This is a genomic window from Streptomyces sp. NPDC007164 (assembly GCF_040634135.1).
GTDB classification, from domain to species: Bacteria; Actinomycetota; Actinomycetes; order Streptomycetales; family Streptomycetaceae; genus Streptomyces; species Streptomyces sanglieri.
In genome coordinates this window covers 1-45503 of the sequence record NZ_JBEYFB010000047.1, presented here as the reverse complement: position 1 = coordinate 45503, position 45503 = coordinate 1, and the positions used below count along the sequence as shown (strand labels likewise).

36 protein-coding genes and 7 pseudogenes are annotated in these 45503 nt (G+C 66.9%); 28 read left to right on the top strand and 15 right to left on the bottom strand.

Annotation, left to right across the window (positions count from 1 at the left end; translation table 11 throughout):
• The first annotated feature begins 250 nt into the window (after positions 1 to 250).
• Positions 251 to 1400, top strand: a pseudogene (locus tag ABZ622_RS34910) (IS3 family transposase).
• Between the two features lie 162 nt (positions 1401 to 1562).
• Here ABZ622_RS34910 and ABZ622_RS34905 read toward each other — a convergent pair.
• The 3 genes from ABZ622_RS34905 to ABZ622_RS34895 are packed head-to-tail and all read right to left on the bottom strand — an operon-like array spanning position 1563 to position 7128.
• On the bottom strand, positions 1563 to 3059 hold the full coding sequence (locus tag ABZ622_RS34905) for an ADP-ribosylglycohydrolase family protein (protein WP_360550226.1): 1497 nt from the start codon (positions 3057 to 3059) through the stop codon (positions 1563 to 1565).
• 8 nt (positions 3060 to 3067) lie between these two features.
• A complete protein-coding gene (locus ABZ622_RS34900) occupies positions 3068 to 5536 on the bottom strand; it encodes a glycoside hydrolase family 2 protein (protein WP_360550224.1) in 2469 nt (822 codons plus the stop codon).
• Positions 5533 to 7128: an FAD-dependent oxidoreductase gene (locus ABZ622_RS34895; protein WP_360550222.1), complete on the bottom strand. Its 1596-nt coding sequence runs from the start codon at positions 7126 to 7128 to the stop codon at positions 5533 to 5535. Before ABZ622_RS34895 ends, ABZ622_RS34900 begins: the two co-directional genes overlap by 4 nt.
• A gap of 658 nt (positions 7129 to 7786) precedes the next feature.
• Between ABZ622_RS34895 and ABZ622_RS34890 the strand changes: the two genes are divergently transcribed.
• On the top strand, positions 7787 to 8191 hold the full coding sequence (locus ABZ622_RS34890; RefSeq protein WP_360550230.1) for an ATP-binding protein: 405 nt from the start codon (positions 7787 to 7789) through the stop codon (positions 8189 to 8191).
• 214 nt (positions 8192 to 8405) lie between these two features.
• On the opposite strand, the gene ABZ622_RS34885 is transcribed toward ABZ622_RS34890, so the two are convergent.
• Positions 8406 to 9422, bottom strand: coding sequence for a LacI family DNA-binding transcriptional regulator (locus tag ABZ622_RS34885; RefSeq protein WP_360550220.1), 1017 nt, complete (start codon positions 9420 to 9422; stop codon positions 8406 to 8408).
• A 371-nt stretch (positions 9423 to 9793) separates the two neighbouring features.
• On the opposite strand from ABZ622_RS34885, the gene ABZ622_RS34880 reads away from it, so the two are divergent.
• From ABZ622_RS34880 to ABZ622_RS34865, 4 genes are read left to right on the top strand one after another with little or no spacing between them, the layout of a single operon-like run.
• Positions 9794 to 10678, top strand: coding sequence for a sugar ABC transporter permease (locus tag ABZ622_RS34880; RefSeq protein ID WP_360550218.1), 885 nt, complete (start codon positions 9794 to 9796; stop codon positions 10676 to 10678).
• Positions 10675 to 11526, top strand: a complete 852-nt coding sequence (locus tag ABZ622_RS34875) for a carbohydrate ABC transporter permease (RefSeq protein WP_360550216.1) — start codon at positions 10675 to 10677, stop codon at positions 11524 to 11526. The genes ABZ622_RS34880 and ABZ622_RS34875 overlap by 4 nt, the downstream gene beginning before the upstream one ends.
• An 8-nt stretch (positions 11527 to 11534) precedes the next feature.
• Positions 11535 to 12170: a hypothetical protein gene (locus ABZ622_RS34870; protein ID WP_360550214.1), complete on the top strand. Its 636-nt coding sequence runs from the start codon at positions 11535 to 11537 to the stop codon at positions 12168 to 12170.
• Entirely contained in the window at positions 12167 to 13504 is a 1338-nt protein-coding gene (locus ABZ622_RS34865; RefSeq protein ID WP_360550212.1) for an extracellular solute-binding protein, read from the top strand. The genes ABZ622_RS34870 and ABZ622_RS34865 overlap by 4 nt, the downstream gene beginning before the upstream one ends.
• 112 nt (positions 13505 to 13616) lie before the next feature.
• Here ABZ622_RS34865 and ABZ622_RS34860 read toward each other — a convergent pair whose 3' ends face one another.
• Positions 13617 to 13877: a hypothetical protein gene (locus ABZ622_RS34860; RefSeq protein WP_360550210.1), complete on the bottom strand. Its 261-nt coding sequence runs from the start codon at positions 13875 to 13877 to the stop codon at positions 13617 to 13619.
• A gap of 680 nt (positions 13878 to 14557) precedes the next feature.
• Between ABZ622_RS34860 and ABZ622_RS34855 the strand changes: the two genes are divergently transcribed.
• From ABZ622_RS34855 to ABZ622_RS34840, 4 genes are all read left to right on the top strand, one after another.
• Positions 14558 to 17908, top strand: a complete 3351-nt coding sequence (locus tag ABZ622_RS34855; protein WP_360550208.1) for a discoidin domain-containing protein — start codon at positions 14558 to 14560, stop codon at positions 17906 to 17908.
• Complete coding sequence (locus tag ABZ622_RS34850) at positions 17905 to 18876, top strand: acetylxylan esterase (protein WP_360550206.1); 972 nt, start codon at positions 17905 to 17907, stop codon at positions 18874 to 18876. Before ABZ622_RS34855 ends, ABZ622_RS34850 begins: the two co-directional genes overlap by 4 nt.
• Before the next feature lie 186 nt (positions 18877 to 19062).
• Entirely contained in the window at positions 19063 to 19563 is a 501-nt protein-coding gene (locus tag ABZ622_RS34845) for a transposase (RefSeq protein ID WP_360550204.1), read from the top strand.
• 13 nt (positions 19564 to 19576) lie between these two features.
• Complete coding sequence (locus ABZ622_RS34840) at positions 19577 to 19966, top strand: hypothetical protein (RefSeq protein ID WP_360550202.1); 390 nt, start codon at positions 19577 to 19579, stop codon at positions 19964 to 19966.
• Between the two features lie 370 nt (positions 19967 to 20336).
• Here ABZ622_RS34840 and ABZ622_RS34835 read toward each other — a convergent pair whose 3' ends face one another.
• Entirely contained in the window at positions 20337 to 21008 is a 672-nt protein-coding gene (locus tag ABZ622_RS34835; RefSeq protein ID WP_360550228.1) for a GntR family transcriptional regulator, read from the bottom strand.
• Positions 21009 to 21136: 128 nt separating this feature from the next.
• On the opposite strand from ABZ622_RS34835, the gene ABZ622_RS34830 reads away from it, so the two are divergent.
• From ABZ622_RS34830 to ABZ622_RS34800, 7 genes and pseudogenes are all read left to right on the top strand, one after another.
• Entirely contained in the window at positions 21137 to 21901 is a 765-nt protein-coding gene (locus ABZ622_RS34830) for a sulfite exporter TauE/SafE family protein (RefSeq protein WP_360550200.1), read from the top strand.
• Positions 21891 to 23246, top strand: coding sequence for an amidohydrolase family protein (locus ABZ622_RS34825; protein ID WP_360550198.1), 1356 nt, complete (start codon positions 21891 to 21893; stop codon positions 23244 to 23246). Before ABZ622_RS34830 ends, ABZ622_RS34825 begins: the two co-directional genes overlap by 11 nt.
• Before the next feature lie 70 nt (positions 23247 to 23316).
• Positions 23317 to 24561: an MFS transporter gene (locus tag ABZ622_RS34820; protein WP_360550196.1), complete on the top strand. Its 1245-nt coding sequence runs from the start codon at positions 23317 to 23319 to the stop codon at positions 24559 to 24561.
• The gene (locus ABZ622_RS34815; RefSeq protein ID WP_360550194.1) at positions 24558 to 25268 is read left to right on the top strand and encodes a fumarylacetoacetate hydrolase family protein; all 711 of its coding nucleotides are present in this window, start codon (positions 24558 to 24560) and stop codon (positions 25266 to 25268) included. The genes ABZ622_RS34820 and ABZ622_RS34815 overlap by 4 nt, the downstream gene beginning before the upstream one ends.
• Complete coding sequence (locus ABZ622_RS34810) at positions 25258 to 26157, top strand: polysaccharide deacetylase family protein (RefSeq protein WP_360550192.1); 900 nt, start codon at positions 25258 to 25260, stop codon at positions 26155 to 26157. The genes ABZ622_RS34815 and ABZ622_RS34810 overlap by 11 nt, the downstream gene beginning before the upstream one ends.
• 310 nt (positions 26158 to 26467) lie before the next feature.
• Positions 26468 to 26656: pseudogene (locus ABZ622_RS34805) on the top strand (IS110 family transposase); the annotation flags it as partial.
• Between the two features lie 144 nt (positions 26657 to 26800).
• A pseudogene (locus tag ABZ622_RS34800) lies at positions 26801 to 27175 on the top strand (LysR substrate-binding domain-containing protein); the annotation flags it as partial.
• A gap of 45 nt (positions 27176 to 27220) precedes the next feature.
• Here the strand turns inward: ABZ622_RS34800 and ABZ622_RS34795 are convergent.
• Together ABZ622_RS34795 and ABZ622_RS34790 are read right to left on the bottom strand one after the other, a co-directional pair.
• Positions 27221 to 27423: pseudogene (locus tag ABZ622_RS34795) on the bottom strand (hypothetical protein).
• Between the two features lie 395 nt (positions 27424 to 27818).
• Entirely contained in the window at positions 27819 to 28496 is a 678-nt protein-coding gene (locus tag ABZ622_RS34790; protein WP_360550190.1) for a FadR/GntR family transcriptional regulator, read from the bottom strand.
• A gap of 92 nt (positions 28497 to 28588) precedes the next feature.
• Between ABZ622_RS34790 and ABZ622_RS34785 the strand changes: the two genes are divergently transcribed.
• From ABZ622_RS34785 to ABZ622_RS34765, 5 genes are all read left to right on the top strand, one after another.
• Positions 28589 to 29026: a RidA family protein gene (locus ABZ622_RS34785; protein WP_266687101.1), complete on the top strand. Its 438-nt coding sequence runs from the start codon at positions 28589 to 28591 to the stop codon at positions 29024 to 29026.
• Positions 29027 to 29039: 13 nt separating this feature from the next.
• Positions 29040 to 29231 (top strand): hypothetical protein, encoded by a 192-nt coding sequence (locus tag ABZ622_RS34780; RefSeq protein WP_360550188.1) that lies wholly within the window; start codon positions 29040 to 29042, stop codon positions 29229 to 29231.
• Between the two features lie 22 nt (positions 29232 to 29253).
• Complete coding sequence (locus tag ABZ622_RS34775; protein ID WP_360550186.1) at positions 29254 to 30579, top strand: histidine kinase; 1326 nt, start codon at positions 29254 to 29256, stop codon at positions 30577 to 30579.
• Between the two features lie 68 nt (positions 30580 to 30647).
• Positions 30648 to 31259, top strand: coding sequence for a response regulator transcription factor (locus ABZ622_RS34770; protein WP_360550184.1), 612 nt, complete (start codon positions 30648 to 30650; stop codon positions 31257 to 31259).
• A 342-nt stretch (positions 31260 to 31601) separates the two neighbouring features.
• Positions 31602 to 31844, top strand: a complete 243-nt coding sequence (locus ABZ622_RS34765) for a DDE-type integrase/transposase/recombinase (RefSeq protein ID WP_360550182.1) — start codon at positions 31602 to 31604, stop codon at positions 31842 to 31844.
• A 462-nt stretch (positions 31845 to 32306) separates the two neighbouring features.
• Here ABZ622_RS34765 and ABZ622_RS34760 read toward each other — a convergent pair whose 3' ends face one another.
• From ABZ622_RS34760 to ABZ622_RS34745, 4 genes and pseudogenes are all read right to left on the bottom strand, one after another.
• Positions 32307 to 33404 (bottom strand): serine hydrolase domain-containing protein, encoded by a 1098-nt coding sequence (locus ABZ622_RS34760; protein WP_360550180.1) that lies wholly within the window; start codon positions 33402 to 33404, stop codon positions 32307 to 32309.
• Between the two features lie 3 nt (positions 33405 to 33407).
• Positions 33408 to 33935 carry a helix-turn-helix domain-containing protein gene (locus tag ABZ622_RS34755; RefSeq protein WP_360550178.1) on the bottom strand — a complete coding sequence of 176 codons (528 nt, stop codon included), beginning with the start codon at positions 33933 to 33935 and terminating at the stop codon, positions 33408 to 33410.
• A 205-nt stretch (positions 33936 to 34140) separates the two neighbouring features.
• Positions 34141 to 34368: pseudogene (locus ABZ622_RS34750) on the bottom strand (IS6 family transposase); the annotation flags it as partial.
• Positions 34369 to 34739: 371 nt separating this feature from the next.
• The gene (locus tag ABZ622_RS34745; RefSeq protein WP_360550176.1) at positions 34740 to 35759 is read right to left on the bottom strand and encodes a LacI family DNA-binding transcriptional regulator; all 1020 of its coding nucleotides are present in this window, start codon (positions 35757 to 35759) and stop codon (positions 34740 to 34742) included.
• 146 nt (positions 35760 to 35905) lie between these two features.
• On the opposite strand from ABZ622_RS34745, the gene ABZ622_RS34740 reads away from it, so the two are divergent.
• Positions 35906 to 37210 carry an MFS transporter gene (locus ABZ622_RS34740; protein ID WP_360550174.1) on the top strand — a complete coding sequence of 435 codons (1305 nt, stop codon included), beginning with the start codon at positions 35906 to 35908 and terminating at the stop codon, positions 37208 to 37210.
• Between the two features lie 274 nt (positions 37211 to 37484).
• Here the strand turns inward: ABZ622_RS34740 and ABZ622_RS34735 are convergent, their stop codons facing one another.
• A complete protein-coding gene (locus ABZ622_RS34735) occupies positions 37485 to 37700 on the bottom strand; it encodes a hypothetical protein (RefSeq protein ID WP_360550172.1) in 216 nt (71 codons plus the stop codon).
• A gap of 377 nt (positions 37701 to 38077) precedes the next feature.
• On the opposite strand from ABZ622_RS34735, the gene ABZ622_RS34730 reads away from it, so the two are divergent.
• Together ABZ622_RS34730 and ABZ622_RS34725 are read left to right on the top strand one after the other, a co-directional pair.
• Positions 38078 to 40768, top strand: a complete 2691-nt coding sequence (locus ABZ622_RS34730; protein ID WP_360550170.1) for a family 78 glycoside hydrolase catalytic domain — start codon at positions 38078 to 38080, stop codon at positions 40766 to 40768.
• Positions 40769 to 41001: 233 nt separating this feature from the next.
• Positions 41002 to 42483 (top strand): amidase family protein, encoded by a 1482-nt coding sequence (locus tag ABZ622_RS34725; RefSeq protein WP_360550168.1) that lies wholly within the window; start codon positions 41002 to 41004, stop codon positions 42481 to 42483.
• Positions 42484 to 42552: 69 nt separating this feature from the next.
• Here ABZ622_RS34725 and ABZ622_RS34720 read toward each other — a convergent pair whose 3' ends face one another.
• On the bottom strand, positions 42553 to 43632 hold the full coding sequence (locus ABZ622_RS34720; protein WP_360550166.1) for a cation diffusion facilitator family transporter: 1080 nt from the start codon (positions 43630 to 43632) through the stop codon (positions 42553 to 42555).
• A gap of 79 nt (positions 43633 to 43711) precedes the next feature.
• Here ABZ622_RS34720 and ABZ622_RS34715 point away from each other — a divergent pair, with 79 nt between their 5' ends.
• From ABZ622_RS34715 to ABZ622_RS34705, 3 genes and pseudogenes are all read left to right on the top strand, one after another.
• On the top strand, positions 43712 to 44071 hold the full coding sequence (locus tag ABZ622_RS34715) for a metalloregulator ArsR/SmtB family transcription factor (protein ID WP_317860415.1): 360 nt from the start codon (positions 43712 to 43714) through the stop codon (positions 44069 to 44071).
• Between the two features lie 28 nt (positions 44072 to 44099).
• Positions 44100 to 44213 (top strand): annotated as a pseudogene (locus ABZ622_RS34710) (DinB family protein); the annotation flags it as partial.
• Positions 44214 to 44392: 179 nt separating this feature from the next.
• Entirely contained in the window at positions 44393 to 44935 is a 543-nt protein-coding gene (locus tag ABZ622_RS34705; RefSeq protein ID WP_360550163.1) for a hypothetical protein, read from the top strand.
• 463 nt (positions 44936 to 45398) lie between these two features.
• Here ABZ622_RS34705 and ABZ622_RS34700 read toward each other — a convergent pair.
• Positions 45399 to 45503, bottom strand: a pseudogene (locus ABZ622_RS34700) (carbonic anhydrase); the annotation flags it as partial.

Here is a 45503-nt window from a genome sequence, read left to right as displayed (position 1 = left end):
CTCACGAGAGATCGCCGAGCTCCTCGGCGACGTCACCCTCGTCGCCACCTATCGCCAACTCGCCCGCTGGACCGAGAGAGGAATGATCAAGAGAGTCCGCACGGGCCGCTACGCGGCAATCACACAGTTGCCGAACCCCTAGCGTGACCAGCAAAAACGCCAACTACCCGGCCTTGGACCTTGACCCCGGATCTTGGACACCGGAGACACTTGGATCTCGATGGTCCAGGAGAACGGAGTCCCCGTGGGGATGAAGCACTACCCGACCGAGTTCAAGGAGCGGGCCGTGCGTCTGGTCCTGGAGACTCGTGATCAGTACAAGACCGAGTCCGCGGCGATCCGCTCAATCGGAGCGAAGCTCGACATCGGGCCGGAGCCCCTGCGGAACTGGGTGCGTCAGGCCGAGGTCGACGCCGGTGCCCGGACCGGGACCACGACCGAGGAATCCGCCCAGCTCAAGGCACTCAAGAAAGAAGTCGCCGAGCTGAAGCGGGCGAACGAGATCTTGAAGGCTGCGGCAAGTTTCTTCGCGGCCGAGCTCGACCGGCCACACACACGCTCGTAGCGTTCATCGACGAGCACCGGGACCGCTTCGGCGGAGTCGAGCCGATCTGCAGGACGCTCACCGAGCATGACTGCAGCATCCACCCGTCCACCTATTACGCGCACAAGAAGCGCCCGCCGTCGGCCCGTGCTCTGCGGGACGCGGAACTGGCACCGCTGATCGTGGAGATCTTCCGGGACAACTACAGCGTCTACGGAGCCCGCAAGATCTGGGCCGAACTGAAACGACAAGGTCATCAGGTGGCCCGATGCACCGTCGAGCGCCTGATGAAGGCCGAGGGCCTCACGGGAGCGGTACGCGGGAAGAAGATCGTCACCGCGGACTTCACCTATGTGGCCACCTGGTCCGGCACCGTCTATCTCGCGTTCGTCGTGGACACCTTCTCCCGCCGGATCGTCGGCTGGTCTGCCGCGACGAACAAGCAGACCCCGCTGGTGCTGTCCGCACTCGAGATGGGTCCGTGGCAACGCGGCCGCGCCAACACCCCGGTTACGGCAGGCAAGTTGATTCATCACTCTGACGCCGGATCGCAGTACACCAGCTTCCGCCTCGCCGCCCACCTGCCGCCGAACAGATCGCGGCCTCCATCGGCACCGTCGGCGACGCCCTCGACAACGCGCTGATGGAATCGACCATCGGCCTCTACAAGACCGAACTCATCAAGCCCCAGCGACCCTGGAAAGCCCTGAGCGACGTCGAGTTGGGCACCGCCGAATGGGTCGACTGGTACAACCACCGCCGACTCCACGGTGAGATAGGCCACGTCCCGCCAGTCGAATACGAAGCCGTCTACTACCAGCAACACCCAAATCTGCAGGTCACAGACACAATCTAGAGTCTCTACCGAATCCGGAACGGTTCAACGAGCCTCACGACTCTGCGTCACCACCGAAAGCGATACAGGGCCGTTAAATTGACACACCCCCGTGGGCTCTGCAGGATTGAGCTCTCACAAAGATGGCCACGGCGCATTGCGCCGTGGCCATCTTGCGTGCATTCAGGCTGCACTATCTTGCGAAGGAACGCGCAATGCGTCCGGGATCCACTCCTTCGTCCGGGAATCTGCGATCGCCACGACCCACTCACCCACGTGGCCGGGTTCCGGGCGGTGAAGCACCACTGTCAGCTCATGAGGCCCTTCACTGAGTTCGACATCGGCGAAGGTGTTCAATCGCGGCATGTGCGGGGCCGGGAACATCTCACCGCCATCACGACCGAACAGCCAGTTGCCGTCCAGCCAGACGCGTACCAGAAGATTGCTCGCGACCATCACGCGCACGTTCTGAACCTCTCGGGCGTCGAGCGGATAGCGAAGGAGCATCAGGTCATTCTCGAAGCCCTCAGCAGCCAACCGCGACCACGTGCCTTCGAGCTCGACGCCGGTGCTCTCGCCGGCCAACTCGGGCGCCGGCGCGTGAGAAGGAGGCATGAACCAGTCGTTCAATGCACCGAGTTCGCCGGCGCGCGTCGACCAGCTCCGAGTGACCCGCACAGATTTCGAGCGCGGATCCCAGTCGTGTACGGCCTCGCGGGGCACGAAGGTGACGCGCTCGCGCAGCCGGAGAACGAGATCGGTGAACTCCTCGATCGTCGCCGGAGCGTCGAGGTTCACGATTCCCGGGCTGAGCACGAGATCTGAGCCGATGGGCGCGAGCCACTCTCTCGGGATCGACGCCGGCGAAAGAATTCCGAGCGTTGCACCAACTGACGCGGCCGAGCTGTCAGTGTCCTTTCCGCAGTTAGATGTGATGAGGATCGACTCCGCGAAATCACCGCGCCCCGCCAAGAGGCCCAGCACGACGAAGCCCGTGTTCATGAGCACATCGGTGAAGTCCTGCGACTCGAACCGGCTCAGGATCCGCGATCGAACGTCTCGCCAGTCCGGGAACTCCTCGAACCATGTGCGCGTGGCGATGACGACCTGGGCTATTCCGGAATCACGGGGAATGACGCTGAGACCCGCGTCGAGCAGATCATCGACAGTGCCGCTGGAAAAGGCCCTGCTCTGCAGTGCCGCCAAGAACATGGGAGCGAAGATGCCGTCGCCCGCATGATCGACGCAGGCGTCGCGGTAGGCGTACTCGGCGGCTGTTGCCGGGTCAGACGGCGCCAGACAGGCCCAGATCTCACTGCGGATGGCCGCACCCTCGCCCTTTGTGAACCAATTGTCGAACGATCCACTGAACGGGGGAAGGATTCCCTCGCGAAGGTTGCGCTTGGCGACCCCGTACTCGTTGAAGGGGAACTCCACATGTGTCGTCCACGCCGCAGCGAGTGCACTCGAGGTGACCGACGGCTCTGCCTGCTCGGCAAGAACGCACGCCCAGACAACCTGAAGATCGAGATCATCGTTCGGCACCATCTCGGTCGGTACGGGCTCGTAGAACGTTGCGGCCAGCGGACCATCGAGGCCCTCGAACGGCTGACCGAGTGTTCCTCCGATCGCTTTGCCGAGCCAACATCCGAGAACGGCTTCGCGGCTGATTGAAGTCATGCTTGCCCCTACTTGCTTCTGAGGTCGTTCGCGCAACGCAATTGCGGTGAGCGGGTAAACCGATCAGGGTTTCCTGAGAACTCCGTGCTGACTGAAATCGATGCCCGCTCGCCCGGAAGCAGAGTGAGGAGCATATCGCCGGCGACAGCTGCGGGGTCGATTCGATCTACGAAGAGCGAAACGTCCCGCAGTAGGCTCTTCGCTTCGATGTCGACGCGGTAGCCGTTCGGTTCGGCGATGACGGCCGCCGAGTAGACGGGATCCGGGTACTCGAGGTTCTTGTCGGCGTCGAAGTACCAGGTGGCCCGGCATCCGTCGGCGTCGGCGACAATGAGTTCGCGAGCGGGGTTTACTGCCTCGCTGACGGTCGGCTCGAGCGCGAGACGGACGACCGATCTGGCCTCGACCGTGCAATCGACATGCTGCGTAGCCGATTCGAATCCGTCGAAGCCCATCCGACGCACGCTCGTCTTCACGTGCCATGGCTCGTCGCGCTCGTTGATCGCCACCAGCTGAAGCGCCTCGTCGAGCGGCTGCACGGTGAGAAGCCGGTCAGCGTAGGCATTCCGAAGCGCGTACCACGACGGCTTGAGTCGGGACGCGCTGTCGACGACAGACCACGACAGCGCCGGCCAGCAGTCATTGAGCTGCCACAACACCGTCCCCGCACACAACGGTGCCAGCGACCGGAAGTGCTCAACGCCTGTGGTGATGGCCCTCGCCTGGTTGAGCTGTGTCGCGAACAACCAGTCGTCGAACGCATCCAGATCGCCGAAGTGGGCGTCGAGTCCCCTCTGCAGCTTGAACTCGCCGTCCGCGGCCTTCTGGTGGTGCTGCAGTATTGCCGAGTGTCGGCTCAGTTCAGCCTCTCCGACCGAATCGAGGAGCGTGCGATATGCGGCGGGTGCCTGATAGCCGAACTCCGCCACGAACCGTGGTCGGAGATCGCGATAGGCGAGGTAGTCCTCGGAGTTCCATACTTCCCAGGCGTGTGACGTGCCGTATGCCGGGTCGTTCGGATGCACATCCGGGCTGCCGGAGTACGGGCTGTTCGGCCAGTATGGCCGAGTCGGGTCGAGCTCACCCAGCCACTGCGGGAGAAGCTCCATCCAGTACTGCTCCCCCCAGTCACGATCGCCGAGCAGCGGCTTCCACTCCCAGTCCTGGTAGCCCCAGAGCGTCTCGTTGCCGCCGAACCAGAGCGCCAGACTTGGATGAGAGGCGAGGCGCACGACGTTCTCGCGCACCTCCGAATCGATTTCCCCGATGAGCTCGGGGGTCTCCGGGTAGGCAGCGCATGCGAACAAGAAGTCTTGAGCGATCAGGAGGCCCAGCTGATCGGCGACATCGTAGAACTCCTCCGCCTCGTAATTGCCCCCGCCCCACACGCGCACGAAATTGACGTTCGCCGCCACCGCCTGCTCGAGGCGCTCGCGGTACTCCCGCCGGCCCACCCTGGTGGGAAAGCAATCGTCGGGAATCCAGTTGACTCCGCGCGCGAAGACACGCACACCGTTCACCACGATCGTGAATGGAGAGCCCTCGGCGTCCGGTTCTGATTCGATCTCCACGGTGCGGAAGCCGATCTTCCTCTCCCAGCGGTCCAGCGGCCGGCCCGACCGATCGACGAGGGTGATGGCGAGGTCATAACGCGCGGCCTCGCCGTATCCACGTGGCCACCACAGCTCAGGCGACGCAACCTCCGCCCGAACGGTGACGGCGTTCTCGACGTCGTTCACCGGGAACGACAGAACACTCTCGCCGATCTCGAGCAAGAGGCTGAGCCCGGCAGAGTCGGAGCCCGGAGCGCGAAGCAGTTCCACCTGAGCGGCAACCGCGCCGACGCCGTCCTCGACTGTGATGGTGGGAACGACCGTTCCGATCCGCGCTGCGCTCCAGATCTCCATTGCAACGGGCTTCCAGATTCCTGCGGTGACGAGTGCCGGGCCCCAATCCCAGCCGAAGTTGCTCGCGGTCTTCCTGATGAACGGGTATGGCTCGTCGTAGGGATTCGGCAGTGGCCCGATCTCCTCGCAGCGCGTGAGCGCCCGCGCGTACGGTGACTCGAAGCGCACCTCGAGCAGGTCTGCGTTGCCCGTGAGGTTGTTCGTCACATCGATGCACAAGCTCGTGAACATCGATGTCGTCTCTCCGACCACGGTGCCGTTCACCCGCACTTCAGCAAAGGTGTCGAGACCCTGGAAGTGCAGCTCGACGCGCTCGTTCTCCGCGGTCACCGCGGGCAGTTCGCACTGGTAGATCCAATTGCTGCGTCCGATCCAGTCGGTCAGGCGCTCGTTGTCGCCGATGTATGGGTCGGCGATGAGCCCGGCCGCGAGCAAATCGGTGTGTACAGAACCGGGAACGGTGGCGGGGACGCCGTTGACATCGATACCGGCTCCCGAGTGGGTCGCAGGCTCCCTGCTCACCGTCCAGGAGTCCGAGAGGGGAATCGTCGTGCGCACGCCCTTCGTCATCGTGTGTTCCTCGTTCTGATGTCATCCGGCCACGCGAGCGGAATGCCGAGCCGGGTGGTGAGCAGGGACTGGAAGTCGGCAAGATGACTCTCACTTGATCTCACCGCGCTCGGCGTCCGGCCGCCGGCGATGCAATAGGCGAGCAGGGCGCCAGCGGCCTCGCCGATGCTCCACTCGACAGGATGGAGGCGATATGCCCCGTTCGTTACGTGTGTCGTGCCGATGTTCTTGTTCGCCGCGAGCACGTTTCGCACCCGCACCGGGATCAATGCGCCCATCGGTATCTGGAACGGGTGGCAGGCAACATCCACATAGCTGCGGCCGGCGGCCGTCGGATGCAGGTCGATTCTGTATCCCCCGATTCCCACAGTGTCGCGGAAGATCGCGGAGCCCCGCCCTTCGGTGGCGTCGAGCCCGATGTGCTGTTCCACGACCGTGAATTCGGCGGCGATCCGCCGTGATTCGCGAACGTAGATGGCCTTGGCCAGCCCGTCGGCCGTGCCCATCATGTCGGGGCGGAGGCGCAGCTCGGGATAGCCTGTCTCACCGTCGTGCCGAGGCGCCTCGGTTTGCAGCCAGTACAAGAACGACAACGACAACTCTTTGGACCGCTCCATGGTTGTCGAATCGACGGCCGAGTCACTCGTGATGAGCGGGGCTTCCCAGTAGTCGGTCTGGGGCCAGTTGACGAGCGTCACGTCGTTGCCGGTGAACGACGTATCGAACTGTCTCTTGGCGAGAATTCGGCGATAGCGCCAAAGGTCCTTCTGTGAATCGTCGTCAGGTTCCCCGTCGAAAATGCGTCGGACGCGTGGTTCGAGGGTCTGAGGATCAAGATCTGTCCACGAGAGCTGCGGGCCGGGCCAGAATGAGTCATGGTTGCGTTTCCAGTGCTCGAAACGCTCCGGACGATCGACAGTATGGTCCTCACCCGGCCGGTACTCGAGTGCGAAACACCACGACGGGGCCTGCTGGTCGCGGTGGTCCGCGCGCTCCGAAGCGTTGGGTTCACCGGTGTCGTCGCGGCTTTCGGCCCCGATCACGTGCTCGATCCCGGCGAGGGGGAGCAGATCGCCGAGCTCCGTCGCGTCGATGAAGTAGGGGGCACGAATGATGACCCTGTTCCCGCTTGGATCCGCCACGGTCGCAGAGAGCACACGGTCGCGGTCACCCTCGACCCCGACGGGTGCGTGGTGGAGGAGCACGGTGAGAAGACCTGCAGCTCGCGCGGGGGCCAGCAACTCATCAATCGCGGCGACGGCGACTCTTGGTTCATGGCAGAGGTCACTGACGAAGCCCAAGCCGGGGTTCAAGAGCGGGTCTGCGGCCGCGTTCGCCCTCAATGGGTAGGCGCGCTTGTAGTACTCGCGGATTCGGTTGCGAAGGGTGCGGTAGGTGGTGCTCGAGCGGGTCTCGATCCACGGATGCTCGTCCGGCGGGACTGCTTGTGACGTCATCTGGCCGCCGAGCCAGTCCGTTGCCTCCGTAAGCACGACCGTTCGTCCGAGGGCGGTCGCGGTCAGGGCCGCGGCGACTCCGCCGAGTCCACCACCGATGACGGCGACGTCCGCCGAGATCTCCCGCTCACTCAACGCTCTTCCCCTTCGACACGTGGCCGCCTGCCAACCGGATCGGTCGGGGGTTCACGGGTGTTCCGTCGGTTGTCGTGATGGGCTGCTTGTGTCGACGTCACGGTCATTGACTCCTCCTGGCGTCATCAATCTCTCCTGATGCGTATCAGATTAGACCACGGCGCGAGCGACTCCCCACCCTCTTCCGCGTTTTCAAGTGCCGGTGTCGGCATACACGTGAACGTCCCCACCCGCGTACAGCCGAAAAGTGACAGTGTTGTCTTGGTGAGACCTCCTGCCCGGCACTCTGCTGCTTGGCCGCTTCGGGTGGCGGCAGGAGCTTGCGATGGTCTTGTGCCACATCGCCGGCGGGAACTGCGTCGGTTCCGTGGCCTGTTGGAGCGATCAGCCTGTAGGGGATCGCCGGGGAGACGGAACTGGACCGGAAGACGGGTCCGCAAGCAGCTGTCGGCGCCGCGGCCGACGACGCCTCCTCGCCGGTCCCTGTACGGGCGGTCGCGAGCGAGGGTGATCGACAAGTTCGTACCGCGGGCGGACGAGGAAACGGCGGGCTACCTCAGTTCCTCGGCCTGGTGCTGCCCGAGGAACTCACCGCGAAGGGGGCCGCCGGTTGAGGCGGGGCTGCAGCTGTCAAGGGTGCCGCACCACAAGACGCTTGATGCGTACGGCTTGCCTCCAGCCCGACCGCGCCCCGCACCTGGTCATGGACCTGGCCACCTTCTCGTTCGTCGAGGCCGGCGAACGGCGCTCCGCTCGGGCTGCCGGGGTCGGCAAGAAGCATGTCGTCCTCGCGATCGTGGCCTGCGGGGCCGGGTTACCGAGCGGTTTCAGCCTCGACAACATGATCCGCAACCTCAAGGCCGCTGGGTGGCTGGCCGACAACTACCGACAACCTCGTCACTCAACTGCGGCGAGCGTCCTTGTTCGCAACGAGGTTGGCAGCCCTTCGAAGAAGGCGGAGCCGGAGGCGAACCTGGCCTTCCAGGTGATCCCGAAGCGCCAGGAAAAGGGTTCGATCGCTGATGTCGAACGAGACCCTTCGGCTGATGGGGCCAGCTCTTGAGTGGCAAGGTTTTCGCCACCGCGATCCTCGACCGGCCCCTGTGCCCCTGCGAAGTGCTCTCCGTCGACGGCCCCAACTGCAGCTCAAGAGCCGCCTCAAGGCAAACGAGCGAGAGACCGAGGCGGCCTGACAGCTGGGAACGTTCCTCCGTACACAAACTATGGAGGAAGGTCCGACGCCGACAACTGGCGGCGCGCGGGGGCTCGTCCGTGCGTCAGCCCCGAGGCTTGTCGAGCGTGTCGTCCTTGAGCGGGAGGCACGGTAGCGAGCGGTGCGTCGGGCTGTCGACCCCGTCGAGGACGCTCACGAGAAGCTGCACAGCTTCCGCGCCGAGCTGCCGTCTGGGTGCCGCGAGCGTAGTCCACCGTCTCGTCGTGTCGCCGGCTGCTTCCGAAAGTGCGACAACCGAGAGGTCGCGAGGAATCGCCAGACGTTGGCTGTCAGCGAGCGTCGTGACCCAAAGCAGTTGCGGAGACTCTTCGGCGAACACAGCGGTCGCCCCACGCAAGTCGAAGGAAGCAGCGTCATGCTGCACGGTCTCGATCACACGGGCGCGCAGTCGGTGCCGCGCCATGGCCTGGTGGTACCCCTCGCGCCTCGCCGTGGTCGCCTCGAATCTCACGTCGTCCTCGAGGTAGGCGATCTCGGTGTGCCCGAGCGCGATGAGCTTCTCGACGGCGTTGTCCACTCCCGCCCGGTAGTCGGGGCTGACGAACGGGATGTCGACACCCTCGATCGTTCTCTGACCGATGTGAACGAAGGGGTAACCGCTTTCCGCCAGGCGCTCGAGTTCGCTTCGCTCCCTGTCGAGGCCGAGCAAGATCGTCCCATCGGCAACGGAGAGTTGGGAAGCACCCTTGACGAAGAGGGGGCGCCTTCCTGTCGCGTGGTCCGTGGCGGTGAAGAGCAGCAGGTTGTAGCCATCGAGCACTGCCTGCTCCTCGATGCCGACCAGGAACTCGTGGTAGAAGTTCATCTGACTGATGGGAAAGATCGGTTCAAATGTGTGCACACCGATGAGCCGGTTGCGTGCTCCTCGCAGCTGACGAGCCGCGGCGCTCGGCACGTAGCCGAGTTCTCGAACTGCGGCCATCACCTTGTCCCGAGTCTCCTGGGCGATGCCGTAGCGATCGCCACTGCCGGTGATCACGGAGGACACGGTCGCCTGGGATACACCGGCAAGTCGGGCGATGTCGGCTTGGCGCGCTGGTCGCCTCGGTTCGTTTGCCATGCCTCGACACTAACGGCTGCGCCCCTGTTCTCGAACCTTGACTTTGCCTGCTCCTGCTGTTTCTCTGTTACGCATCAGATCAGGCGGAGTCGGGGCGATGAAGCGCGATCAGACGAGAACTGGGCAATGCCGCTCGAGCCGATTTCCGCTTGCGGCTGTGCCCGCGCCTCCGTGCTGAGTCGGACCGTGTGAACGTGGGACGCAGCGGAGTACTCCGCCCGTCTCGCAGGGAGTGCGATGGTGGAACTCTGGTGAGCAGAGCCAAGACGAAAACAGGATCCGGCAGTCGAGAAGACGAACGTCCGACCACCACACTGCTCCAATCTCGGCGCCCACGGTGGCAGTCTCGGGAACGCCTCGTTGGCACTCTCATGGCGCTGCCGTCGCTGATACCGCTCGTACTGTTCGCGTTGGTTCCCGTCGCGTATGTGGTTTTTCTGAGCTTCACGCGGTACAACGGCGTGACGTCACCCCAGTGGATCGGCCTGGACAACTACCAACTCATGTTCAAGGACCAGTCCTGGTGGCAGGCGGTTCTGATCACCTTGGTCTTCGCCGTCGGGCAGATCGTGATCGGGCTTCCGCTCTCATTGCTTCTGGCCATGATGCTCAACAGCGGGCTCAAAGGTCTGGGACTTTTCCGGGGACTCTTCTTCCTGCCTTATGTCATCTCCATTGCCATCATCGGCATCGTTTTCTACTTTCTTCTCCGGCCCGACAACGGCGTGGTCAACGGGATACTCCAAGCGATGAACCTGATCTCGACCGACGTCGACTGGCTGGGCAGCCAGGGAACGGCCCTCGCAAGCCTGGTCCTCGTCGGCGTGTGGTCGAACTTCGGAATCAACATGGTGTTCTTCCTCGTTGCGCTGCAGACGGTGCCGAAAGACCTTCTGGAGAGTGCCCAGCTTGATGGTACGAATGCGATCCAACGGTTCCGACACATTTCACTGCCGCTGCTCGCGCCCATCACTCGCGTTGTCGTCGTGCTCTCGATCGTCTTTTCTCTTCGCTCATTCGACCTTGTGAAGACGCTCACCGACGGCGGGCCGGCCGGTCAGACCGACGTCATGTACACCTACCTTTTCGACTATTTCTTCGGCACCGACCGCGGGAGCCAGTACGGGTATGCGTCCGCACTCGCTGTCGTCGCCAGCATCATTGCTGCGATCGTGTCGCTCGTGTACATGGCGGTGTCCCGTGACAGGGCGGCACGGGAACAGACCGCGATAGCCACCAAGAAGGGCAAGCGATGAGTCGCCGGAAAATCTCAAGAGCCGCACCGCGACTGCTTGTCTACCTGTTCCTGACGGTCGTCGCGATCATTACACTCGTCCCTTTGGTCTATGCGTTCTTCGCGTCGTTCAAGTCGTCAGCTGAGATTCTGACGAGTGGCTCGCAGCTCTTCCCGACCACATGGACGCTCGACAACTACGTCCGCGCGTGGGAGAAGGGCGGCTTCAGTCAGTACCTCCTCAACTCCGTGGTCGTTGCAGCCGGTGTTGTCGGAATCGATATCTTCGCCTCTTCCATGCTCGGCTACCTTCTGGCCAGACGAGCCGTGCCCTTCCATCGTGCGATCTTCGCCGTGATGTCCTTCACGCTCTTTGTCGGTGTCGGCACAGCCACTCTCTATCCACGGCTCGAGATCGCGCAGATCCTGGGCGTTGACAACCTCTTCGGCGTCATTCTTGTTGAACTCTCCGGCATCGGGATCATTCATGTGTTCCTCATCCGAGCATTTTGCGAGAGTTTGCCGATCGAGCTTGAGGAAGCTGGCCGACTGGACGGACTCGGGCTCTTCGGGGTGTACTCACGGCTTGCGCTGCCGCTCATGCGCCCGATTCTGGCAACGACCGGGGTCCTCGCGTTCCAGGAAGCATGGAACAACTTCCAGATCCCGTATGTGTTCACGATCAGCGATCAAGAACTCAGGACTCTGGTGGTGGGCGTGTTCGCACTCAGGAGCACCTCGGAGGGCACGCAGGCGTACGACCTGATGCTTGCCGGATCGATGCTGATCGTCGTGCCCGTCGTCATCCTCTTCTTCGTCTTCCAACGCTTCTTCATCCAGGGGATGACCGAGGGAAGCGTCAAGGGATGAATCGTTCAGTGATCGTCGGCGGCGTCGCCAGAGCGTGTTCAATTTTCAGCTCGCTTGCCTGGCTCACCGTGCTCTGGGCAGTCTGCTCGTTGCCTCTCGTCACGATCCCGTTCGCCACGGTGGCACTGTACGACGGTGCGACACGTCTACTGGACGGCGACGGTCCGAGCTGGCGGCGATTCCTGTTCACGATGTGGAACCGGACCACGGCGACCATTCTTGCCATGGCGTTCATCGGGATACCCGGTTCGCTGGCACTGAGCCTTGCATGGCTGGCACGAAGCGGGGCAGGCCCCATGGCGTCCGGCGCCGCTCTGGCCGCGACGGCCGTCACGGCCGTGCTGATGGTCGTCGCCCCCGTCGCATGCCTCACCGCACCCACGTCGGCCGGGGTGGTTCGGCAGATCGGAGTCCTGGCCGTGACCCGGCCGATCCGCGCTGTCGCCGCGCTCACCCCCTGGGCGGCAACCGTGATCATCTTCACGGTCTGCCCGCCCCAGCTCCTCATCATCTTCGCGTTCGTCGCCGTCAGCCTCGGCGCTGTCGGCAGCGTGGCGATCCTCATCCCCGGACGTGCAGGGCCGAGCCCTCGCGTATTCGTCCGGACAATCCCGCACTACACACCAAAAGGAATCACGCAATGAGAACACGGCACTTCACGCGCTGGGCAGCCATTGCAGGGGCAGGCGCATCAATGGTCCTTCTCGCCGCATGCAGCTCCGGTACCGCATCATCTGACCAGGCGGTCAGCGTGTGGATTCAGAACGGCGCCCAGTCCGAGGCGATCCAGAACTTCCTCGAGGAGTGGGGCAAGGACAACGACACCGAGATCGAGGTCACGGTTCAGGCCTCGGACTCCTACCTCGACGCGCTCCAACTGGCACTCAAGACCGGTAAGGGCCCCGATGTCTTCGATGCCTCGAATGCGCAGGTGCTGGCCCCGGCAGAGTTCCTCAAGCCGCTCGACGATGTCTTGAGCGGAGACGACCTGACGGCATACGAGAGCGCACTCCAGAAGCCCTCGCCGTATATCTACAACGACGAGATCTACGCAGTTCCCACCACCGCCGACACGACCAGACTCGCCTACAACAAAGACATCTTCACCAAGGCCGGTCTCGACCCGAAGAAGCCGCCGACAACCTTCTCCGAAGTGACGTCAGCCTGCGCGGCCATCGAAGCAAGCGGCCAAGACGCTTACTGCTTCGGCCTCCCGCTCAAGTGGGTCGGTTGGGCCAGTTGGATGCTGGACCCCGCCATCACGAACAGCGATGCCGGCCTCACGGGCAAGGGCATCTTCAACGTGGACGCACAGGAGTATCAGAGTGAGAAGTACAAGCCCGGTGTTGAGCTGTACCGGGAACTCATCGCCAAGAAATGGGCATACCCGGGAGCAAGCTCGCTGGAGAACGACGCCATGAGGGCGGCCTTCTCGAACGGCAAGATCGCGATGTTCATCTCCACTTCCTGGGATGTCGGGGTGCTCAACGAGACCAACGCGACGAAGGTCGATTGGGCGGCTGCCGCAGTGCCGACTCCTGACGATGAGAAGCCGGTCCGTCAGGCCATGAACGCGGGCACGCCCTACGCCATCAATGCTGGGAGCAAGAACGCGGCCGACGCAGCAAAAGTGCTCAAGACGCTCATCAGTTCCGACCTCAACGCGGAACTCGGCAAGAGTGGGCTGACCTTCCCGATCCGTGAAGATGCGGCCGCGACCGCAAAGGCAGCCGCGACCTGGCCCCAGTACGCCGACTATGCACCGTCGAAGTCCGATGAGGCGTGGTTCGTTGCTCCGACGGCACTCTTGAACGTGCAGGGTGAGAACTTCCGGGATTCCCTCGCGCGCCTGATCCTCGGCACCGAGAACATCGATGCGGGGCTCAAGTCCGTCGCGAAGACCTACAACAGCGCATTCAAGGATGCCGTGGATGCCGGTCAGATCGACGCGAAGAACTTCTCGCGCGCCAAGTCCTGAGGTTTCGGGAGTGGTGTCGGTGTTGTGAGCGTCAGTCCGGTTCCGGCCAGGCATACGTCGACGAGTCGGTGCTGGAGTCGCACGGGTCTGAGGCCTCGGCGGAGCGTTCGCGTCAGGTGGCCTGGGTCCTCGAAGGCGGAGTTCGCCGTCGTGCCGCGCCGAAGAAGTACCGGACGCCCGCTACGGGGATGAGGTCCGGCGCAGACGAAGGCAGCTGGAAGACGCCGAGCCAGTCGTGTTCGGCCGCGTACTTCATCATGCCGGCAGCGCGGTGGGTGCTGAGGTTGTCCCTGCCCACCGTGATCGGTCCGCCGAGCCGGAAGTGCGCACGGACCAGCGGGTCGCGGTAGTCGGTCCAGGCACCGAGCGCCACCGCGGCGCTCTATCTGCGGCCACACCTCCTCTCCCACAAGTCCACCGCCTGTTCGTCCCGTTCCAGGACCAGCGCGTCGGCGCCCGTCCGCGACCAGCTGGCCTGTTCAGCAGCCGTCACACAGCCTTCACTGACGCGCTCACCCGGAAAAGGCGGTCGATCACCGCCTGAACCCGGCCCGAGGTCCACCACTGACATTCGAGGCCACGGGCGGCCGGGCCTTGTCCAGCTCCTCCTCCACCGCAAATTGGGATCCGAGCTTCTCGCCACCCTCACCGGCCGAGCGGAACGAAGGGCCCGCGGACCACCCTCCCGCCGAACTCGGCGTCAGCGTTCCACCGAACGCTCGCTCACCCGCAACTCATGCGCGATCACCGCGGACTTCTCACACGCCGCGAACCGCCCGCAGGCCTGAGCCGCACCTGTTCGCAAAACCCCCTCCGCTCAGCAGTCAGGCACCCAACCTCCGCCTGTGGCATCCCCCGCACACCGCAGGGATCACCCGTAGTCGTCACCACCCGCCGGCAATGCGAAAGCTCAGCAGCTTTAACGCCTCCGACGCAGCCCAGCTTGCGCCCGGCCCCGGCCGCACGCCCGACCGGATCGTGCAGGCAAGGGCTCAGCCGAGTAGGCAGCACTGCTGCGCATCAACACCTGTTCGAGACAAGGGAGTCGAGATCATGGAAGCATCACGCAGAACAGTCATCAAAGCAGGGCTGGCGGGTGCCGGTGCGGCACTCCTCTCGGTGAATGGGGCACCAGGGCGTGCATTCGCGGCGGAAGCGAGCGCCGGTGAGCCGCTCACCGTGAACATCGACCCGGGTACTGCTGCCCCGCTCGCGCCGAACTTCGGCGGCTACAACCCGGACTTCCAAGTGGTCGGAATGAATTTTGCGGACCCGCAGGCAGCGAGTCTTGCGCGAGAGCTCCGTGCCGGAACGCTCCGGTACCCCTCCGGCACGGATTCGGACTACTTCGACCTTCGCAGCGGAGACGTGCGCCCGGAGTGGGCCGCACAGTTCTTCGGCAAGATGACAGCATTCGACACGTCGCAGGACGATGCGCACGTCATCGGCGCCAAGCCGGATCTGCATCGCCTCGCGGGCTTCAAGGCCCTGCTCGACGACGTTCAGGCCGACACGGTGATCATCATCAACGGCTTCACCGATACCCCGGAATCCGCCGCCGCAATCGCCGGCTACTGCCTGGCCAACAACATCAGGGTCGCGGCATTCGAGCTGAGCAACGAAGGGTGGCTGCTGCCGACCTTCTTCATGGACGCGACGGACTACGCCACGCGAATGAAGCCTTACTACGACGCCATCAAGGCGGTTGATCCCGCCGCCCAGGTGAACGTCATGTTCTCGCAGGGCGAGGCCCCGGCGTGGGATCAGGCACTGGGCGCCTATCCGGACAAGTACTGGGACGGGATCTCCTTCCACATGTACGGCGGCGGTGATCGGTACAGTACGTTCGACGACGCCGTGAAGGACCTCAACACCCGCCTCGCCGACCGCACGAACTCCTACATCGACAGCTATTACCTGGCCAAGGGCCGCCCAGACATGCGTGTGTTCGTCAGCGAGTTCAACTCGACTCCGAGCACCATGACTGCCCTGTCAACGTCCGGAATCATCCGCACGCTGTACAACGGGATCTTCGCAGCTGAATTCGTCACACGGCTCTCGACGCATCCGAATGTGGACCGAGTCATGTTGCACGGTTTGGTGCAGTTCGGCACCACCTTCACCAAGCCCTATCTCGACACGATGAAGTCTGTCTACGAACGCGGCGAGACTCTGGACACCGCCGGCTTCGAATACGGAATCGTCAGACACGGCTCTGCACTGGCCCTCGCCGTGTGCCTCGACGCGATCAATCGGAGTTCACATACTCTTACCACCTCCACTTCCGAGGCTGTCGTGACCGTGCCGAAGTATGGTGGAACAGTTCCGGCTGTGCACACGCAGGCGTATGTCGGACTCGACGGATACGACTCGCTCGTGATCACGAACAAGTCGGCCACCCCGCATGCGCTCACTCTCCAGTGGGGCGGCGTGCCGCTGTCGGGTCCGTTCGACACGCTGTTCATAAGCTCGGACGACCCCCGCGCAGAGAACACAGCCGCCGTGCCGGGCTCCATCGTCATGACCGAGGGAAGCGCATCCGGCGTCGTGGCGGTGCCGGCATATTGCGTGATGAGAGTGCGCTGGAAGCGAGCCCGCGCAAGCCTTGACCCGACTCTCGTCACTCGAAACGGAGCCAACATCCTCAGCGCCCAGCCGAACGGAAGACGCGTCAAAGTGGCGTGGACTCCGGCCCTCGGCGCCGGTGACTATCTCGTACTCGGCCGGGACGCAGACGGAACCGTCGTGAAGCGCCGACTGACGGGGAAGACCGAAGCCACTTTCGCCGGGCTTGCGCTGGGCAAGGCCTATGAGTTCACCGTTGTGCCACTGGCCGAGAATCGACAAGGCACAGCATCACAACCCTGTCATGTGCTCCTCGCCGCCCCCGCCGCCCCGCTTCTCGAGGCGGCGACGCCCGCCGATAGCTCCGTCAACGTGTCGTGGCAGCCCGTTGTCGGGGCGGACAGCTATATCGTGCGTCACGGCGCTGTCGGAAATGAGAACACCATCGATGCCGGCAACGCGATCGGCCTGCGGGTGCGTGGCCTGGCGAACGGCGAGGCGTGCACATTCACCGTGCATGCGGTGAACGGCTACGGTGAGTCTTCGGCATCCAACGCCCTGGTGGCGACCCCCGGCGCGGATGTACCCTACGCGCCACACACCGTGCGCGCGGCCGCTGGGAGTGGTGGCACCGCGGTGTGGTGGAAGCCGTCGTACAAGCGCATCGCGAGCTCGAACTTCGAGAGTGGCTCGGGCGATTGGGACCTGTACGGCCCGTGGGACGTTGCGAGCATGCCGGGGGCCGACGGTCCGCTTGCCAACGGAATCGGGATGTCGCAGCGGCTCGCCATCAGTGGCACCGGCATCGCACTGTTTGGTCCTGACGTTGCCGCGAACCACTTCGTCGGTGCTGAACTCGCGTTCTCGCAGCCCTTGTCCGGCTCGGCCGGACTCGTGCTCCGCTACTCGGACACCGCCAACTACCTGTTCGCCGTTTTCGACTTCGCGACGATGAAGCACAGCATCGGCCGCGTGCTGAACGGCGAGACAACGATTCTCGGCTCGACCCCCGCGATCACCGACCCGTATGCGATGCCGACGGCCGGACGACAGGTGGCCTATCGCTTCGAACTCAACGCAGCGACGCTCGCACTCTTCCGCGACGGCGGCGAAGTGCTCCGGGTGAGCTCGGGCAGCCTCCAGGAATCCGGACCGGGACGCGTCGGTGTCATCTCCAACGGATCGTCCGTGAACGTCGATCGCTTGCATGTCGAGGCAGACACCGCGACCGGTTTTGACGTGCTCCGGGCCGAGAGTCCGGCCGGTCCGTACGCCGTCGTTGCAATCAACCATCCGGACCAGAGTCTGGTCGACACGGCGAGCTCCAGTGCGGACAACTACTACAAGGTCGTTGCCGTTACCGGCGAAGTGCGATCAGCCGATTCCTCGCACCCCGCTCCGTCGCGACTCAAGAACGTCGCGCGTGACGCGACGATCACGGCGAGCTCCACCCTCGTCGGCACCGCCACCGCGAAGCTCGTGGACGGAATCACCAACCTGGATTCGAGCCGGTGGGTTTCCGAATCCGGCGAGCCGCACGACCTCGAGTTCGCCTGGCCCACTGCGAAGACCATCGGTCGGGTCTGTGTGTACACAGGGTTCATGGCCAACCGAGGGTTCCAAGTGGCGGATTTCGAGTTGCAACAGTGGGACGGCGCCACGTGGCAAACCGTCACCGCGGTCGCCGGCAGTGATCGGGATGTCTACATGGGGACCTTCAACGACCTTTCCTTCGTTCCCGTCACGACGAAGCGTGTGCGGTTGCACATCACGAAAGCATGTGCTGCACCCGGATACACGAATGCGCGCGTTCTCGAAGTGGAGATCTACGGAAAATGACCCAGGCCGACCTTATCCACCCGATGAAACCCCTGAGTCGAGAGCATGACGAGGCTGATTTCTCCGCCGACTTCGACGGCTTCTGGGAACAGACACTCGCCGAGGCTCGCAGCTTTGAGCTCAGCGTCCGTATCGACCGCATCGAATCGCCGGTGAAGACCATCGATGTGTTCGACGTGTCCTTCTCCGGTTTCCAGGGTGAAGCGGTCAAGGGCTGGCTCCGCAAGCCGAAGGGACTGTCAGAACAGGCCGGGGCCGTCGTTGAGTTTGTGGGCTATGGCAATGGGCGCGGCGAGCACATCGACAGCCTGCTGTGGTCTTCGGCCGGATACGCCCACCTGACGATGGACACCCGTGGGCAGGGGAGCGTGCACAGCCTCGGGCACACCGCCGACCCCCACGGATCGGGTCCGTCTGTCCCCGGTTTCGCATCGCGGGGCATCACGGACCCGGCCGACTACTACTACCGCCGACTCATTGTCGACGCTGTCCGTGCGGTCGATGCGATGCGGAGCCTCGACGGGATCGATCCGTCGCGCGTCGCGCTCTTCGGGGCAAGCCAAGGCGGCGGGGTCGCGCTCGCGGTCGCAGGACTGGTCCCCGATCTCGCTGCGGTCGTGGCGAAGGTCCCGTTCCTGTGCGACATCCCGCGTGCACTCACCCTCGCGGAATCCGGGCCATACATGGAGATCGTGAAATGGTTGGGCACCCATGTCCACCGAGAACAAGAGGCGATGCGTGCCTTGTCATATGTGGATGCGGTCAATTTCGGTCCCCGCGCGACGGCGCCGGCGCTCTTCTCTGCTGGGCTGCGTGACACAGTGTGTCCGGCGCCGACGGTCGCCAGTGCATTTGACGCGTATGCGGGAGGCAAGGAGCTTCGCATCTGGAAGTACGGCGGCCATGCCGGCGGCGGCAGCACGGAGGACCTTGAGGTCTTGCGTTTTCTCGACGTTCACCTCGGCTGACAGCGACTTCGCCACCAGAATTTCTGCCCGAGTCAGGAGGGCCTGTCTATCCGGTAATCGCCGTTCACGGGCAGTGATTCAGCCCACCCCGCTCACCTCAAAGCCACAGCGTATGGCCGCGCCGTGAACTCCGACCGGGTGGCGTTCTCCGGGATCCGACCAGAAAAGTGAGCCATTTCCAACCTGATGGCGCTGGTGGGCGGTTGGGGGCCGTACGAACTGGTGAAGCTCCTGGTCGACGATCTCTCGACCAAGATCACCCGTGTCTGCCAGGAGCTTTGTTTGCTTGTGCCGGAGCCGCGGTCGGCCCGGCCCGAGCAAGTCCCGTCTCCGACCGCGCAGATCGCGCGGGCGAGCAACCCGGGCGGTACGACGGCGATGTGGGTGAGAGACCGGCTGGACGGGCTGTGGTGCGACGAGGACTTCGCGGGCCGGTACCCGCGCGACGGATGCCCCGGCATCTCGCCCACCCAACCGGCCACCGTCTGTGTGCTGCAGTTCCTGCTCGGTCTGTCGGATCGTCAGGCCGTGGAAGTGGTCCGCTGCCGCAACGATTTCAAGTACGCCCTGGCCATGGATCTGGACGATCCCGGCTTCCACCACTGCGTGCTGGCCGACCTCCACGAGCGCCTCGTCCAGGACGACCGCGCCGACCGTCTTCTCGATCCGACGCTCGCGCGCCTGTAAGGAGACCGGACTCGTGCGCGACCACACCACGCCACGCACCGACTTCACCCACGTCCTCGCCGCGGTACGCGACCCGACCCGGCTGGAACTGGTCACCGAGGCCGTCCCTGCCGTACTGGAAGAAGTGGCCCGCACCGCTTCGCACCTGCTGACCGGCCTGGTCGACGAGGACTGGGGGCGCCGCTACGGCCGACAGATCCGTCTGGGCAAGAACCCCACCCGGCCCAAGACCAGGATCCTCGCTGCCGGCGACGACGCCTGCCTACCGGCCCAACGGGCAAGGGCCGCGTCGAGCGACAGGTCCTCATCGTCCGCGACCACGTCCTGTCCGGCCGGTCCTTCTCTCCGTCAAGGAGATGGACGCCACCTCCCTCTCCGCAGAGTTGTCCACTGCGGGAGCTGATCCAGTTCGCACCGCATGAAAGGGTGGTCCCACCCGTACGACCACCCCGCCGTCCGAACGCCCCCTCACCTACGCCGAAGACCTCAGGCCCGAGGACGTCCGCGCCCTGGAGACGTTCCTCAACGTCCGGCTGGGCCGGGTGTACGAAGAGGTCGGCGAGACTGGTGAGACGTCCTTCGCCATGCGGGCTCTGCTCTGCCTGGTCTGATAGCTCCGTCGTCGGGCGTCGGGCACGTAGCCGGGACGGTTGAGCGGCCGGCCCGTCCGGAAGATTCCGCCACGGCCGTACCGCCACCGTGCCCGCCCCTCGTGCGGCACTCCTGAGCGTGCGAGGGGGGACACGCAGTTCAGCGCCTGGGCCGGCAGCCTGTCACCCCCGGCCGAGGGCTTCGCTGTAGACGCGCAGCGCCGACAGGATGTGTTCCTCGGCCGCCCGGCGGGCGGCGTCCTCGTCTCCGGCGATCATGGCCCGGCATATTTCCTGGTGCTGGGTGAGCACGGTCCGCGCCCACTCTCCGTCGGAGAGGTTCGAGACCGTGGAGATCGCGATGCGGTCCCACACCCGGTGCAGCGCGTCCGTCAGGAACGTATTGCCGGGAGCTTGGCCGAATGCCCGGTGGAAGGCCAGGTTGGCCCGCGCCGACTGCTTCGCGTCGCCCTCGGCAACCGCTCGCTCCACCTCTTCCGCGGCCTTCTCGATGTCCCGGAGGTGCGCGGGCGCGATCTGTCCGGCCGCTTGCAGGCGGGCGGTCTGGGCCGCGGCCAGCCCCTCCAGCACGGCGCGCAGATTGTAGAGCTGCTCGATCTCGTCGCTGCTGAGCGTCGCCACGGCGACCCCGCGTGCCAACGGTACGACGAGACCGTCCACCTGCAAGCGGCCCAAAGCCTCGCGCACCGGCGTGCGGCTCACTCCGAGCTCCTGCGCCAAGGCGGCCTCGGTGAGTCGCTCGGCCGGCGCGAGCTCCCCCTCCGCGAAGCGCCGGCGCAATGTCAGATACACGAGGTCGGCGCTGCTCGCGGCCGGATTGGAAAGCGATCCCATGTGGTCCACGACCAAGAGCATACAGGGTGTGCATTGCATGCAAAGGGCATATCTGGTCGCACATCAACCGTTGACATGCATTGCATGCAGTGCATACCTTCGCTTCCATGAAGGGAGGTGGTTGCGACGTGACGACCGATCTGTGGGAGCCCGGGCTCTTGGCCGTGGTCGGCCTGCTGGCCGGCGCGGTGAACGCGGTGGCAGGCGGGGGCTCGATGATCTCCTTCCCTGTACTGGTGGCCATGGGCGTCCCGCCGGTAACGGCGAACGTCACCAATTCCGTCGCGGCTCTGCCGGGCTATCTCGGCGGCTCGCTCGGCTACCGGGCCGAGCTGAAGGGCCAAGGTCGGCAGGTCCGTACATTCGCCCTGGTCAGCATCCCCGGCGCGATCGGCGGGGCGCTCACCCTGCTCGCGGTGAGCGACGAGGTGTTCCGCGCCGTCGTGCCGTGGCTGGTTCTCGCGTCCGCCGTGATGCTCGCCGCGCAACCCCGGGTCGCGGCCCTGGCGGCGCGGCACGGTGCCCGTTCGAGCCGGATCGGACTGCTGTCCGCGCAGTTCGTGGTGGCCTTCTACGGCGGATTCTTCGTCGCCGGGCTCGGCATCGTCATGCTGGCGATGCTCGGCGTCTTCTTGACCGACACAACACATCGGCTCAACGCCCTCAAGAGCGTGCTCTCGCTCATCGTCGGGTCGGTGTCCGCTCTCGCATTTGTCGCTCTCACCCCGGTGGCCTGGGGCCCTGCCCTGCTCCTGGCCGTCACCGGACTCGTCGGCGGCCGACTGGGCGTGTCGGCCGCGCGGCGGATATCACCATCGGCACTCCGCCGGGGTGTCGCCGTGTGGGGTGTGGGCGTAGCCATAGCACTGGAAGTGAGCTTGTATGTTTCCTGAACCTGGATCCGACCTGCCCGCACGCGGGGATCTGGTCCTCAGCGGTGTCACCGCGGTCACTATGGACCCGCGCCTGGGCGACCTTGAGCACGCGACGGTGACCGTGACCGACGGTGTGATCACCTCAGTCACCACCGATGCGGACGCGGCCACCCCACCGGGCGCCACGGTGATCGACGGAAGCGGACTCATCGCGCTGCCCGGCTTCGTCGACACGCACTGGCACCTGTGGAACAGCCTGCTGCGCGGCTCCGTGAGCGACGCGCCCGGCCGCGACTACTTCGCCGTCAAGCGCGCGCTCGGCCCGCACCACGACCTTGAGGACTTCTACTGGGCCGCCCGGTTCGCCCTTGCCGAGGCGGTCACCGCCGGCATCACCACCGTGCACAACTGGGACCACAACGTCCGCTCGCCCGAGGACGCCGACGTCAACGTCAAAGCCCAGCTCGACGCCGGCGTCCGCGGCCGGTTCTCGTACGGACCGCGCGACTCCACCCCGGCGGATGAGCCGATGGACCTCGACGACCTCCGGCGCTTCTCCGCGCGCTGGCCCACCGAGCGGCTCGACGGCCTGCTGGACTTCGGCGTGGCGCTGCGCGGCCCCTACCGCACCCCCAACCGGGTCTGCCGCAGCGAATGGGGAGCCGCCCGTGAGCTGGGCCTCCCGATCACCATGCACTGCGACCGCTGTCTGCGCGAGGAGGGCTGTCGTTCCTGCGGCCTCGCCCGGCTCGCCGACGAGGACCTGCTCGGACCCGACGTGCAGATCGTGCACGCCGTACACGCCTCTCCGGACGACATCGCCGCGCTCGCCGCCACCGGCACGCGCATCTCGCTCAGTCCGATCACCGAGATGCGCACCATGGGATTCCCCTTGTTCAGCGAACTGTTCAAGGCCGGGGTGCCGGTGTCGTTGTCGACCGACACCCTGGCCATGCCGACCGCACCCGATGTGTTCACGACGCTGCGCGCCGTGGAGGCCGTCGAAGCCGCCCGAACCGGATCACCGGAGGTCACCCCGCGCCGGCTGCTGCAGATGGCGACGCTCGACGGCGCGCACGACCTCGGCCTCGGCGATGTGACCGGGTCGATCACCCCCGGCAAGCGGGCCGACCTGCTGCTGATCGACGCCCGCACCCCCAACCTCCTGCCGTCGGGCGACCCCGCCGAGGCACTGGTCCGGCAGGGCCGGGCCACCGACATTGTCACGGTCGTCCTCGATGGCCGGGTGCTGCTCGACCGCGGCCGGCTCACCCAGCCCTCGGCGCAGGCCGCGATCTCCGGTGCCGAGGACCGCCGTGACGTGCTCGTCGCGCGGGCCCGTGCCGCCGGTGACTGGAGATGAGGCCGCCCCGTGGCAGCGTCTCCCGCGCGGCCACAGCTCTCCCATCGATCACGATACCGGCGGTGTGCGGATGACTATCAGAGCGGCATCGATCCGGCCCGCGACCCATGCTGTGGTGGGTTTCCCCGCCGTCGCCATGTACGCCCTGCTCCTGCTGGCGTACTCGGTGAACGCGATGGACCGGATGGTCTTCCCCGTCCTGCTCCCCGAGGTCCGGCACGAGTACGGATTCAGCCTCGGCCAGTCCGGCCTGCAATCCACGATCTTCGCCCTGGGAATGGGGATCGTCGGCATACCTGCCGGAATCGCGCTCGCCCGCTTCAGCCGCAAGATGCTCGTCGTCGTCGGCACCAGCATCTTCTCCGTCGCGACCGTGCTGACGGTCTTCAGCGCAGGCTTCGCCGACATGCTGCTGTGGCGCATATCCTCCGGCGTCGGTGAAGCACTGCAGCTGGCCGCGATCCTGACCGTCGCAGCCGGAGCCTTCCCACGCCACCGGGGACTGGCGATCGGCGCGGTGAACATGGCGTTCGCCACCGGGTCGGTCATCGGTCCCTGGGCGGCGACCGCCCTCCTGGAGCACTACGGCACCTGGCACGCGCCGATGTTCGCGTTCGGCGGGCTGGGCCTGCTGGTGACCCTCGCGGTGGCCCTCTTCGTGCCGCGCCGGTTCACAGAGGCCACCGGTACGCAGACGCGGGAGCCCACCGTCGGAGGGTCCCCATCCCTCCTGAGCTGGAACCCGATACTGCTCGCTGTCATCACCGTGCTGTTCGGGCTTGCCGACTTCGCCTACATCGGCCTCTACGCCACCTACCTGCGCGACGAACTCGGCTTCACCTCGGGCCAGGCCGGCCTCGCCATCGGGCTGTCCGGACTGGCCGCGTTCGCCTCGCCCCTGGGCGGCTGGCTCACCGACCGGATCGACCCGCGCGTGTGCATCGGCTCGATGAACGCGCTGGCGGCCGCGTCGGCGGCCGCCCTGTTCCTGGGCCCGCACGACGTGGCCTGGCATGCCGCGTTCTCGTTCCTGTTCGGGCTGTTCGCCAGTGGCGGGACCTACGTCGCCCTCGCCGGTCTGCTGGTGAAGTCCGTCCGACCCACCATCGCGGGACACGGCTCGGGCATGTTCATCACCTGCGTCTACATCGCCGCCGGCGTATCCGGATGGGTCTTCAGCCAGTTCGTGTCCGCCCTCGGATGGACCGGCGCCGGACTCCTGCAGATCGCCGGCTTCTTCCTGGCCGGCGCGCTGCTCGCCCTCCTGCTGCGCCCGGCCCTGTTCAGCACCACAACCCCATCGGAGCTCTCATGACTCTGTTGTTCACCCCGCCGACCGTGTCGGTGCCCGTCACCGGAATCGCCGAGCGTTTCCCCGTACACCGCGTCTACTGCGTCGGCCGCAACTACGTGGACCACGTCCGGGAGATGCGCGAGGGCGACGAGCGGGACGATCCGTTCTTCTTCCAGAAGCCGACCGACGCGGTTGTGCCCGGCAACGATCAGGTGCCCTACCCGCCCCGCACCTCCGACTTCCAGTTCGAGGGTGAACTCGTCGTCGCGATCGGCGCCGAGGGCGTGGACGTACCGGTGGCACAGGCGCTGGACCTGGTGTACGGCTACGCCGTCGGCATCGACCTGACCCGCCGCGACCGCCAGCGTGACTGCCGGGACCGGCAGATCTCCTGGGAGGCCGGCAAGTCCTTCGACGCCTCCGCGCCATGCGGCCCGATCACCCCGCGCGCGTCGGTGGGCGACCTCACCGCGGCCGAACTGCGGCTCGATGTCAACGGCGAGGCCCGCCAGCGCACCCCGCTCGCGCTGATGATCTGGAGCGTCGCCGAAATCATCTCCCACCTCTCCACCGACTACCGGCTCCGCCCCGGTGACCTCATCTACACCGGCACGCCCGCCGGCGTCTCCGCGATCGTCCCGGGGGACGTCGTCCACATCGAGATCAGCGGCCTCGCGCCCCTGTCCATCACCATCACCGAGAAGGGGAGCCACCACGATGCCAAGTAACGCCCGCATAAGGCCCAGTGAGCGGATCGACTACGACCCCATCGAGGGACGCCGGGCCCTGCAGCTTCCGGGCGGGGCGCGGGTCGCCGTCTGGCTCATCGTCAACGTCGAGGAGTGGTCGGACTCCGAGCCGATGCCGCGCACCGTACTCTCCCCGCCGGCCGGCGGGGTGCCCTCGCCGGACGTACCGAACTGGGCCTGGCACGAGTACGGCAACCGCGTCGGCTTCTGGCGGATGCTACGGGTGATCGACCGGCACGAGATCCCCGCGGTCCTCGCCGTCAACGGCTCCGCGATCTCCGCCTACCCGCAGATCACCGAGGCCGCTCTCCAGCGCCGGTGGGAGTTCATGGGCCACGGCTTCACACAGAAGAACATGCAGAAGGTGCCCGACGAGCGGCTCGATATCCAGCGCACCCGCGACGCGATCACCGCCGTCGTGGGCAAGCCGCCCCGCGGCTGGCTCGGCCCCGGTCTCACCGAGACCTGGGAGACCCCCGACCTGCTGGTCGAGGAGGGCTACGCGTACGTCTGCGACTGGGTGCTGGACGACCAGCCGACCCAACTGCGCACCCGCACCACCCCCATCGTCAATGTGCCCTATACACAGGAGTGCAACGACGTGGCGATGATGCTCATTCAGCACCACTCCGCCGAGGAGTACCGGCGCCGTGCCGCGGACCAGTTCGACCAGCTCCTGGCCGACGCCCGCGCCGACGACTCCGCGCGCGTCATGGCACTCGTCGTCCACCCCTACATCATGGCCGCGCCACACCGGCTGAAGTACCTGGACCAGGCCCTGGAATACATCCGAGGCCACTCCGAGGCGACCTTCCTCACCGGCGAGCAGATCCACGACTGGTACCAGGGCCAGACCGCTTCTGAGTGACGGTCCCGGCTGTCAGGGGAAGCCGACCAGAGTTCCATGGCCTCCGCCGATTCTTCAGGACGGCTGACCGCGCCGCCGGCCAACGGATCACCACCACACTCCTGCGGGACGCCACCCCTGGTCCCACGGAAGAGACCTCCGCCATCCGCGTGCGGTCCGGTGAATGAGATCCGGAGCATCGAAAGGGTTGCTGATCCGGGAGGAATCTCCCGGATCAGCGGCATGCGGCATGCGAACCCGGCGTCCGGGAGTGGACGCACCACAACTGCGGCTGGTGGGACGCCGAGATGCGAATGCTTTGCTGGGCAGCGACCGGTACAGCGTCCCGCGCAAGAAGTCCGACTCCGGCGACGCCCTCGTGCCGGCGAACATCCTGCGCACCGACATGCACGCCCACAGTCCGCTGGCACAGGACAGCGACCTGGACCGCGCCCAGCAGGACACCACCTGGAACCGCCAGCAGATCTCCAACCAGCTCCGGTGCCTGCTGCGCGAGTACGTGCGACGTGAAGTCGCTTGTTTGTAGCATCGGGAGCAGAAAGGAATTGCCGATTCCGGGCGGTGTGCAAGCCCGGTCCCCACGGCCAACTGCGGGAACTCACCGTCGACATCGTGCTGGGACAGCGATATCACCACCTGCCCGATGCGACACCCCAGGGCTCCGCTGCTCGACGATCCGCTGCCTATCGTCACCGCAGCCGACCAGACCGTCGAACGGCCCGTCACACTGCGGGAACTGACCACGTACAGCTTTGCCGTGCCGCCGACCACGGACTGCGGACAGGCCATCCTGTACGCCTGCCACCAGGCCGGCTTCACACCCACGACGCGCTACGTCACCGCCGACATCGCCGCCCATCTCGCCACCGTGCTCGTCCCCCGGACGGTCATCGACCCGGCCACACCCGGAATCCGCACGGCGCCCATCGAGGACCGTCCGATCCTGCGCCTGCTCTTCGCCGCGACGCGTCACACCGAGACCGCGAACCCCACGCCCACGGCCATCGTCGCAGCGCTGCGCACAGCCGCGCGGCAGAGCCGCACCCCGCGCCTTCCAGCTTGCCTAGGACGGGCCGTCGAGCGGCCGGAGGAGGGGGCGCCCGTACCGCTTGATGCGGCGGGTGTCACGAGCCAGCTGGAACGCTTCCCGGCACTCCGGGTCGGACATGCTGTCCGTGCGGTACTGCTCGTACGCGGCCAGGCTGGGAAGAGGAAGTAGCCATGGTGCGTCCCGCCGAAACGGTTGACGAGCCGGACATGGGCCAGTTGTTGGCCCGGGCGGGTGCGGGTGGTGGCGAGTCGGTAGGAGCCAGTACCGATCTCGATTGCGACGACTCCTGGAACCTGGGCAATACGTGTCAATCAATCCGCTACGGCGAACGGTTGCTGGAGGCCGACGCGACCGCGTCCGTCGGCTCCGTCGCGGACGGCTACGACAATGCCATGGCCGAGGCCTCAACGGCTCGTTCGAGGCTGAGCCGATCGAGCGCCAAGGACTGGCGGGACGCTGACCAGATAGAACGTGCCGTCGTCCAGCGGGTCGGCTGGTGCAACACCGAGCGCCTGCACTCAGCACTCGACCACCTCCCGCCCGAGGAATTCGAGGCCCGGCACTACCCCAGGCGACCACGAACACCGCCTGAAACCGCAAAAACCGGATGCTACGAAACTCGGAACTGCTCAGTGAGCGCATTGAGGCTCGGGCGGATCGCTGCCGCAGCCGCGGCGGCGGCAGCGGCTTCATCTCCGGCCTCGATCGCCGCCAGCAGTGCGTCGTGGGGTTCGGCGCCGCTCTCCTGGATCACGTCCTGGCTACGCAGCGCGTGCAGGCTGTCATGGAGTCGTCCGACGAAGAAGCGGTAGCACTCCAGCAGCACGCTGTTCCCCGCCGCTTCCACCACGGCCAGGTGGAAGTCTGCGTCGGCGCGGGCGAACTCTTCCGGCGCAGTGGCGTGATTTCGGGCAGCGAGCAAGCTGCGCAGCCGCCGCAGGTCGACATCGGTTCGGCGCATGGCGGCGAGCTGGGCCGCCTGAACATCGAAGCCGAGCTGGACCTCGAACACCTCGCGTACGTCGGCAGTCCCGAACCGTCGCAGCATGGGGGCTGGGTCGGTGGTGGAGACCACGTAGGTACCGGCCCCCTGCCGGGTCTCCAGTACACCCAAGTGCACCAGGGCCCGTACCGCCTCTCGGATCACGGTACGGCTCACTCCCAGCTCCTCGGTGAGCCGCTGCTCGGTCGGCAGCCGGTCTCCGATCGCCCAAGTGCCTTGCATCAGAGCTTCGTTGAGCTGGCCTACGACCTCGTCGACAGAGGACCTGCGGCCGATCCTGCGCATGGGGGCTCCTTCGCCGGTTGCAATCTTCCGGCCCCACAGTATCCTGATCACCTGCCATCACTCATCAGTCATCATACAAATTTGGAGCTTCGGTGAAGCAATTCATCACACCTGATTCCTCGGCCTGGGCCGCACAGCTGCGCGAGGACACCGGGGCAGACGCAATGCCGTTCGCCCCGGCGGTCGTCACGCGCGGCGACACTGTGTGGCTCTCGGGTGCCACCGCCTACCCGCTCGTACATCAGCACCCCCATGACGAGGCCGAGCTCACAGTGCCCGAGGGAATAGCGGAGCAGACCCGGGCCTGCCTGGAGAACCTGCTCATCGCGTTGAAGGCGGCCGGCGGCGACGTCCAGGACATCGTCAAGGTCACCATTTTCAACACCGACATGGACGCCCAGAACGAGGTCAACCAGGTCTACGCGGAGTTCTTCGGCGAACACAGGCCGGCACGCAGCCATATCGGTGTCAACCGTCTGGTCGGCCCCGAGCTGAAGATCGAGATCGAGGCCGTAGCGGTTCTTGGCTGACAGTGTGCGGTCCTTGGCTGATGGCGTGCTCCCCGATCAGGGCACGCCATTCGCCCCGTCGATGCCGGTGCGGGCAGTCGGCAAGCAACCGCCGCCGCCCCCGGTCGCCGGCTGGAGCGGCGGCCTCTCCGCACACCACACCCTGGGCTTCGTGCTCGCGGCGTTTGCTGTACAGCAGTGGTTCCGGTGGGAGCCGCGGCATTGACCAGAGACTCTCGGAGGTGGCCATGAGCGGGCGCGGTGGCTGGTGGCGCGGCAAGAGCACGCCGGAGAAGGTCGAGACGTACACGCGGTGGTCGTTCAACTTCTTCGCGGTGATTGAGGTCGTGTCGATCGGACTGCCCATCTTCGACAATGTGTCGTCGGCGCTCGCCTGGTGCCTGTTCCTGCTGGTGTGCGGACACTCCGCGCTGTGTGCGGTGACCGCCTCACAGGCTCTGGACTGGGTGCGCGGGACCCGGGAACAGCCCGGCCGGATGCTGCTCGCCCTGGCGGTGGGCACGGCCGTGGTCGCCGTGCTCGCGCTCACTCTGTCGGGCACCACATGGCGCCCGGCGACCGACTCCGAGTTCCGCGTGGCCTCCACCGTGTTCGTGGGCGTCATAGCGTTCGGCACCAGCATGCTCGTGCTCGGCACGCGAAGCATACGGAGGATCACGCACGCGGTGGTCGGTGCGGCCCTCGGCGCCGGAGCGGTGGCGTTCCCCCTGGGATTCCCGGGTCCCGCAGCATTGATCACGGCTGGCGTGGTCATGCTCGCCGCGGGGCTCCTCACCGCCACCGCCGCCTTCTCCGTCTGGCTGCTCAATGCCGTCTACGAACTCTACGAGGCCCGCGAGACCCAGGCCCGGCTCGCCGTCGCCGAGGAACGGCTGCGCTTCGGGCGCGATCTGCACGACGTGATGGGCCGCAACCTGGCGGTGGTCGCGCTGAAGAGCGAGCTCGCCGTGCAACTGGCGCGGCGCGGGCGGCCGGAGGCAGTGGAGCAGATGATCGAGGTCCAGCGGATAGCGCGGGAGACACAGCGAGAGGTCCGCGAGGTCGTACGCGGCTATCGCGAGGCCGATCTCCGGACCGAGCTCGCGGGCGCACAGGGTGTGTTGACGGCTGCCGGTATCGACTGCGAGACCAGCGGCCCGGTGACCGGACTGCCTGCGGAGATCCAGTCCACGCTCGGCTGGGTCGTACGGGAAGCGACGACGAACGTGCTGCGCCACGGGGACGCCGGAAGATGCGTGGTGTTCCTGCGAGTGGCGGAGGGCCGGGTGACCCTCACCGTCGAAAACGACGGAGCGCCCGGTACCGGTGCCGGGCCCAGCACCACCGAGCCGGCAAGGGGGTCCGGCCTCGCCGGGCTGCGCGAGCGGCTCAGGGAGGTGGACGGGGTGCTGCGGGCCGGACCTGCCGGGGGTGACCTGTTCCGCCTGACCGCCGAGGTGCCGCTGCCCTCCATCTCGGTTCAGGTTCAGAATCCGGGTCCGGACCCGGCTCCGGACCCGGGCGTGTCGACTTCGCTCATCCCCCCACCCTGTGAGAGTGAGGTCATCCGATGATGTCCGCCCTTCCCGTCTCATCCATTCCACCTGCTCCATCCACCCCACCTGTTCGTCCCATACCTTCCATGCCTCCCGTGCGACTGTTGCTCGCCGACGACGAGCACCTGATCAGGGAAGCGCTCGCCGCTCTGCTGGGACTGGAGGATGACCTCGTGGTGGTCGCCGAGGCCGCGACCGGACCCGAGGCGCTGGCGATGGCGCTAGCGCACGAGCCTGATGTCGCCGTCCTGGATCTACAGATGCCGAGGGCGGACGGTGTAAGCGTGGCCTCATCGCTACGGGCCGAACTGCCCGGCTGCCAGGTGCTGATCGTGACGAGTCATGGGCGGCCCGGGCATCTCAGGCGAGCGCTTGCAGCAGGTGTGCGGGGGTTCGTCCCGAAGACGGTCAGCGCACAGCGGCTCGCGGAGATCATTCGTACGGTGCATGTGGGAAACCGTTATGTGGACCCGGAATTGGCCGCAGACGCGATCTCCGCCGGGGACTCGCCACTGACCGCACGCGAGGCCGAGGTGCTTGAGCTCGCCGCCGACGGGGCGCCCGTCGCGGAGATCGCGGAGCGGGCCGTGCTGTCACAGGGGACCGTGCGGAACTATCTGTCGTCGGCCGCCTCGAAACTCGGGGCGGAGAACCGTCACGCGGCGGTGCGTCTCGCGCGGGAGCGAGGTTGGATTTAGGGCTCGCAGAGAATTGACTTGCCTGCGAGCCCTAACTACGTCCGGCGAGGGCATCAGTAGAACTACTGAATCGGCTACGGAAACTCGCGGAACCGGCCTGATGGCGGCCTACGGCCAACTTTGATGTGCCATACGTGGTGAAGCGCTGGCCGGCCGACAGGCCAGGCCCACTGTCAGAGGCACGTCCTGTGGTCCTCGCCGACTGATCAACGGCAAGCGGGTGGAACGGGGCATGCGGGAGCACGGCATCGCCGGGAACAGCCGGCGCACCGGACGCCGCAGCCTGACCAAGGCTGCCCGTCACCGGACCTGATCGGGCGGACTTCACCGCCCCGTCCCGGCATGAAGATCGTCGGGGACATCACTTACATCCCCACCGCCGAGGGCCGGCTCTACCTCGTCTCGTGGCTGTACCTGGCCACACGCGAGGTGATCGGCTACTCGATGGCCGACCGCCACCGCGCCGAACTCGTCGTCGACGCCCTGGACATGGCCGCCGCGCTGGGCCAGCTGGAGCCCGGTTGCGTGATCCACAGCGACCGCGGTTCGGAATGCACCTCCACCATCCCTGCTCCAGAATCGTGAAGTTGGGGCACCGGCAAAGTATGGGCCGGACCGGGAGCTGCTTCTACAACGCCGCCGAGAGTTTCTGGGCCGTCCCAGAAAAGGAGATCGGCACCCGCTCCCGGCTGGACCGGGCCACCGCCCGCGCCGGCATCTTCGATTTCGTCGAGACCCTCTACAACCGACGCCGGCCTGCGCAAGGACATCCACTGGGGCTGCCTCATGCCCCATGAGACGCGCCTGCGCCACCGGCAAGATCCAGCCCGCGGCGTATCAACACGCGCTCAGGGTCACGGGGAAAGTTTCAGGCCCCAGGACCTGACGTCCGACGAGCCCATCTTGTACGGGGCCGCCGTGTCGGTCAGCGGCACAGCGCGGACGAGGCTGGTGACAGCCTCGCCAGCCACCACGTCCAGAGTGCACTGCTGGAGGGCCGATCGAGAGATGGTGAGAGCATTCGTCAGTAGCTGCCGAGCATGCGGCTCAGGCCGCGTCGAGTTCGTCGAGCAGGGCGAAGGTCAGGGCATCGACCGGGCGGGGGGTGGTCGTGGTCTCCTCGCTGGCGGTGTTCACCATCATCACCGCCGCCGTCATGCTCCGTCTGCTGAACGCCGCACAGGTGCTGAATCCGCCGGTGCCGCCGTTGTGCCAGGTCATGGTCCGACCGCTGGGTAGTGGGCTGAGGTGCCAGCCGAGACCGATCCGCAGATTCCGGTCGACAGTGAAGTGGGGTCGCTGGGTCAGTTCGATCGCGTCCTGCAACGGCGAACGATCGGGGTGTAGTTGTGCACCCAGGAAGCGCAACATGTCGTCTACGGTGCTGTGCATCGAGGTGCCCGCGGCGCTGAGCACATGGTCGTGCCAGTCGGGAACGGGATGGCCCTCGAGATGGCCGACGGCCTTGCGGGACGCCATGTCCGGCCTCAGGGTCGTCGTCGTGTCGGGCATGCGCAGTGGAGATGTCACGCGGCGCCGCAGCATCGCGTCCACGTCGTCGAAGGCCAGCGCCTGGCCGAGCAGCCCGAAACCGAGATTCGAGTACGCGTGAGAGCTGCCGGGTTCGGCGCTCAAGGTTGTCTCCCGCAGGCCGGCTGCCAGGTCGTCCAGCGTGTAGTGCGCGTATGGGTCGTACGGATCCGCTCCCGCCAGGAGGTTCGGCGGCAGCGAGGGCAGACCGGATGTGTGCGTCGCCAGGTCGGCCATGGTGATCCGCCGAGGGCCCTCGCGCGGGACGGGGAACCCGGCGGGCAGAACGAGCGGTGCGTCGAGGCGGGTCGCGCCGGCACGCACGGCGTGGGCGAGAGCGGTGGCGGTGAATGTCTTGGCGATCGAGCCGAGTTGGAACACGGTCCTGCCGTCCGGCGCCGACGCGCCCCGGCTCCCGCCCGCGCCCGCGACGTGGCGGCGTGCACCGTGGATGACCCCGCACACCGCACTCGGGCTGCCCGCAGCCAGGGCCCGGTCCAGATAGCGCCGCACCCGCGCCGGTAAGTCGGCGTCGGCCGCCACGGCGTTCCCGGGCAGCAGCGGCACACCGGCCGCCGCGGCCGCTGCCGCAGTGAGAAAATTCCGTCGGTTCATGAGCTACTCCTCCGTGGTTCGGTTCCCTGCCGGCACCACCGCGGACAACAGCACGAGCAACGGCACGACTCTGCCCGCGGGTACTTGGTAGTGGCCGCGTCCCTCGGCATGGAGCCAGCCCGCTGCTGTCAGCTGCTTGAGGTGGTGGTAGAGCTGACCGGTCGTATTAAGTCCGGCTGTCTCCTGCAACTCGGCTGTGGAACGGGCCCCTTGCAGCACCGCGCGCAGCAGGGCGAGCCGCATCGGATGCCCCAACGCGGCGTACGGCGCGGCGTGTTCCGACCAGTCCGCTTCGAGCAGGTCCTCAGCCACCGCACCCTGCTGCCATTCGTAGTGTTCGCCTGTAGGCAGGTCCAACACGCCGGTGAACAGCACTTGCCCGTTCCCCGTGAGCCGCTGACGCAGGCTCTCAAGAGCCCAGAACACCTCGCTCCGGGATACCTGCGATACGGGCTCCTGTGGTACGGACTCCAGCCGCGACACCCGTTCTTCGAGTGCGGCGATCCGCTCCTGGAAGGACTCGGCAGTCATGACCACGACATTACGCTATTCCGAAATAACAGAGCGACTCGGCATCCCTGACGGGGTGGCTTCCTGGCGGGATACCGCTGCACGGAGTGGGCGTGGTTCCTCGCCGAGATCGCGGCCAGGTGGGCTTCGGTGGTGCCGAAGTGGCGTGGATCTCCACACCGGCCGGCCCGAAGCCCAGGCTCCTCCAAGGGGGCGACCCCCTCGGCTTGTCCCCGGGGCGGGGCCGGCGGCGGCACAGCGCGCCGGCGTGCGCCTGGCCGTACTTCAGACACCAGCGGCGCACGGTCTCGTGGGAGACGGTCACGCCGTGCTCGATCATCAGCTCCTCCACCTCACGGAAACTGAGCGGGAACCGGAAGTGCAGCCACACGCAGTGCGAGATGACCTCGACTGGGTGTCGGTGCCCCCTGTACGACGGCGATGCACCCACCACGGACGGCTCCCCCAACGTGGTCAATCGAAGGCCAACCCACGGGCCAGCCAACGTGACAGCGCCCCGCAGAGCGTGCGCCGACGGGAAATGCGACCTCGGTTCCAGTCGCCGATCGTGCCACCGTCCGCCTCCACAGCGACGAGGCGTCGACCTCATCCTCGATCCCCGGAGTGATCACACACGGGCCGCAACGATCCTTCTCGACACTCCTTGTAGGGAGCGCAGCAGCTCTCGCTCGCGTTTTCGGACCTGACCGGGATGTTCCCCCTCAAACGCGACGAGCCGGCGGCTTCCGCAGAGTGCGGGTCCGACAAATATGTGGTGCGTATACGACTGGCCCAACCCCCTCACGGGTTGAGCTGGACACGCTTTCAAGCCGAGCGGCGTGTGACGAGGCGGGTGACACCGGGCCCGGGCTGCTTGGGTTCCTGCGCGCCTCGAAGGCAGTGCAGCAGGGTGCCGGCGGCGTACTGGGCCATCGCCTGCGAGTCGATGGCGATCGTACTGAGCGGAGGGTCGGTGAGTGCGGCGGCTGCGATGTCGTAGACGCCGATGACAGCGAGGTCGTCCGGGGCGGCGAGCCCGCTCAGGCGGAGGCCGGCGAGGAGCGCGAGAGCGGTGATGTCGTTGTAGGCGCACACCGCTGTCACAGCCGGGTCCTGTCCGAGCCAGTCGGCGATGGCCTCGGCGGCCGCCTCGGGCGCGTGGGGGATGGTGTGGACAACTGGGTCGGGCAGTCCGTGCGCGGTGCAAGCGCGGCGGGTGTGGTGCAGGCGCAGCTCGGCCTCGCGCTGGAGCCTGGGGGCGGCGGGGACGGCGTAGCCGAGACGGCGGTGCCCGGTGGCAACGAGCGCGTCGACCTGGGTGCGGGCGATGTCGTACTGAATGCTCTGGACCCACCGGGTCAAGGGGTCGTCGACGCCGAAGAGTTCCATGATCACGGTGATGCCGGCTTCGCGCATCGCCGTTCTCTCGTCGTCGTCGAGCTGGAAGGCGATGACTGCTGCCGGGGTGACGGAGCGCCACAGGTGGTCCAGTGAGCGTCGGCCGCGGGTCCACGGATAGGTCAGCAGGGTCAGCCCGGTGTCCGCCAGTGCGTCGGCGAAGTGCTCGATGAGCGCGTCGAACTGTTCGTGCGGGGGCAGTTCGGCGGGCTGGAGGGCCAGGACGATGTCGCTGTGGCCGCGACTGAGAGCCCGGGCTGCGGCCGAGGGTGAGTAGCGCAGCCGGGCGGCGGCCTCCCGTACGCGTTCTCGGGTGGCCTCGGGGATCTTCTGGTGCGGGGTGTCATTGAGGACGTAACTCACCGTGGCCCGTGACACGCCCGCTTCGCGCGCCACGTCGACGCTGGTGGCGCGGCGCACTGCCCCTCGGCCTTGGTGTGACGTCACGCACGGCTCCGTTCGTGTGGGTTGTCTTCCTCGATCTTCGCAGTCTACAGTGCTGGCACGCTTCACTTACCCGCGTAAGTGACGCCTGTCAGTACTGGTCGTGCGGCAGGCGGAGGAAGGCGCAGTCAAGCAGGACTGGGGACCCGATGTCCGAGCGAAATCGCACCAACGGCCCGTGGAAGGTCGCACTGCTCGCCGGTATGGCCTCCTACCTGGACGCCGGGGCGCTCATCTCCTCCGGCCTGGCCATCGGCACGCTGTTCGAGGAATCCATGCATCTCGGCGGCGGGACGGTCGGAGGCATCCTGGGGGTGCAGACGCTCATGGTCGCCGCCGGAGCGGTCCTGGGCGGCCGGAGCGGCGACCGCTACGGGCGGCGGAAGGTTTTCACGCTCTCGTTGATACTCTTCGCGGCCGGTGCCACTGTTCTGCTCGCCGCGACCGGTCCGGCCATGGTGTGGATCGGTGCGACGGTCATCGGTGTGGCGATCGGCGCCGACCTGCCGGCCTCTTTGGCGATGATCGGCGAAGAAGCGCCGGAGGGCATGAAGGGGAAAATGGTCGCGCTCTCGGAGCTGCTGTGGGGCACCGGGATCGTGGTCACCTCTCTGCTCGGCGCGATCACTGCCGATCTGGGGGCACTTGGCGCACGCATTCTCTTCGCGCACCTGCTGGTCGTGGCTCTCGTCGTGCTGGTGCTGCGCATGACGCTGGGTGAGTCGGCGGAGTGGGCCCGGGCCCGGCAGACCGCGGCGACGGCGGACAGGACAACCGCGGACAGCGCGGGACGGGGGCGCCTGGGCCCCGCGTTCCGAAAACCCGTGATCGCAGCAGTGGCCGCGACGGGCCTGTACTACGCGGCGTGGGGCGTAGGCGCCAACACACTGGGGCAGTTCGGGTCCTACATCTTCACCCACCTGACAGACCACTCCGCGGCCACGTGGTCGCTCGTCTCCCTGCTCGCCATCCCGCTCGGCGCTGGCACGGGCCTGATCCTGCTGCGGGTGGTGGACACCCCTGCGCGCGACCGGTGGTTCGTGGTGGGCTCAGTACTCCTGATCACCGCATGGGCCCTGCCCGTCTTCCTCGGCCCCACCGCCGCGACACTCGCAGCGGCCGGCGTCCTGCTGACCGCCAGCACGGGCCTGGCAGGAGAGACGATGTACAAGGTCTGGTCGCAGGAACTGGTACCGACCCTGCTGCGCGCCACGGTCCAGGGAACGACCTTCGCGTTCAACCGTGTGGTCGCCGCCGGGTTCGCCTTCGCCACCCCCGCCCTCGTCCGGCACCACCCGACCCTGCTGTTCTCTCTCGTCCTCGCCCTGGCCGTCGGTGCCTCCCTCATCGGTCTGCTGTGGATCCCGCGCCTGTCCAAAGCGCGTGAACTCGACCATCGACCGCCCTCGCCCGATCTGCGTGCGGTGGACATTTCCACTGAGGTGAGCACATGAGCGGGAACGTGAAGACGAGCCGGCAGCACCGTGCCGTGGTCCGGGCCACACGTCTGGTCCGCTACAACCGCCTGTGGGCACCCGACCTGCCGGCCCGCCCAGCCATGCGCAGGGCAGCCACGGGCCGCACGGCGGGGGGCGGGTCCCGCTCAGGCGGCACCGAGCCGCTGGGTGACGCGAGGGCTGACGGCCGGCCGCAGCGTCCTGCCGTGCGCCGTGTCGTGATCTACCTGCATGGCGGTGCTTGCACCGCCCAGCGCAGCGCACTGCTGTGTCACTGGTGCGTAGATCTCGTCCGCCGCACCGGCGCCACGGTCATCGTTCCGATCGCCCACTGGCCCCGGCCGTTGCCGCCGCGTCGGCGGTACCGGTCACCGCCGAGGTGATCGCCGAGCAGGGGGCGGACGCCGTCACCGTCACCGGCGACTCCGCAGGCGGTGGCCTGGCGCCGGCCGCAGTGCAGCATCTGATCCACCAGGGAGAGCGCCACTGGACCGACCGGTGCTCAACTCGCCCTGGCTGGCCGTCGCGCTCGACGCCCCCGCGAGCCTGGAGATGGACGACCCGCTGCTGGGCGTGGCCGGCCTGCGCGCCCGCGGACGGCTGTCGGCCGGGGACCTCGATCCCGCAGACCCCATGGCCGGCCCCCTGTTCGGGCCGCTCTGCCGCCGATCACCGTCTGCACAGGCATCCTCGACACCCATTGCCCGGACATCACACGGCTCGCCGAACGTGCCCGGGCCGAGGGCGCCGCCGTGGACGTCGTCGTCCGCGAGGGCCTGGTGCACACATGGTCCCTGTTCACGTTCCTGCCCGAGACCGGGCCGTCCGGCCCCAGCTCCACCACGTACTGATCGGAGACACCGCGTGATCCCGTCCGCCCAGTCCACCACCAGGATCGTGCACGCCGTCAGGCTGCGTACCAACGGACGCGGAGCCCCGCTGGGCATCGACGACCCGATGCCGTCCTTCTCCTGGCAACTGGCCGCCCCGACACCCACTGCGGAACAGGGCGGCTACACGCTCCAAGTGGCCGAGGACGGCGACTTCGACGGCACCCTGGTGTGGGACAGCGGGCACGTCGTGGGCTACGAGCAGACCGGCGTACGTTACGCGGGGCCGCCCTTGGCCTCCTGTACACGCTATGTCTGGCGTGCCAGGCTCCACGACATTGGCGGCGCCGCCGGTGACTGGAGTGAGCCGGCCGTCTTCGAGACCGGTGTCCTGGACGGCGGGCGATGGCGGGCATCGTGGATCAGCGGCCCACCGGTCACCGCCGACGACGTGGCGGCCCTATACCTGCGCGGCCGGCTGCAGCTGCCGGCCGCTGTCGTGCGCGGACGAGCCTACGCGAGCGCGCTGGGCTGGTACCGGCTGTTCGTCAACGGCACCGATCTCACAGGCCCCGCCCTGGTGCCACGCTTCACCCCGCTGGACAAGGTGGTGGAATACCAGGCCTACGATGTCACCGAGCACTTCCGTGAAGGCGCCAACGTCGTCGCCATCGCCGTCGGCGACGGCCGCTACCGCGGCCGACTGGGTGTGCTCTCCCGCCGCAGCGTCTACGGCAGCCGGCTCGCCGGATTCGTGCAGGTCGAACTCGACCTCGCCGACGGTACTTCGGTGTGCTTCACCACGGACGAAGGCTGGAGCGCAGGCACGGGCCGCATCACGCGCTGTGATCCCAAGGACGGCGAACACGCCGACCTGAGCGTCCCGGACAGCGACTGGCTCACCGCCCCCCAGCCGCCGGACCGCTTCAGCCCCGCGCACACGCTGCCCTCGCATCCCCGTCGGCTGATCGCCGAGGAAACCGCACGCGTCGGCGAGATCGGGCGGCTGCCCGCAGCACGCATCTGGCGCTCGCCGAGCGGCCGCCAACTGGCCGACTTCGGACAGAACATGGCCGGCGTGGTCCACCTCCGCCTGTCCGGACCGGCAGGCACCCGCGTGCGGCTCACCCACAGCGAACTCCTCACACCCGCCGGGGAACTCGACACTGACTACATCCTCGCCGACAAGAGCAAGCCCTGGTACCAGCGTGACGAGATCACCCTCGACGGCACCGACACCTGGTACCAGCCGTGGTTCACCATCCACGGCTTCCGCTACGTCGAGGTCCAGGGCCTCGCCCAGGACCTGACCGCCGACGACATCGAAGCCGTGGTGCTGTCCTCACAGCTCGAACAGGCCGGGACGTTCGCCTGCTCCGACGAACGGCTGACCCGGCTGTGGCACAACGTGCTGTGGAGCACCCGCTCCAACTTCACCGACACCCCCACCGACTGCCCCACCCGTGAACGCTCCGGCTGGACCGGCGACATCCAGGCATTCACGCCCACCGCCACCGGCATGGTCGACGCCCACACCTTCCTGACCCGCTACCTGCGCAACCTCGCCCTCGAGCAGTTCCCCGACGGCCGGGTGCCCCCGTTCGTCCCCGCCGAGGCGTCCACCACCTCCACGGGACGGGCCACCTGGATGCTGGCCCGTACCCTGGCCAACTCCACCGGCTGGGGCGACGCGGCCGTCCTCATCCCCTGGAACCTCTACCGCTACTACGGCGACCATGCCGTCCTGGAGCGGCAGTACCCCAGCATGCGCGCCTGGGTCGAGTACATGGCCCGCATCGCCCGCAGCCGGCGCGGCCTGCCCCGCCGCGTATCCCGCCGCCGCGCCGGGACTCTGGAGCGGTACGTTCTCGACAGCGGCTTCCACTGGGGCGAGTGGCTGCGACCGGGCGAACAGTTTCCCGCGAACGCAATGGAAGGCACCCTGCGCGGCGCCGTCGTAGCTACCGCCTACCTCGCCCACTCCTCGCGCGTTCTCGCCCGAACGGCCACCGTACTGGGGCGCGACCGGGACGCCCACCACTACGACGCGCTGTCCCAGAACGTCCGCGAGGCATGGCGAGCAGCCTTCCTCCACCCTGACGGCACCATCGGCACCGACCGGCAGGACGACTACGTCCGCGCCCTCGCCTTCGACCTGCTGCGCCCCGCGCAACGCCCCCGCGCTGCCGCCCGGCTGGTGAGCCTCATCGAAGAAGCCGGCCACCACCTGGCGACCGGCTTCTTGAGCACCCCCATGCTGCTCCAAGTCCTCACCGACACCGGGCACGCCGACACCGCCTTCAAACTCCTGCTGCAGAGCTCCCCGCCGTCCTGGCTCCACCAGATGGAACTGGGCGCCACCACTATTTGGGAAACCTGGGAGGGCTACACCGAAACAGGAGAGGGAACCGCCTCCCACAACCACTACGCCTACGGCAGCATCGCCTGCTGGCTGCGCGAAACACTCCTCGGCATCACCCCCGCCGAACCCGGCTACCGCCACATCCGTATCGCCCCCGTCACTGGCGGCGGCATCAGGACCGCCGAAGGAACCCTTCAGACCCCCTACGGCATCGTCGGCAGCGACTGGCGCGACAACGGGGACAGCGGCGAACTGAACGTCACCGTCCCACCGGGAACACGCGCAACGGTGCACCTCCCCGACCACACGATCCACCCCTGCGGCCCCGGCCCGCACACCTACACCTGGAAACTGCCCGACTGAGGGACTGGTTCCACCTCGGCGCTCGCGGAACAGAGCGTCAGTGGGGGAGTGGAGCGGATGGCCGTCACCGTCCGTTTCGGCAGCGATGCGTTCTCACTCTGTGGCAGTGGCGCGCGGGTGGGCTTTCAGCCGTTGCTCCGGGCCGTGGATGAGTGCGGTGATTCCCATGTCGAAGACGGGCTCCGCAGCCTCCTTCACCCCTAAAACTAAGACCTCTAGTTAAAGAGAGTGGTATGGAATACAGCGAGTACCGGAACTTCGATGCGGTCGGCCTGGCTGAGCTGGTCGCCCGTGGCGACGTGTCCGCCGCAGAGCTGCTTGCGGTGGCGATCGGCCGGGCAGAACAGGTCAATCCCCAGGTGAACGCGATTGTTTATCGCATGTACGAAATCGCGCAGAAGCGGGCCGCGACGGAACTGTCCGGACCGTTCGCCGGTGTGCCCTTCCTGATCAAGGATCTGATGCAGGACTACGCGGGACTACCCACAGCCGGCGGTTCACGGTCCTTGCGCGGGCATGTCGCACCGGCCCACAGCGCGGTTGTGCAGCGATGGCTCGACGCCGGACTGGTGATCTTCGGGAAGACCAGCACGCCGGAATTCGGCAGCAAGCCGGTCACCGAGCCCGCCGCGGCCGACCCGGCCCGCAACCCGTGGAATCTGGGTCATACCCCCGGAGGATCCTCCGGGGGTGCCGCGGCGGCGGTGGCAGCCGGGATCGTTCCGGTCGCCGGGGCCAGCGACGGAGGTGGGTCCATCAGGACTCCGGCGGCATGCTGCGGCCTGTTCGGGCTCAAGCCGGGCCGCGGCCTGGTGCCCTGCGGCCCACACCACGCCGAGTACCTGTTCGGCGCGGCGACCGAGGGCGTGATCTCCCGGTCCGTGCGCGACACCGCGGCAATGCTCGACGTCCTCACGGCCAACCCTGACAGGGGCGGTCCCTACCTGTCCGCCCTCCCCGCCGAGCCCTATGCACACCTGGTCGGTCGAGACCCCGGCCGACTGCGCATCGGATTCCTGACGAGCTCCCCAATCGGGACTTCCGTCGGCGACGAGGCGGTCGCGGCGGTCGAGCACGCCGTAGCCCTGCTCACCGGACTGGACCACGAGGTCGAGCCCGTCGAGCTGGACATCGACGGACATCAGCTCGCCCAGGACTTCTCGCTGATGTGGTCCGTCGAAGTCGCCACCACCATCGCGGACATCCAACGCACTACAGGCGCCCGTACCGGAGACATCGAACTCGACAGCCGCCTGCTCGCAGCTGCAGGAAGGGTGGTAAAGGCCCCCGAGTACACGGCCGCACACCAGCGATGGAACACCCACACCCGGTCGCTGGCGGCATTTCACGAGCGCTACGACATGCTGCTCACGCCGTCCCTGGCGCGGGCTCCTGTACGCATCGGGGAACTGGAAACCCCCCGTGTAACTCGCCTGTTGGGTGAATTCCTGCTGCGAGTTCGACTTCTCGGCCCCTTCTCCAGGACGAAGCTCTGGGCCGACCAGGTCACTACCCACCTCGCGACCGTCCCCTTCGCTCAGCTCGCCAACATCACGGGCCGGCCGGCCATGTCCGTCCCCTTGTACCGCACGCCAACAGGTCTCCCGCTGGGGGTCCAGTTCGTCGGCGGTCTCGGCAGCGAACACACCCTCCTGGCTCTCGCCCACCAACTCGAAGCCACTCAGCCCTGGGCCGACAATCAGCCACCCCTGTAAGGGCTCCGGGGGCGGGGATGGTCACATGCTCTCCTTGTGGCTCGGAAAGTGGCCGAATGGCCGTTGGTGTCAGGCGGCAGTGTGGTGGGCCAGCAGGTGGTGCGGGTCGCGCTCGCCCGTGTCGGGCTCGACGTCGGTATGGATGACGGCGGCGGCCAGTTTCGGGACGGCGTGCAACAGCGCGTGCTCGGCCTCGACCGCGATGTGGTGTCCGGCCCGGACGTTGAGGTGACCGTCGATGACGATGTCCGCCTCTGCGCGCAGGCGGTGGCCGATCCAGCGCAGCCGCAGCCCGCCGACCTCCCGCACGCCGGGCACCTCGCGCAGAGCGGTCTCGGCCGCGTCGACGAGGGCGGGATCGACGGCGTCCATCACACGGCGGAAGATCTCCCGGGCCGCGTCGCGCAGGACCAGCAGGATCGGCGCGGTGATCAGCAGCCCGACCACCGGGTCGGCGAGCCGCCAGCCCAGTGCGGCGCCGCCGGCGCTGAGGAGCACGGCCAGCGAGGTGTATCCGTCGGTGCGGGCGTGCAGGCCGTCGGCGACCAGCGCGGCCGACCCGATCTGGCGGCCGACCCTGATGCGGTAGCGGGCCACCCACTCGTTCCCGATGAACCCGGTCACGGCCGCAGCCGCGACCACCCACAGGTGCTGCATCTCGCGCGGGTCGACCAGCCGGTCGATGGCGGTCCAGGCGGCGAAGACGGCGGAGGCGGCGATGGTGGCCACGATGACGATGCCCGCCAGGTCCTCGGCGCGGCCGTATCCGTAGGTGAAGCGGCGGGTCGCGGCGCGGCGGCCCAGAAGGAAGGCGATGCCCAGCGGGACGGCGGTCAGGGCATCGGCGGCGTTGTGCACGGTGTCGCCCAGCAGTGCGACCGAACCGGAGATCACGACGACCACCGCCTGCGCGACGGCGGTGACGCCCAGGACGGCCAGGGAGACCCACAGCGCACGCATCCCCCGCGCCGAGGACTCCAGCGCCGCGTCCAGTTTGTCGGCCGACTCGTGGGAGTGCGGCACCAGAAGATGCCCGGCCCGATGCCGCAGCCGGGCGAACTGTCCGCCTTCCTGACCGTGCGCGAGGCCGCCAGGGTGGTGCCCGTCCTGGTGGTCGGGGTGGGTGTGGTGGCCGTGGTCGTGGCTCACGTGTTCCTCCTCGTGCGAGTGCGCCGGGGCGAAGCCGCCCCCGGTGGACACGGGAGCAGCACGCGTCCATTATGTGCATATGAGCGCACGCACGCACCTATCAACTGCGCATGATGCGCACCCGCACAACCCCGGTGAGGAACAGTTCTCCCTCGCCGCCGAGATCCTCGCCCTCCTCGCCGACCGCACCCGACTCACCCTGCTGCACGCCCTCGCCCAGCAGGAAGCGGACGTCACCACACTGACCGAAGCATGCGGCGCCCAGCGCCCCGCCGTCAGCCAGCACCTGGCCCGCCTGCGACTGAGCGGCCTGGTCCGCACCCGCAAGGAAGGCCGCCGCGTCATCTACACCCTGGCCGACGGACACCTGCGCCGCGTCGTGGACGAAGCACTGAACCTGGCCGACCACCAGCTCACCAACCGGCCCGCGCACGACTGAAAGCGCCGAGAGCTTTCCTCGATATGGTCTGTTGCGCCGGCAGTTCGACCTGACCTGGTCGTTGTTCGAGTACCACCTGGAGCGTCTGGAGCCCAGGGATGCCCTGTGGGAGCCGACTGCTGTGTGCCGGACCGTTCGCCGCGAGTTGCGTGTAGCACACCAGGTGGGTGGCTGACGTGGGGGCGCCTGTTCCTGTGCACGGCGTCCGGGCGCGGGATGTGCTGGTGGGTATGACTGCTCAACCCTCAACCCTCAAAACCCGCTACTGCCACCCCGGACCCGGGGGAGGGAGCGGGGCTGTCGTCTGCCGCTTCCCGGGCGATGTCGCTGTCCTGGCCTTCCTGGGACCGGGTGCTGGCCCGGCAGGTGATCGTGCGGCGACTGCTCTCGCTGGACGAGACCGGGACGCTGCAGACGGTGCAAGTCCGTATTGGCTTCGTTCGCTTTCAGCAGCAGCGTTTGTCCGGGACTTTGGGCGTCTGGAGGCCGATGAGCGCGCAAATGTTCACGAGAAATGGTGATCTGGTTGCTGCGGGCAGTTTGGCCGCAGTGCTGGAACAGCTGGCGGCCGAACTCGGTGTCGATCTCACAGCGGTGCCCGGTGACTGGGGCCCGCTCGTTTCGGTCGGCATCGCCTCGTCGATCCCTGAGCGCGAGCCGGTGTCCATTCACATCGGGGCGGAGAGCCGCTGGTTCGGTGTCTCCGGCTGGAGTCGCGGAGCCGAATCCCGACCAAGGCGACGGCTTCGAGTCGGTGCAGTGGCAGATGCCATGGCAGCGAGTTCTGCCCGGCGGCCGTGGGGATGTGGGACGCGTCTTGTCTGCAGGGTCTATCGACTCCGACCTGAGCAAGGGCGTCTATGAACGGCCCGCGGAGTGGTCAGCCGCGGGGTGGTGAACTGGCTGAGGCCGGCTTGTCGGGCCAGGGTGCCCATGGCGACGTGCAGGAGTGGATCGTGCGGATCCCCGCCGTCGCCGAGTCATAGGTCGACATACCAGTCTTCGAACATGGGCAGGGGCGTGCACGTTCGCGTGTACTCACTGAGCACCCGGCCGATCTCATGGGCCGGGACCCTGCTCTTCGCACCCACCTTCCGCCGGCCCCTGAGTCGTCGTGCCGAGTACTGGTCTGCCTCCCGGGCCGTGTCCGGGAGGTGGACGGCATGCTGGCCGGGCGTATCGACGAGGTAGAAGAGCGGCCACGAGCACGGGCTGCACGCCTGATTGCTGTGAGAACGCAGGAAGGCCTTGGCGATGGCTTCGAGCGCGGCGCCGGGTCGGTGCGAAGACGGCGTTCGGCTGTCGGTATCGATCCGGTCCGCGGGTTCTACGGCTTCGTGGGCGCGCCGGCCAGGACTTCCACCTTGCCTGTGTCGAGGGAGTAGTAGGCGCCGGCCACGGCAAGGGTGCCCTTGGCCACGAGCGGGGCCAG

Excerpts from the sequence above, each read along its gene's own strand:
- ABZ622_RS34905 (WP_360550226.1), bottom strand. The coding sequence starts at position 3,059 with ATGACTTCAATCAGCCGCGAAGCCGTTCTCGGATGTTGGCTCGGCAAA.
- ABZ622_RS34900 (WP_360550224.1), bottom strand. The coding sequence starts at position 5,536 with ATGACGAAGGGCGTGCGCACGACGATTCCCCTCTCGGACTCCTGGACG.
- ABZ622_RS34890 (WP_360550230.1), top strand. The coding sequence starts at position 7,787 with ATGCGTACGGCTTGCCTCCAGCCCGACCGCGCCCCGCACCTGGTCATG.
- ABZ622_RS34885 (WP_360550220.1), bottom strand. The coding sequence starts at position 9,422 with ATGGCAAACGAACCGAGGCGACCAGCGCGCCAAGCCGACATCGCCCGA.
- ABZ622_RS34880 (WP_360550218.1), top strand. The coding sequence starts at position 9,794 with ATGGCGCTGCCGTCGCTGATACCGCTCGTACTGTTCGCGTTGGTTCCC.
- ABZ622_RS34875 (WP_360550216.1), top strand. The coding sequence starts at position 10,675 with ATGAGTCGCCGGAAAATCTCAAGAGCCGCACCGCGACTGCTTGTCTAC.
- ABZ622_RS34865 (WP_360550212.1), top strand. The coding sequence starts at position 12,167 with ATGAGAACACGGCACTTCACGCGCTGGGCAGCCATTGCAGGGGCAGGC.
- ABZ622_RS34855 (WP_360550208.1), top strand. The coding sequence starts at position 14,558 with ATGGAAGCATCACGCAGAACAGTCATCAAAGCAGGGCTGGCGGGTGCC.
- ABZ622_RS34850 (WP_360550206.1), top strand. The coding sequence starts at position 17,905 with ATGACCCAGGCCGACCTTATCCACCCGATGAAACCCCTGAGTCGAGAG.
- ABZ622_RS34845 (WP_360550204.1), top strand. The coding sequence starts at position 19,063 with ATGGCGCTGGTGGGCGGTTGGGGGCCGTACGAACTGGTGAAGCTCCTG.
- ABZ622_RS34835 (WP_360550228.1), bottom strand. The coding sequence starts at position 21,008 with ATGGGATCGCTTTCCAATCCGGCCGCGAGCAGCGCCGACCTCGTGTAT.
- ABZ622_RS34825 (WP_360550198.1), top strand. The coding sequence starts at position 21,891 with ATGTTTCCTGAACCTGGATCCGACCTGCCCGCACGCGGGGATCTGGTC.
- ABZ622_RS34820 (WP_360550196.1), top strand. The coding sequence starts at position 23,317 with ATGACTATCAGAGCGGCATCGATCCGGCCCGCGACCCATGCTGTGGTG.
- ABZ622_RS34815 (WP_360550194.1), top strand. The coding sequence starts at position 24,558 with ATGACTCTGTTGTTCACCCCGCCGACCGTGTCGGTGCCCGTCACCGGA.
- ABZ622_RS34810 (WP_360550192.1), top strand. The coding sequence starts at position 25,258 with ATGCCAAGTAACGCCCGCATAAGGCCCAGTGAGCGGATCGACTACGAC.
- ABZ622_RS34790 (WP_360550190.1), bottom strand. The coding sequence starts at position 28,496 with ATGCGCAGGATCGGCCGCAGGTCCTCTGTCGACGAGGTCGTAGGCCAG.
- ABZ622_RS34775 (WP_360550186.1), top strand. The coding sequence starts at position 29,254 with ATGAGCGGGCGCGGTGGCTGGTGGCGCGGCAAGAGCACGCCGGAGAAG.
- ABZ622_RS34770 (WP_360550184.1), top strand. The coding sequence starts at position 30,648 with ATGCCTCCCGTGCGACTGTTGCTCGCCGACGACGAGCACCTGATCAGG.
- ABZ622_RS34765 (WP_360550182.1), top strand. The coding sequence starts at position 31,602 with ATGAAGATCGTCGGGGACATCACTTACATCCCCACCGCCGAGGGCCGG.
- ABZ622_RS34760 (WP_360550180.1), bottom strand. The coding sequence starts at position 33,404 with ATGAACCGACGGAATTTTCTCACTGCGGCAGCGGCCGCGGCGGCCGGT.
- ABZ622_RS34755 (WP_360550178.1), bottom strand. The coding sequence starts at position 33,935 with ATGACTGCCGAGTCCTTCCAGGAGCGGATCGCCGCACTCGAAGAACGG.
- ABZ622_RS34740 (WP_360550174.1), top strand. The coding sequence starts at position 35,906 with ATGTCCGAGCGAAATCGCACCAACGGCCCGTGGAAGGTCGCACTGCTC.
- ABZ622_RS34725 (WP_360550168.1), top strand. The coding sequence starts at position 41,002 with ATGGAATACAGCGAGTACCGGAACTTCGATGCGGTCGGCCTGGCTGAG.
- ABZ622_RS34715 (WP_317860415.1), top strand. The coding sequence starts at position 43,712 with ATGAGCGCACGCACGCACCTATCAACTGCGCATGATGCGCACCCGCAC.
- ABZ622_RS34705 (WP_360550163.1), top strand. The coding sequence starts at position 44,393 with ATGTCGCTGTCCTGGCCTTCCTGGGACCGGGTGCTGGCCCGGCAGGTG.